General features: G+C 38.2%; 64 protein-coding genes (1 of these 64 running past the window's edge). 19 read left to right on the top strand and 45 right to left on the bottom strand.

The features are described 5' to 3' along the window. The 3 genes in view from IPJ16_00320 to IPJ16_00310 are tightly spaced (at most 9 nt apart) and all read left to right on the top strand, a layout consistent with a single transcriptional unit that may run on beyond the window. On the top strand, window positions 1-350 hold the 3' portion of the coding sequence (locus IPJ16_00320) for a hypothetical protein (protein MBK7625643.1). 256 nt of this gene lie to the left of the window's left edge; 350 of the gene's 606 nt are visible here — the last part of the coding sequence; its start codon lies off the left edge, out of view; it ends in the stop codon at window positions 348-350. Further along, a complete protein-coding gene (locus IPJ16_00315; protein MBK7625642.1) occupies window positions 350-1,354 on the top strand; it encodes a mobilization protein in 1,005 nt (334 codons plus the stop codon). Before IPJ16_00320 ends, IPJ16_00315 begins: the two co-directional genes overlap by 1 nt. Window positions 1,355-1,363: 9 nt before the next feature. Further along, a complete protein-coding gene (locus IPJ16_00310) occupies window positions 1,364-2,995 on the top strand; it encodes a type IV secretory system conjugative DNA transfer family protein (GenBank protein MBK7625641.1) in 1,632 nt (543 codons plus the stop codon). Here IPJ16_00310 and IPJ16_00305 read toward each other — a convergent pair. From IPJ16_00305 to IPJ16_00220, 18 genes are all read right to left on the bottom strand, one after another. Beyond that, on the bottom strand, window positions 2,990-3,955 hold the full coding sequence (locus IPJ16_00305) for a hypothetical protein (GenBank protein MBK7625640.1): 966 nt from the start codon (window positions 3,953-3,955) through the stop codon (window positions 2,990-2,992). The two genes, IPJ16_00310 and IPJ16_00305, sit on opposite strands and share 6 nt — an antisense overlap. Next, window positions 3,945-5,363: a hypothetical protein gene (locus tag IPJ16_00300; protein MBK7625639.1), complete on the bottom strand. Its 1,419-nt coding sequence runs from the start codon at window positions 5,361-5,363 to the stop codon at window positions 3,945-3,947. Before IPJ16_00300 ends, IPJ16_00305 begins: the two co-directional genes overlap by 11 nt. Before the next feature lie 58 nt (window positions 5,364-5,421). Further along, entirely contained in the window at window positions 5,422-6,144 is a 723-nt protein-coding gene (locus IPJ16_00295; protein MBK7625638.1) for a cysteine dioxygenase family protein, read from the bottom strand. Window positions 6,145-6,335: 191 nt separating this feature from the next. Beyond that, entirely contained in the window at window positions 6,336-7,496 is a 1,161-nt protein-coding gene (locus IPJ16_00290; protein MBK7625637.1) for a PAS domain-containing sensor histidine kinase, read from the bottom strand. A 167-nt stretch (window positions 7,497-7,663) separates the two neighbouring features. Next, the gene (locus IPJ16_00285) at window positions 7,664-7,855 is read right to left on the bottom strand and encodes a hypothetical protein (GenBank protein ID MBK7625636.1); all 192 of its coding nucleotides are present in this window, start codon (window positions 7,853-7,855) and stop codon (window positions 7,664-7,666) included. After that, window positions 7,852-8,418: an AhpC/TSA family protein gene (locus IPJ16_00280; protein ID MBK7625635.1), complete on the bottom strand. Its 567-nt coding sequence runs from the start codon at window positions 8,416-8,418 to the stop codon at window positions 7,852-7,854. The genes IPJ16_00285 and IPJ16_00280 overlap by 4 nt, the downstream gene beginning before the upstream one ends. Window positions 8,419-8,450: 32 nt before the next feature. After that, window positions 8,451-10,466 (bottom strand): thioredoxin domain-containing protein, encoded by a 2,016-nt coding sequence (locus IPJ16_00275; protein ID MBK7625634.1) that lies wholly within the window; start codon window positions 10,464-10,466, stop codon window positions 8,451-8,453. A 92-nt stretch (window positions 10,467-10,558) separates the two neighbouring features. Further along, window positions 10,559-11,413, bottom strand: coding sequence for an aquaporin (locus IPJ16_00270; protein MBK7625633.1), 855 nt, complete (start codon window positions 11,411-11,413; stop codon window positions 10,559-10,561). After that, entirely contained in the window at window positions 11,410-13,380 is a 1,971-nt protein-coding gene (locus IPJ16_00265; protein MBK7625632.1) for a glycogen debranching enzyme family protein, read from the bottom strand. Before IPJ16_00265 ends, IPJ16_00270 begins: the two co-directional genes overlap by 4 nt. 52 nt (window positions 13,381-13,432) lie before the next feature. Next, window positions 13,433-16,078 carry a glucosidase gene (locus tag IPJ16_00260; protein ID MBK7625631.1) on the bottom strand — a complete coding sequence of 882 codons (2,646 nt, stop codon included), beginning with the start codon at window positions 16,076-16,078 and terminating at the stop codon, window positions 13,433-13,435. 8 nt (window positions 16,079-16,086) lie between these two features. Next, the gene (locus IPJ16_00255; GenBank protein MBK7625630.1) at window positions 16,087-16,905 is read right to left on the bottom strand and encodes an SDR family oxidoreductase; all 819 of its coding nucleotides are present in this window, start codon (window positions 16,903-16,905) and stop codon (window positions 16,087-16,089) included. A gap of 16 nt (window positions 16,906-16,921) precedes the next feature. Then, on the bottom strand, window positions 16,922-17,563 hold the full coding sequence (locus IPJ16_00250) for a VOC family protein (protein MBK7625629.1): 642 nt from the start codon (window positions 17,561-17,563) through the stop codon (window positions 16,922-16,924). Between the two features lie 78 nt (window positions 17,564-17,641). Next, window positions 17,642-17,959, bottom strand: coding sequence for a hypothetical protein (locus IPJ16_00245; GenBank protein MBK7625628.1), 318 nt, complete (start codon window positions 17,957-17,959; stop codon window positions 17,642-17,644). Window positions 17,960-17,967: 8 nt separating this feature from the next. Next, entirely contained in the window at window positions 17,968-19,500 is a 1,533-nt protein-coding gene (locus IPJ16_00240; protein MBK7625627.1) for a GMC family oxidoreductase, read from the bottom strand. Window positions 19,501-19,571: 71 nt separating this feature from the next. Further along, a complete protein-coding gene (locus IPJ16_00235) occupies window positions 19,572-19,796 on the bottom strand; it encodes a hypothetical protein (protein MBK7625626.1) in 225 nt (74 codons plus the stop codon). Continuing rightward, a complete protein-coding gene (locus IPJ16_00230; GenBank protein MBK7625625.1) occupies window positions 19,745-20,920 on the bottom strand; it encodes an FMN-binding protein in 1,176 nt (391 codons plus the stop codon). Before IPJ16_00230 ends, IPJ16_00235 begins: the two co-directional genes overlap by 52 nt. Before the next feature lie 6 nt (window positions 20,921-20,926). Continuing rightward, complete coding sequence (locus tag IPJ16_00225) at window positions 20,927-21,220, bottom strand: hypothetical protein (GenBank protein ID MBK7625624.1); 294 nt, start codon at window positions 21,218-21,220, stop codon at window positions 20,927-20,929. A 10-nt stretch (window positions 21,221-21,230) separates the two neighbouring features. Next, on the bottom strand, window positions 21,231-22,709 hold the full coding sequence (locus IPJ16_00220; GenBank protein MBK7625623.1) for a reductive dehalogenase: 1,479 nt from the start codon (window positions 22,707-22,709) through the stop codon (window positions 21,231-21,233). Between the two features lie 131 nt (window positions 22,710-22,840). Here IPJ16_00220 and IPJ16_00215 point away from each other — a divergent pair, with 131 nt between their 5' ends. Next, window positions 22,841-23,275: a winged helix DNA-binding protein gene (locus tag IPJ16_00215; GenBank protein MBK7625622.1), complete on the top strand. Its 435-nt coding sequence runs from the start codon at window positions 22,841-22,843 to the stop codon at window positions 23,273-23,275. Here IPJ16_00215 and IPJ16_00210 read toward each other — a convergent pair. The 27 genes from IPJ16_00210 to IPJ16_00080 form a co-directional block, all read right to left on the bottom strand. Beyond that, a complete protein-coding gene (locus IPJ16_00210) occupies window positions 23,272-24,405 on the bottom strand; it encodes a redoxin domain-containing protein (protein MBK7625621.1) in 1,134 nt (377 codons plus the stop codon). The genes IPJ16_00215 and IPJ16_00210 overlap by 4 nt on opposite strands. A 153-nt stretch (window positions 24,406-24,558) precedes the next feature. Then, entirely contained in the window at window positions 24,559-25,140 is a 582-nt protein-coding gene (locus IPJ16_00205; protein MBK7625620.1) for a TlpA family protein disulfide reductase, read from the bottom strand. A 43-nt stretch (window positions 25,141-25,183) separates the two neighbouring features. Then, on the bottom strand, window positions 25,184-25,630 hold the full coding sequence (locus IPJ16_00200) for a DUF4395 domain-containing protein (GenBank protein ID MBK7625619.1): 447 nt from the start codon (window positions 25,628-25,630) through the stop codon (window positions 25,184-25,186). Window positions 25,631-25,691: 61 nt separating this feature from the next. Beyond that, window positions 25,692-26,063, bottom strand: coding sequence for a DsrE family protein (locus tag IPJ16_00195; GenBank protein ID MBK7625618.1), 372 nt, complete (start codon window positions 26,061-26,063; stop codon window positions 25,692-25,694). A 76-nt stretch (window positions 26,064-26,139) separates the two neighbouring features. Further along, a complete protein-coding gene (locus IPJ16_00190; GenBank protein ID MBK7625617.1) occupies window positions 26,140-26,739 on the bottom strand; it encodes an AhpC/TSA family protein in 600 nt (199 codons plus the stop codon). Between the two features lie 52 nt (window positions 26,740-26,791). After that, entirely contained in the window at window positions 26,792-27,346 is a 555-nt protein-coding gene (locus IPJ16_00185; protein MBK7625616.1) for a carboxymuconolactone decarboxylase family protein, read from the bottom strand. 66 nt (window positions 27,347-27,412) lie between these two features. Further along, on the bottom strand, window positions 27,413-27,991 hold the full coding sequence (locus IPJ16_00180; GenBank protein ID MBK7625615.1) for a TetR/AcrR family transcriptional regulator: 579 nt from the start codon (window positions 27,989-27,991) through the stop codon (window positions 27,413-27,415). A gap of 74 nt (window positions 27,992-28,065) precedes the next feature. Beyond that, a complete protein-coding gene (locus tag IPJ16_00175) occupies window positions 28,066-28,644 on the bottom strand; it encodes an NAD(P)H-dependent oxidoreductase (GenBank protein MBK7625614.1) in 579 nt (192 codons plus the stop codon). Between the two features lie 53 nt (window positions 28,645-28,697). Then, window positions 28,698-29,435, bottom strand: coding sequence for an ATP-binding cassette domain-containing protein (locus tag IPJ16_00170; GenBank protein MBK7625613.1), 738 nt, complete (start codon window positions 29,433-29,435; stop codon window positions 28,698-28,700). A 13-nt stretch (window positions 29,436-29,448) separates the two neighbouring features. Further along, complete coding sequence (locus IPJ16_00165; protein ID MBK7625612.1) at window positions 29,449-30,120, bottom strand: glycine/betaine ABC transporter substrate-binding protein; 672 nt, start codon at window positions 30,118-30,120, stop codon at window positions 29,449-29,451. Window positions 30,121-30,198: 78 nt separating this feature from the next. After that, the gene (locus IPJ16_00160; protein MBK7625611.1) at window positions 30,199-31,017 is read right to left on the bottom strand and encodes an ABC transporter permease/substrate-binding protein; all 819 of its coding nucleotides are present in this window, start codon (window positions 31,015-31,017) and stop codon (window positions 30,199-30,201) included. 36 nt (window positions 31,018-31,053) lie between these two features. Continuing rightward, entirely contained in the window at window positions 31,054-32,007 is a 954-nt protein-coding gene (locus IPJ16_00155) for an L-histidine N(alpha)-methyltransferase (GenBank protein MBK7625610.1), read from the bottom strand. 58 nt (window positions 32,008-32,065) lie between these two features. Continuing rightward, window positions 32,066-33,358, bottom strand: a complete 1,293-nt coding sequence (locus IPJ16_00150; GenBank protein ID MBK7625609.1) for a thiosulfate sulfurtransferase — start codon at window positions 33,356-33,358, stop codon at window positions 32,066-32,068. A gap of 17 nt (window positions 33,359-33,375) precedes the next feature. After that, complete coding sequence (locus tag IPJ16_00145) at window positions 33,376-33,660, bottom strand: DUF427 domain-containing protein (GenBank protein MBK7625608.1); 285 nt, start codon at window positions 33,658-33,660, stop codon at window positions 33,376-33,378. Between the two features lie 153 nt (window positions 33,661-33,813). After that, window positions 33,814-34,413, bottom strand: a complete 600-nt coding sequence (locus IPJ16_00140; GenBank protein MBK7625607.1) for a hypothetical protein — start codon at window positions 34,411-34,413, stop codon at window positions 33,814-33,816. A gap of 11 nt (window positions 34,414-34,424) precedes the next feature. Continuing rightward, entirely contained in the window at window positions 34,425-34,961 is a 537-nt protein-coding gene (locus tag IPJ16_00135) for a DUF4833 domain-containing protein (protein ID MBK7625606.1), read from the bottom strand. A gap of 142 nt (window positions 34,962-35,103) precedes the next feature. Next, window positions 35,104-35,670: a YceI family protein gene (locus IPJ16_00130; GenBank protein ID MBK7625605.1), complete on the bottom strand. Its 567-nt coding sequence runs from the start codon at window positions 35,668-35,670 to the stop codon at window positions 35,104-35,106. A 99-nt stretch (window positions 35,671-35,769) separates the two neighbouring features. After that, on the bottom strand, window positions 35,770-36,246 hold the full coding sequence (locus tag IPJ16_00125) for a hypothetical protein (GenBank protein MBK7625604.1): 477 nt from the start codon (window positions 36,244-36,246) through the stop codon (window positions 35,770-35,772). Window positions 36,247-36,315: 69 nt separating this feature from the next. Next, the gene (locus IPJ16_00120) at window positions 36,316-38,256 is read right to left on the bottom strand and encodes a thioredoxin family protein (protein ID MBK7625603.1); all 1,941 of its coding nucleotides are present in this window, start codon (window positions 38,254-38,256) and stop codon (window positions 36,316-36,318) included. 21 nt (window positions 38,257-38,277) lie between these two features. After that, window positions 38,278-38,595 carry a thioredoxin gene (trxA, locus tag IPJ16_00115; protein ID MBK7625602.1) on the bottom strand — a complete coding sequence of 106 codons (318 nt, stop codon included), beginning with the start codon at window positions 38,593-38,595 and terminating at the stop codon, window positions 38,278-38,280. Window positions 38,596-38,652: 57 nt separating this feature from the next. After that, on the bottom strand, window positions 38,653-39,060 hold the full coding sequence (locus IPJ16_00110) for a hypothetical protein (protein ID MBK7625601.1): 408 nt from the start codon (window positions 39,058-39,060) through the stop codon (window positions 38,653-38,655). A gap of 145 nt (window positions 39,061-39,205) precedes the next feature. Next, the gene (locus IPJ16_00105; protein ID MBK7625600.1) at window positions 39,206-39,613 is read right to left on the bottom strand and encodes a hypothetical protein; all 408 of its coding nucleotides are present in this window, start codon (window positions 39,611-39,613) and stop codon (window positions 39,206-39,208) included. Window positions 39,614-39,637: 24 nt separating this feature from the next. Continuing rightward, window positions 39,638-40,360 (bottom strand): hypothetical protein, encoded by a 723-nt coding sequence (locus IPJ16_00100; protein MBK7625599.1) that lies wholly within the window; start codon window positions 40,358-40,360, stop codon window positions 39,638-39,640. 101 nt (window positions 40,361-40,461) lie between these two features. Further along, window positions 40,462-41,022, bottom strand: a complete 561-nt coding sequence (locus tag IPJ16_00095; protein ID MBK7625598.1) for a peroxidase-related enzyme — start codon at window positions 41,020-41,022, stop codon at window positions 40,462-40,464. 10 nt (window positions 41,023-41,032) lie between these two features. Next, window positions 41,033-42,538: a nitrate/nitrite transporter NrtS gene (gene nrtS, locus IPJ16_00090; protein MBK7625597.1), complete on the bottom strand. Its 1,506-nt coding sequence runs from the start codon at window positions 42,536-42,538 to the stop codon at window positions 41,033-41,035. A 9-nt stretch (window positions 42,539-42,547) separates the two neighbouring features. After that, the gene (locus IPJ16_00085; protein ID MBK7625596.1) at window positions 42,548-42,811 is read right to left on the bottom strand and encodes a hypothetical protein; all 264 of its coding nucleotides are present in this window, start codon (window positions 42,809-42,811) and stop codon (window positions 42,548-42,550) included. Between the two features lie 7 nt (window positions 42,812-42,818). Beyond that, window positions 42,819-43,373: a sigma-70 family RNA polymerase sigma factor gene (locus IPJ16_00080; protein MBK7625595.1), complete on the bottom strand. Its 555-nt coding sequence runs from the start codon at window positions 43,371-43,373 to the stop codon at window positions 42,819-42,821. Window positions 43,374-43,690: 317 nt separating this feature from the next. On the opposite strand from IPJ16_00080, the gene IPJ16_00075 reads away from it, so the two are divergent. The 15 genes from IPJ16_00075 (at window position 43,691) to IPJ16_00005 (ending at window position 55,934) form a co-directional block, all read left to right on the top strand. Further along, window positions 43,691-43,966 carry a hypothetical protein gene (locus IPJ16_00075; GenBank protein MBK7625594.1) on the top strand — a complete coding sequence of 92 codons (276 nt, stop codon included), beginning with the start codon at window positions 43,691-43,693 and terminating at the stop codon, window positions 43,964-43,966. 267 nt (window positions 43,967-44,233) lie between these two features. Then, on the top strand, window positions 44,234-46,639 hold the full coding sequence (traG, locus tag IPJ16_00070) for a TraG family conjugative transposon ATPase (GenBank protein MBK7625593.1): 2,406 nt from the start codon (window positions 44,234-44,236) through the stop codon (window positions 46,637-46,639). 1 nt (window position 46,640) lies between these two features. Beyond that, window positions 46,641-47,255, top strand: coding sequence for a hypothetical protein (locus IPJ16_00065; GenBank protein ID MBK7625592.1), 615 nt, complete (start codon window positions 46,641-46,643; stop codon window positions 47,253-47,255). A gap of 43 nt (window positions 47,256-47,298) precedes the next feature. Continuing rightward, entirely contained in the window at window positions 47,299-48,096 is a 798-nt protein-coding gene (locus IPJ16_00060) for a hypothetical protein (protein ID MBK7625591.1), read from the top strand. 1 nt (window position 48,097) lies between these two features. Further along, window positions 48,098-48,712, top strand: a complete 615-nt coding sequence (locus IPJ16_00055) for a conjugal transfer protein TraK (GenBank protein MBK7625590.1) — start codon at window positions 48,098-48,100, stop codon at window positions 48,710-48,712. Between the two features lie 2 nt (window positions 48,713-48,714). Then, window positions 48,715-49,353, top strand: coding sequence for a hypothetical protein (locus IPJ16_00050; GenBank protein ID MBK7625589.1), 639 nt, complete (start codon window positions 48,715-48,717; stop codon window positions 49,351-49,353). A 14-nt stretch (window positions 49,354-49,367) separates the two neighbouring features. Continuing rightward, window positions 49,368-49,652, top strand: coding sequence for a hypothetical protein (locus tag IPJ16_00045; GenBank protein ID MBK7625588.1), 285 nt, complete (start codon window positions 49,368-49,370; stop codon window positions 49,650-49,652). Between the two features lies 1 nt (window position 49,653). Further along, window positions 49,654-49,863 (top strand): hypothetical protein, encoded by a 210-nt coding sequence (locus tag IPJ16_00040; GenBank protein MBK7625587.1) that lies wholly within the window; start codon window positions 49,654-49,656, stop codon window positions 49,861-49,863. A 77-nt stretch (window positions 49,864-49,940) separates the two neighbouring features. After that, window positions 49,941-50,513, top strand: a complete 573-nt coding sequence (locus IPJ16_00035; GenBank protein MBK7625586.1) for a DUF4138 domain-containing protein — start codon at window positions 49,941-49,943, stop codon at window positions 50,511-50,513. Further along, complete coding sequence (locus IPJ16_00030) at window positions 50,503-50,790, top strand: hypothetical protein (protein MBK7625585.1); 288 nt, start codon at window positions 50,503-50,505, stop codon at window positions 50,788-50,790. Before IPJ16_00035 ends, IPJ16_00030 begins: the two co-directional genes overlap by 11 nt. Before the next feature lie 318 nt (window positions 50,791-51,108). Continuing rightward, entirely contained in the window at window positions 51,109-51,648 is a 540-nt protein-coding gene (locus IPJ16_00025) for a hypothetical protein (protein ID MBK7625584.1), read from the top strand. Window positions 51,649-51,997: 349 nt separating this feature from the next. Further along, window positions 51,998-53,329 carry a hypothetical protein gene (locus tag IPJ16_00020; GenBank protein MBK7625583.1) on the top strand — a complete coding sequence of 444 codons (1,332 nt, stop codon included), beginning with the start codon at window positions 51,998-52,000 and terminating at the stop codon, window positions 53,327-53,329. A gap of 113 nt (window positions 53,330-53,442) precedes the next feature. After that, the gene (locus tag IPJ16_00015) at window positions 53,443-54,189 is read left to right on the top strand and encodes a hypothetical protein (GenBank protein MBK7625582.1); all 747 of its coding nucleotides are present in this window, start codon (window positions 53,443-53,445) and stop codon (window positions 54,187-54,189) included. A gap of 391 nt (window positions 54,190-54,580) precedes the next feature. Beyond that, window positions 54,581-55,186, top strand: coding sequence for a hypothetical protein (locus IPJ16_00010; GenBank protein ID MBK7625581.1), 606 nt, complete (start codon window positions 54,581-54,583; stop codon window positions 55,184-55,186). A gap of 337 nt (window positions 55,187-55,523) precedes the next feature. Continuing rightward, a complete protein-coding gene (locus tag IPJ16_00005; GenBank protein ID MBK7625580.1) occupies window positions 55,524-55,934 on the top strand; it encodes a hypothetical protein in 411 nt (136 codons plus the stop codon). Window positions 55,935-57,671: the final 1,737 nt, after the last annotated feature.

Below are 57,671 nucleotides of genomic sequence, written 5' to 3'. Positions count from 1 at the left end.
CTTTGATTGCACGTTTTGTAACGTACATTGAAGAAGAGGCTCCAAGAAAAGGAGATGCCTCCGGCCAAACTAAGGTTAAATCTTTTCCCATCTCAAATGAAAATGTTAAGGATGAAAAGACAGTACCGCTTATCAGTGAAAATTTAAAAATTGATCAACAATCCGAAGAGTATAAATTGCTCCAGGAGAAGCTTAATAAAGTTGAATTGAAATTAAAAACGACCAAAGGTTATCTGGAAAACATACTTTCTCATACGGAAGAAAAATCTACAGGACTTAATAGAAAACCGGTTATTGAGCTTCCAATTGGTGATATTAATGAATACAGAAAATATCTAAAAACACTCTGATGTACGTTAAGATCCATTCATCAAAAAAGGATAATAACAGGGGTAGTTGCAACGACCTGATTAATTATTTGGAGAAGGAGAACCAGGAGAAGGATATCTTCAGTCAGGAGAAATTTTTTGATCAAAACACAAGCGATGTTTCTTTTTGTACAGCTCAAAGCACAATCGATAATAACAAAGGAAAGCTTGGGAAAGATGAAATCAAGTTTTATATGATTACAGTTAATCCCAGCAAGGAAGAATTGAAGCACATCTGTAAAACTGTATCCGGGAGAGATATAAAGAACATCTCACAACTAACCTCTATCGAGTTTAAGCGTTACAAAGAAGCTATTAAAGACTACACAAGGGTTGTCATGGATCAGTACGCTAATAATTTTAACAGAGGAATATCCGGAAACGACCTTGTTTATTTTGGGAAAGTCGAACATTCCCGGTATTATGGCAGAGATTCTGCGGAAGTGAAGGAGGGTTTGTATAAAGCGGGAGATATGAAGGAGGGACTACAAACTCATGTTCACATTGTTGTCTCAAGAATGGATCGATCCAGGAAGATTCGCTTAAGTCCCATGGCAAATGCAAAGAACTCTAAGAATATCCTAAATGGTAAAGAGGTCCAGATTGGATTTGACAGGATGAAATTTGTTCAAAACTGCGAAAAAAGTTTTGATACAAATTTCGATTATAAGAGGTTACAGCATCATAAATTTTCTCATTATCACACAATGAAGAATCGAATGAGGAGTATCGCAAAAAGTCTTACAATGAGTATCGCAAGAGATGTCCCTCTGGTAAAAGAATATAATAAAGCTTCACAGGTAGTAAATACAGTTTCAAACATGGCAAATGCAAAAGATCCCCTCGACGCACTCTCGGCAGTTTTTAAACAAGTACCGGGAGCCAAAGAGTGTATGAAAGCAATTAATTATGCCTACAACCCATCAAAGATAGTCCTGGATATTGGCAAAAAGGTTTTAACAACGACCTTGAATACAGGTCTTTAATTATTGTAAATGGAACACATAATTAATTATTTTCAACAGCTTACGCTTGTTTCAAAGCTTATTTTAACTGTGGTTGTTTTGGTTGTTTCATTGCTTCAATTCCTGGTACTTTCCTATAAGATTAAGCTATACTTGAGAATTCTACTAATTCTCCTCATTCAGATCCTTGTTTACTTGTTTTTTAACGTTTTTTTCACTTACAGTCTGCCACTACATCTGGCAATTTTTATTTTGGCTTGCCTTCTTTCAATTATCTTTTTAATATTAACCGAAACCAATTTCCTGAATGATGCAGGGAAAACAGACCCCATTTGGAGTGTAAAGTTTCCAATAAGAAACTCTTCTCCGCTTATAATGCAGAATATAAAAAGGGGAATAGCCATTTTCGGTAGTGCTGGTAGTGGAAAAACAGAAAGTGGGTTTGTCCCAATTCTTAAACATGCCGGAGAAAGAAACATTCCCTGTCTTTGTTATGATTACAAAAATGGGGAGATAACAGAAATAGCCCATTTTTTCTTTCAGAATTCCACAATAAAACAGGCAACTATTATACCACACTCACCAATGTATTCGGATCGGGTAAACCCGTTTCTCCCAAAGTACATACCAACTGAGCAGCACCTTAGACAACAGACGAAGCTTATCTTTGCAAATCTAAAGAAAGTAGACAACGTTAAGGAATCAGGAAGCAGTTTCTTTGACAAAATCCCAGAGCCGACACTTGCAGCTGTTATTTGGCGGCTTAAGGTAGATTACCCTGAAATGTGTACTCTCCCTCACGCCGTTGCTTTGTGCCTCGTGAAAACGCCAACAGAAATTGTTGACTTTATCTCAGAAAATCCATATTCAAGAGCAATAGGATCTCCGCTGATTGATTCCCTTATCTCTGAAAATCAGGTGGCAGGTGTTAAGGCTTCTCTCTCGCTACCTTTAACTGATCTTGCTCTTCCCACAATATTTTGGGTGATGAGTGCAAACGACGTGGATCTTGACATAAACAATCCAGAGAACCCGACATTTTTAAGCATCGTAAATGATCCAAGGCTTGAAAGAATAAATGCACCGTTTATTTCAGTAATAATAAGCACAGCAATAAATAGTATGCAGATCAGGAACCGGCCAGCAAGTTTCCTACTGTTTGATGAAGGAACTACTTTTTATATTGATGGAATTTCAAAGATCCCAGCAACGATGAGAAGCTATAATATTGCTACAGTATTTTCTACACAGGATAGGGCACTGGCAAGAGAAAATTATGGGGATGTTATTACAAGCTCGCTTCTAGCAAACCTTTCATATCAAATGATTGGAAAAGCTAATGACCCTGATAGTGTAAGATACTACAAAAACATAAGCGAGGAAATTGAGAAAAGAACTATTTCCAGATCCTTTACTAATTCCGTTATTGGCGGTGATACCAGAACATCGGAGGGAACAAGGGAAACATCCAAATATAAGAACCAAGATTTCACCGGGTTAACGCAGGGACAATTCTTTGTTTTTGCTGACGGTAAAGACAAACTCTATAATTTTGACCTTTATCCTTTTAAAAGATTGGAGTTAAAAGTGAAACATCATATCACTGAAAAGGATCTGAACGATAATTTTAATCGGATAATGAATGAGGTGAAGAACCTATAAAGTGTTGAGAAACCGTTCGAAAGTGTGTTTTAAATCTTCATTGGTTATAGTTACTCTATTGCAATTGCTTGGATATGTTACTCTCATTTTTTCAAGAGAATTAATTTTCTCAGATGTAGTATTTTTATAACTACCAGAACATTCAATTTCCCCATTTGGTGAGTAACGGGTCACACTCAATAAATCTCCCTGAAAGGTGAGATCAAACCACGACCCCGCACCTTCACCGCTTAGCCATTGTGCATTCTCCGGTATCACTGGATTTCGCTCAGGTTGAAGAAGTGTAGTTTTAATCTGTTCTTTATTGAGCTTTTTGAATGGCACGAATGGCTGGGTTTTAAGAAGTTTAGGCAAAATAATTTTATTGTTAAGTGAATTGACATTATTAAGCGGTGTAGGTGTCAAAGGAACTAACCACTTAAGTCTGACCTTCTGCCAAAAGTCAGGTCTGCCTGCAAGTATTGCGGTATTCACAAAACGCGAACAATTACTGCCTTTATACCTGAATGGTCCATATGGCCAATGATGAGCCTCCTGCATCTGAATTACCTTACCATAAGATTCCTTAAAATCTATAGGGCAATAAGAGGCATGTATATTTCCTTCCCCGTGACAGGCAGGATTGAGCTGCAACTCATTTAAAATATCGGTATAGTTCTCTATTGTTTTTCCCTCTGATGATATCAAAGGAATTGTTTTCATTTCAAGATCATGATCGGTAATGGAACCTCTGACCCTTCCATGATCAAATGGCGAGTGATATCGTCCAAAATCAAAATAGTGACATTTTTTGTTTAAAATATCTATCAATACAAGAGCTGCATGACCGGCTTTGTAATAATTGTTCCTGTTTACACCCAGCAATTGTGTCAGAGGCTCGTACCAACCTCCTGATTGCTTGCAGTATAATTCTGGCCAGGCAATGGCGATGGCAAACCCGGTGTGATTTTTACGCTTCATGCAATATCTTTTTATTTATTTCAGTTGCAGTTTCGCAGAGATTACTGAAGAAGAGATCAATATCGCTTTTTCTTGTCTCTGAGTTTGCAATTACAAGCCTGATCGCAAGTCGCTTGCCTATGTATCCGTAGTTTACTATGCTCTTCCCGCTTTTACGAAGATTTTCACGAAGGGCCAGGTTGAATGCATTTAGATCTGTTCCTTCAGCGGGGATATACCTGAAACATACTGTAAAAGACTGACGGGGTATAAGCAACTGTAGATCAGGATGATTTTTTACTGTCTCTTCAGCATATTTTGCTATCTCTACTGAATTATCGATGCGTTCACGATATCCTTTTTTCCCATAGTACTTCCAGGCAAACCATAGTTTAACTGCATCCACACGGCGTCCGCACTGGATTGATTTTTTACCCAGATCTTCCGCTTCATCAATATCATGAAAAATATAATCAGTATTTATATCTGTAATATTCTTGTAGAGGGTCTCTTTTTTATTTACCAGTAAGGCTGAACATACCAGTGGGATATTCATCAGTTTATGGGGATTCCATGCAAATGAATCGGTTTTCTCTATCCCCTTCATCAGATGACGATACTTTTCGCTTAGGATCAGAGAGCCTCCAAAAGAACCGTCTGCATGGAGCCATACCTTGTATTTATCACAGATCCCTGCCATCTCATCAATTGGGTCGTATGCACCGGCCAGGGTTGTTGCACAGGTTGCTGCCACAAAAAACGGATGCTCACCTTTTGACACTGACTCCTGCAATGCTTTATCAAGTTCTGCCGGGATAAGTTTTCCATTAGAGTCGGCTTTTACTTTTATAACATTTTTTGATCCAATACCAAGTACATTTGCAGCTGTTTCAAATGAATAATGAGCATGCTCATTAACAAAAGCCGTTAGTTTAAGGTTTCTGTCATAGCCTTCAAACCGCCCATCGGGGAACACCCTGTTCCTGGCTGAAAGCATCGCAACAAGATTGGCATTGCTGCCCCCTGTCACAAATATCCCGTCGCCTGAAACATACCCGGTATAGCAGTTCATCAGTTTTATCATCTCCTTCTCGATCATTGTTGCCACAGGAGCGACTTCATAGGTGTACATTGAAGTGTTGGCTAAAACGGTAAATACCTCTCCAAGGAAGGCCGGGAAATTGAAGCCTGAATATAACTGATTCAGAAACTGTTTGTTACCGGTGCGTACCGAATATTCAAGATACTTCTCAATCTGATCTGTGAATTCGGTTTGTGATACGCCCTCTTCATCAACCGGGAAATTAAAAATCTCTGATAACTCTACCGGAGATTTGAACTTCACAACGGGAGAAATATTATCATCGTTTGAATTGATGTATTTTTCAACTCTTTCAAAGGAGTACCGTAATAGATCTTTGTTATTCATTGGTCGTAATAATTATTGAAATATTTTAATAATGTTATTGAAAATCAATATGGTCTTATTACTGATTCTCATTGTTGTAATATGTATCTATGTCTTTTTCAAAACTGCTGATTGTTAGTAACAGATCATCCCTTTTATTTCTCATATAAAATGGTTTGATCAGATCAAAATAGTCCAGGAGGGTTTCTTCGGTATAGTTATTAAAAAATTCTTCACTGGTTTTAATCTCTTCTGCAACATTCAGAAATGCAGGCCCGCTTGTAGTTGCAAGTAATTTATGTTCCGGAAGAAAAACTTTCTCTTTATTTAAACTATCGTTCAGATTTTTATTTGACCCATAGATATGAAGAGTCATAAACCCGGTTTTGCCAGAATTGCCCATCAAGTGAGTCAGGTCACCACAAACTGCAGCAGTCTGACCTTTTTCAAAAATATCTTTTCGTGATAATTTCAAATTGCCATACTCTGTTTCATATAATCTATGGGTAGCATTTCCAAAGAAATATACACCACCCCATTCGGTTACACCATGGTTATGTATAGCTGTAAAATCACCAGGGTTCCACGTCATAAGAAGGATCCTGAATTTATCACTTTCATATAGTAATCTGCGGCCATAACTTTCGGTACCTGTATGATTGAAAAGGTTATAGGGGAATAGGGCATCTTCAGAAAGTCCTGCTCTTACCATAACTTCAGATACAATTTCGTTAGTTACATCTGTGACACTGTTAAGTTCCCTGATTAAATTGACTATACAATCTGGTAATTTACTGATCATTGTAATTAGTATTAATTTGTTCTCATAGTAGTATGATAGTCGTATTTTTTTAGGAACCTGACAAAAAAGTAATACTTAATTTGTTTTGACAAATCATTTACCTCTTATGAAGTCCACAAACCAAACTTGTGATTGATTGTTAGATTTGAAGTTAATGGCAGCAATTTAGAATTAATTCTTATGCGATTAATTTATATACTTAATGGGATTGAAAAGTAAAAAATGGATCCAATACCTGGCTTACTCTCCACCCATATTTCCCCATTGTGTTTTGCAATAAATTCCTTACACAGGATCAGCCCCAATCCTGTTCCTTTTTCTTTCAGCGTGCCCGGAGTTGAATAATTTTCATCTAGACGGAATAATTTGTCAATTCTCTCTTCAGGTATTCCAACTCCGTTATCTCTTATCGAAACAGTTAAATCTTTGTAATTCTCAAGTATTGAGATAATAATATTCCCACCTGGATCGGTAAATTTAATAGAATTTGACACCAGGTTTCTTAACACGGTGCTAATCATGGGCTTATCAGCTACTACATATACTTTGTGAGGTATTGAATTTGTAATTGAAATTGACTTTTGGTCAGCCACACCATTTAATAAGAGTGTCACGTCCTTAATAAGTGTACACATTTCGAGATTTTCAGGATTGAATTTCAGCCTGCCGGTCTGTGATTGAGACCATTCCATCAGGTTCAAAAGCAGGTCCATTGCCCTGTTTGATGATTGGAGTATGATTTCAGAAAATTCTTCGATTTTTTCGTAGTCCTTTTCTCTGACAACTTCGACAAGATGTTCACTGAACCCAATTATAGAATTAAAGGGACTTTTCAGGTCGTGTGCAATGATGGAGAAGAATTTGTCTTTTGTTGCATTTAATTCTACGAGTTTAAGTTCGTTTTTTTTATTTTCTGTTATATCGTAGCATGAACCAATGTATCCCAGAAAGGTGTTGTCCAAATCGTAAAAAGGCCGACCAAAATCTCTTAACCAGCGATATTCCCCAAATTTATTTTTCATGCGATAATCCATTAAAAAGGATTCTCTTTTATCAAATGCAGTGACGTAAGTTTGTAAACAAAAATCGAAATCATCAGGATGAACACCTTCTGCCCATCCATTGCCAAATTCTTGATCCATTGTTCTGCCTGTAAAATCAAGCCAGGTCTTATTAAAATAATCACACAATTTATCTAAACGTGAACGCCAGATCAAAGCTGGGAACTCTTCGAAGATTTTCAAATACAATTCCTTTGCCTCAGTAATATCAACTTGTTGTTGCTTAAGAAATGAAATTTCCGACTCAAGCTCTTTTACTTTTTCTTTTAAATGTCGAATTTCATTACCCATTTTTTGATATTTAGCATCAGAAATAGACTATGTTACCGGACGGAGTTTGTTTCAATGCATAAAAAATAGGTATTATTCACCAAATGGCAAAATAAATTCTGCAATATTTGCGTGAATGATTGTCATTTACACTGCACGGTGTTTCGTTGATGTGCTTGCAGGTAACACTAATTTTGTTTTGAAGGACATTTTTCTGTTCCGTATGAGCAATAAACACAGCAGTCTCCATCTTTTGGTTTAATAACTGTTTTGCAATTCTCACATTCATAGAAAAACTGACAGGCATCTTCCGGCATTTTTTCTTCTTTGTTATAACCGCAGATAGGGCAGGTTATTACAGAATAAATTTTGATATTCATGGCAGGTTAGATATTATGTCTTTAACAGTGGAACGCTTTTTATAGTCAGGGTCGAATTGCCTCCATACAATTATACCATCTTTATTAATTATATATGTGGCAGGAATTGGTAACCGCTGCGAATCATCAGAATGAGTGCGTTTTAATTTTCCGTTTAGTATGTAATTATATACAAAAAGGTCCATTGAACCAGGAGTAAAAGTTACATCATATGCATCCGATATCTTATTTCCTTCATCGTAAAGAAGAGTAAATTTAACACCAGATTTCGAGGCCATTTTTTCAAGATATTCAGGTTTCTCAGGTGAAATGGCTATCACACTTGCACCTTTTTCTGTAATTTGTTTCAGGTTCTCCTGTAAATGTGCCAGGTGTTTGTTGCAATAGGGACACCAGAAACCGCGGTAAAAGATCATTACCAACGGCCCTTTTTTAAGAGCATCTTCCAGAGTGAAGAAGTTTAAGCCGGCATCAGTTGCTGAAAAAGACGGGGCCTTTGTTCCAACTGATAATCCTTTTACCTCGTTGGCTGTTCTTTTTGTTTGAGCATTTACGTTTGTCATAATTATAAATTTATTTAATAATTTCATATTGCTTATTTCATCTGCTTCAAAGCCAGCTCTGCTTCAGTGACAGGGATTTTACATGCTTTATTCACACAGACATAAATAGTTGTCTGATCCGGCACCAGCTTATTTTCAAGTAGTTCCAAAGTTCCTTCGTTCTTTCCTCCGAGGTATATGGCATCCGGAAGATAATTTTTGTCAAAGGTTTTTTTTATAGCATCCCAGTCTGATCCAACAATTGCAACTTCATATAATGGTTTTATAAAATGTATTTCCAATAGTCCCCAATTGGAATAGGAGAAGATATTCTGCAGTAAATTATTTTGCACATTTTGAAGCATTTGTTGTGCTTTTCGGATGAATTTTTCATTATTAAAATAATTCCCAAGTAAAAATAGATTGTTAGCCATTTCCGAATTCGATGAGGGAATTACATTATCCGATATCTCCATTTTTCTAGCTATCAGCTCTGAATGATTATCAGGGGTATAGTAAAACATGCCTGATGAAGTATCGAAGAAATGCCGTATCGTATAATCTGTTAGTTCATTTGCCTGGTACAGCCATTTTTCATCGAAGGTCGCCTGGTACAGATCAATAAATGCAGAAATCGTAAAAGAATAATCATCGAGTAAACCCGGTACTGTAGTTTTCCCGTTTTTGTAATTACGGGTGATCTCTCTATTATTACCTATTGCTTTATTGGTCAGGAAATCAGCATTTATAAGAGCTGCTTTCAGATACTTTTCTTCTCCAAATGCTCTGTACGCGTCAATATATCCTTTCAGCATAAGTGCATTCCATGATGTAAGAATTTTATCATCAAGTCCGGGTTTAACCCTTTTGTTGCGGACTTTCAATAAAATTTCCCTGCTATTGTCTATCTTAATTTGAAGATCATGCTGACTGATTTCATATTTTTTTAAGAGGTCATCACTGGTAGATTTTCTGAATGGAATATTTTTATCTTTTGCCCAGTTTCCTGTGTTTGTAATGTTAAAATAATCAATGAATAGTGGTGCATCTTTTCCAAGAACAGATTCAACTTCTTCTTTAGTCCATGTATAGAATTTCCCTTCCTCTCCTTCGCTATCGGCATCAAGTGATGAATAAAATCCTCCTTCCGGAGAAGTCAGTTCATTCTCAACAAATTCAAGGGTTTCATTAACTATCCTTTTATAAGCCGGATTTTTGGTCACCTGCCATGCATGCGAAAAGAGACTGACGAGTTGTGCATTATCATATAACATCTTTTCAAAATGCGGTACATGCCATTTCTCATCTGTCGAATAACGTGAAAAACCACCACCAATCTGGTCGTAGATACCTCCTGCAGCCGCATTATCCAAAGTTGATGTAACTGCCTTTAAAGCATCAGGATTATTATTCAGGGAATAGTAATGCAGAAGATATTCCCAAACAGAAGGCATTGGAAACTTAGGCGCCCCATTTATACCACCTTTACTGAAATCAATATTTACTTTAAACTTGTTAAAAATGTTGTCAAGATCATTTTTTGTCAGAATGACTTTATCATTCTTTAGTTCAATGTTCTCAGATAGCTTAATCCCATTTGTAATTTTTTCAGCCTGTTCAATCAGGGAGGACGGATCTTTTTTCTGAATATCAATGAAATAATCAAGAATTTTTATAAGGTTATTCTTAGTGAAATATGTGCCGGCGAAAAAGGGTCTTCCATCCGGCAAAGCCAGAACATTAAGAGGCCATCCACCACTGCCGGTTGTCAGATATGCGGCATCCATATATATCTGATCAATATCCGGTCTTTCCTCCCTGTCCACTTTGATGCATACGTAATGCTCATTCATTATTCTTGCTACAGTAGTGTCTTCATAGGATTCATGTTCCATAACATGGCACCAGTGACAGGCAGAGTATCCTATGCTGATTAGGAGCAATTTATTTTCATCCTTTGCCTTATTCAGTGCTTTTTCGCCCCAGGGATACCAGTTAACCGGATTATGAGCATGTTGCAGTAAATAAGGGCTGCTTTCGTTGATGAGCTCATTTGTGTATTTGTGCATATCTTTCTGTTTACCTGAATTATCTGTCCGGGTTTGTCCGCAAGCAGAACTCAGAGTGATTAAAGTTGCAATTAGTAAAAACGTTTTTTTTGTCATGATTTCTGTTTCTCCCTGCCTGAATTATTAAGAAGAAGTTTTTTCGGACCAAATACATCATAGGTCTGACAATTGTTCTTATATCCTGAAAGATGCATGCTCATTGTTGTGCAATCTCCCTGATTTTTTCTGCGATACCATGAACGGTAAAAATAGCCACCGCTTAGCATCCCGGAAACCGGCCCGAGAAAATAGAGCCACCAGCCGTACCATTCACCGGAGTTGACAGCGGAAGCAAATGTGCGTGCAGGATTTATGCTCATGCCCGACATTGGTGCTGTAAAAGTTATATAAAGTAAAAGCAGTATTCCAACAATGAAGCCCGTGTATGGTGCTATTTTCGTATAGTTGCTGCTTATAAGAACAACAGTAATAAGTATAGCTGAAAGAAGAAACTCTATTCCAAGTGCAACCAGTTCCCCCTGTTGGCCGGGGATTGTAACAACATAATTTACTGTAGGAAATGAAATATAGTTGAATAGAAAAAGTTTAAATATTGCAATCCCAAAAAAACCACCTGCAAATTGAAACGCTATATACCAGAAAGCATCTTCCCTGCGTATCCTGTTGAGAATAAGAAAAGTAATTGTTACTGCAGGATTCATGTGAGCGCCTGATCGTATCCCCCATTTCGAATAGATTAGTAATATAGCAGTAATTCCCATTGCAAGCCCTGTCATCATTCTTCTGACAAAAGCATCTTGAATCATGTTCCTTACAGGCATGTCGGGGTGTTCAATAATAATTACAAAGAAGCAGGCTGATACCATAAACATTCCTAACGCCCAGGCCTCGATAAGGTAAGTACTCCAGTTTTTGCGAAATGCCGGTATTAGTTGAGATTGAATCATTTATTTCTGTTTTTTTGTAATGATAAGATCCTTATCAATGCACTTACCGACCATGCCTGGTTAGCCGCACCCTTACCTTCAACTGGTTTTATACCGTCAAATATTTCTGAAACACCATTTATGCACCCCGATTCATAGAAATGAGATCGCAAGACATCAACAGACTCCTTAATTTTCTTTGAGACTTCCGGCGTATTGCCATGAACATATATACAGGCCTCGAAATAATCTGACAACAGGAAGGGCCATACTGTACCCTGGTGATAGGCTGTGTCGCGTTTCCACTGATTGCCTTCGTACACAGGCCTGAAATCAATATGTTCTGAAGAAAGTGTACGTAACCCGAACGGAGTGTATAGACTCTTCTCGATTGTTGCAAGAATACTTTTTCCTTTTTTCTTGTCTATAAGTGGGAAAGGTAGACTGAGCGCATAAATCTGGTTCGGACGGATGCAGGGATCAGCACTTATCCCAGGTATAATTACATCGTGAAGATAGCCATACTCATTAAAGAAATAAACAGGGAAGTTGGTTTTGATCTTTTTTGACAGCTCCTTCACCTTCTCATTAAAAAGAGAGGAACCGATTTTTAGTTGCGAGCTGAAGTAAAGATAAATATTCAGGGCATTAAACCATAATGCCTGAATTTCAACCGGACAGCCATGACGGGGAGTTACAACATAATCGCCGATACGGGCGTCCATCCAGGTAAGTTGAGAAAGGCCTTCTCCTCCGTAAATAAATCCCTCCTCAGTCAAATGTATGTTATATCTGGTGCCATTAATATGAGATAGTATTATCCCCTCAAGATGATGGAGATTTTCCCTTATAAATTCTTTATCACCGAATTTTTTGTAATATCTATATACTGTATCAAACAGCCATAGAGTGGCATCAATAGTGTTATACTCCGGATAATCATATTGATTATCCGAAAACCTGTTTGGAAGCATTCCCATGCTTATTGTGCTGAAAAAGGTTTCGAGAACTGATCTGCTTATATCTTTTTTCCCGGTTTCAATACCCAGTCCCTGTAAGGCTATCATAGTGTCCCTTCCCCAGTCGGTGAACCAATGATAACCTGCAATGACAGTGTATCTTTCTGTTGATTTGCGTTTTACAAGAAACTGATCTGCTGTAACGCAAAGGTCAGCAAGAAAACTATCTTCTGTGTCACCGGGGATAAGTGAAGAAATTCTCTGAATCTCATTTTCTTTAAGTTTTACAGGATCAGCTACAGACATTTCCTGTTCGGTGGAAAACACCAGATATGCTTTTTCGTCCGGTTCTAGGGTAAAGATAATATTCCCGATGCTGTAAACATCTTCAAGAGACTCCTGCCCACGCTTAAGATCCTGAATATATTCGTTGTTCCTGATCCAGTTGCGTTCTTCAGCGAATTTACCTTTAGAAAAACTTACAAATAATGGTATTGAACCATAATGCGAATGAATTTTCAGTTTGTTTTTTTCCAACTCATAATAATAATCATAACCAGCATCTTCTTTAAACAGGTTATGGTAATCGCGATGAACAAATGAGGGTGTTATGGATAATTCAGCTGAAGTTTTTCCTGTGTTCTCATATTCAATTACAGTTGTATTTGATCCATTTACCATGAAGATGGATTTGCAAACTGAGAATTTGCGGACTGAGAACACAACTCTGGGGATAGGAGTACGTTCAAAACTTTCAATATTCTCGAATCCTTTTGGAAAAACAGTGCATGGATATAATCCTGTGCCAAGATCGATTCTGTTGCCTCCGGGAAGGATAATACTTTCATCAGTTTTTGATACAAGTATTTCTCTCTGTACAGGCGGATTATGCGTGGCTACAAGTAAGCCGTGATAACGTCGGGTGTTTGCACCGGAAATTGTGGATGAAGAATATCCACCTATACCGTTTGTAACGATCCACTCCTTGTTTAAGGTCTCTTTTGAATTGTATGAATCTAATTTTAACATATTTCAGGTAATAATTAAGTAGTAGGAGTTTCCTTGTTGAAAACGTGAATTGCTAATGTTTTTTATAAAGTTTATCGATTAATTCGGCAACCAGTCCGGTCCATCCGGTTTGGTGTGAAGCGCCTATTCCTCTTCCGTTATCTCCTTGGAAATACTCATAGAACAGTATAAGATCTTTGAAATGAGGATCATTCTGATATAACAGATTATCTCCGTGTACCGGCCTTTTACCGTTCTCATCAGGTTTAAAAAGGGATATGATACCGTTGGAAATGTCATCTGCAATCTGATCAAGATTACTGAGTTCTTCACAGCCGGCAGGACACGCTGCTGAAAGACTCTTTCCATAATATTGAAACAAAGTTCGAAGTGACTGCACCAACATATAGTTCATTGGCATCCAAACGGGTCCCCTCCAGTTGGAGTTTCCTCCAAAGAGGGAGTTTGTGCTTTCGCCCGGTTCATACTTTAATCCATATTCATCACCATTAATTTTTACACTATAAGGCTTTTCATGAATTTTAGAAACGCTTCTTATCCCTCCGGGAGATAGAAACTCGTCTTCATTGAGCAATGCTTTCAGGAGTCTCTGAAGTCTCTTTCGTGGCGTAAGTGAAAGGATAATATCTTCGTTGTCCTTCATCTCTTCAATAACGATATAGAACTGGTTATGAAGCCTGTAATTTCGAAACCACTCTAACCTTTTTACAAAGTCAGGAACATTTTTCAGTCTCTCTTTATCAAGAATCAGTGTTGCAAAGAATGATGTTAAACCTACCAGTGAACGAACTTTGAGCGGGATGTACGACCCATCAGGATTGGCAAGTATGTCGTAAAAGAATCCCTCTTTCTCGTCCCATGCTCCGGTCCAGTCTTCACCCATCCGGTTAAGTGACTCGGCGATGTAGACAAAATGCTCAAAGAACTTTGTAGCAACATCTTCAAAAGTTGAATCTTCCTGGGCAATTTCCAGAGCCATATCAAGCATATTTAAACTGTACATTGCCATCCAGCTGGTACCGTCAGCCTGCTCAAGATGACCCCCTCCGGGGATAAAAGTACTGCGGTCGAACACCCCGATATTATCGAGACCAAGAAACCCTCCTTCAAAAACATTATTTTCTTTATGGTCCTTCCTGTTGACCCACCATGTGAAGTTGATAAGTAGTTTTTGAAAGACTTTCTTTAGGAAGTCAATATCACCTTTACCTCCGGTCTTTTTTTCAAGACGGTAAACCTGAAGGGATGCCCAGGCATGAACAGGTGGATTTACATCGCTGAACGACCATTCATAGGCAGGCAATTGTCCGCTCGGACGCATATACCATTCTCTCAGGAAAAGTATAAGTTGATTTTTTGCAAAATCGGGGTCAACCATTGCCAGAGGAACACAGTGAAAAGCAAGATCCCATGCCGCATACCATGGATATTCCCACTTATCGGGCATAGAGATTATATCTTCATTATTAAGTGTCAACCAATTGCTGTTGCGACCGGTTTTTCTGCCTGCAGGAGGTACTATCTGCCCGGGATCGCCATTAAGCCACTGGGGAATATCTATATTATAATATTGCTTACTCCATAACATTCCTGCAAAAGCCTGACGCTGAATGTTTTTAAGTTCTTTGTCCTCTACACATAACTCATTGTAGAATTCGTCAGCTTCTGAAATCCGGGTATTGAATATTTCCTCAAAATCATGTGTTAAAGGGCTGTCTTTAACTAAATTTTTGGAAAGACGAAGCCTTATTTCACTGCTTCCACCTCCTTCAATTATAAGTTCATATAAAGGAGAGACCTTTGTGCCTTCGTTTTTGTTTTCGAACAGATCGAACTGTTGACTTATTACAGCATCATTAATTGCATCCTTAACAAAAGGAGTAAGATTCGGCCGGCCAAATATCCGTTCTGTATTTGTCTCATTTTCAGTGAACAGAACCCTGTCAGGTTTTTCAAACCAGAGATAATAGTCGCCAAGCGATTCGTGTCTGACTTTTACATAAGCTGATCCTTTTGCAATTCTACCTTTGCTTATTGAAGGACGTTCCTTAATTAGTCCAAAACTCCAGAGGTTACGCAGCCAAAGTGTTGGCAGCACTGATACAGAAGCTTGCTCAGCAGCCCGGTTGTGAATTGTTATCTTAATCAGGATGTCTTCCTCGTCTGCCTTTGCGTACTCAGTAAAAACGTCGAAGTAGCGGTTATCTCTGAATATCCCTGTATCGGTTAATTCATATTCATTCTCCAGTTTGGACCTTTCACGGTTTCTCTTTGTCAATTCATCATAAGGGAAAGCTCTCTGTGGATACTTGTAAAGATGCTTCATGTAAGAATGAGTTGGAGTACTGTCGAGGTAGTAATAGAGTTCTTTTACATCTTCCCCGTGATTACCTTCCGATCCGGTTAATCCGAACATCCGTTCCTTTATGATAGGATCATTACCGTTCCATAATCCAACACTAAAACAGAGGTTGCAGAATTCATCGCTTATTCCAGCCAGTCCGTCTTCGCCCCACCGGTAAGTACGGCTGCGTGCATGATCGTGCGGAAAATAGTCCCAGGCACTTCCGTCGGGGCTGTAATCTTCGCGTACTGTTCCCCATTGTCGTTCACTGAGGTAAGGACCCCACTTCATCCAGTTATGGCTGCCTGAATAATGTTCGTTTAATCTGATTTGCTCAGTTGTATTATTTTTCATAGGGTCAATTATCCGTTTGTTGTAAAACCGGGGTAAAGTGTCATTCCTCCATCGACGAATATTGTCGCACCGTGGATATAGTCTGACTCATCAGTGGCAAGCCATACTGCAACAGCTCCAATATCAGCTGGTTGTCCTATTCTTTTATAAGGAATAAGTTTCAACAGATCATTCAATGCCTCCTGAGTTTCCCAGGCATCGCGATTAATTGGCGTCTGAATCGCACCAGGCGCTACACTGTTTATACGGATACCTTTAGGTCCAAGTTCCTGCGCCATCGATTTCATTAGTAGTTCAACACCGCCTTTTGATGCGGCATAGTTTACATGTCCGGCCCATGGAATTACCTGATGAACAGAGCTCATGCATATGATCTTCCCAATTGCACTTGAATATTCAACTTTTCCGCGGGACAGAAATTCACGTACAGCTTCACGTGAGCATAGAAACTGAGCTGTAAGATTTACATCTATAACTAACTGCCACTGGTCAAGTGTCATATCCGTGAATGCAGCATCGCGCTGAAGTCCGGCATTGTTAACAAGGATGTCAACAGTTCCAAAATGCTGTTTTGCAATTTTAAACATTTCAATTACCTGATCTTCTTTGCTTACATCAGCTTTAACAGCAATGGCTTTTGCGACTGCATCGTTCTGTTCTATCTGATGTGCAACTTCTTCAGCTCCTGTTGGATCTGTTACATAATTCACAACAACATTGGCACAATCTCTGCCCATTGCAATTGCAACTTCTTTTCCTATTCCGGAGTTTGCTCCTGTTACAATACATGTTTGTCCCAGAAGACGGTGATTTGGATTTTGACGCATATTTCTATTGTTTTAATTATTCTGTAAAGAGTATTGCATGACCATCCGGGTCACGGACCAGGAATCCCTTATATCCTCCCGTAACAAGATTCCCGATATCTGTGATGGCATTGGAGACTATGGGATAATTCAGATTCGTGAGTTTGTCATATAGTTTTTGAATTCCTGATACTCTGATTGTTGTATGCCAGTGCCAGAGATCATAAGGCTCCGAATCAGAAGGATATATTCTGCCTCCGGGAGGAGCGAGGTACTTTAAAAATTCCACACCAAAACCCCTTGGGGCCCTTAATCCTGTTATAATCAGATGTGCACCGAAAACCTGATTGAGATGCTCCTGTTCAGTACCAAAGTTTTCGCTGCTGCCCGCCACCTCTAAACCGATTATGTCTCTATAAAAAGAGGTGCTGTTTTCGGTATCTGAGATACCTATTGCAGTATGATCAATGCCAATAAAGAATCTCTTTTCTGACTTCTGCCATTTCGGGTTCCCTTTACCCTCAGGATAATAAATAACTTCAAGGTTATGTCCGTCAGGATCGCGAAAATAAAATGCTTTAATGCCTGCAGCTGCGGTAATATAGTCGGGAAGAGTTTGTGGCGATGAAGAGACAAATACAACTTTATGTCTTCTCAATTTCGCATATGCACTATCCATATTGTTTGTAACAATGGCTATATGCTGAAACCAGAGATCATTGCTTTTTGAATCGAAGGGAACTGCTCTTCCTGCAGGTTAGATAAATTGAATAAGCTCAATATTCTCGCTGCCCATTGCAAGTTTTACCTCTTTAATCTTTAATCCTTTCATCTCAATGCCAAATAAAGTGTTCAGTTCATTTCCATGAATTTCATTTACCTCTGAGATCTTTCTGAAATCAAGAACATCAGTGAAAAATGAAATCGATTGTTCTATATTGGAAACGGTTATTGTTACTGAAGCAACTTCTTTTGCGATTTGACCTTCAAGTTGATTTGCATGGATCAGAATAAGCAGAGCAATAATTGCCAGACTTTTTCTTATTGATTGAAATATGCCATTATATATAATCATGTATCAGCTTATTTCAATTTTTCTATCAGGTGATCACCTATCCGAAGTGCCATTGCCATAATTGTTAAAGCCGGGTTAACCGCCGAGCTTGAAGGAAAAAAGCTCCCGTCAACAACATAAAGGTTAAATACCTCATGGGCTCTGCACCATGTATTAAGAGCAGATTTTTCAGGATCGTTTCCAAACCTTATGGTCCCGCATTGATGAGCAGTTCCGGCAACAGGGATTTTCTTGCCCAGGTAAATATTTTTTGGAAGTATATTTACCCCTCCGTCAATATTATTAAGGATACTCCGGAGTTTTTTCTGTAACCTTCTGTGTCCTTCAAGATTATTTTCGGTGTAGTTTATTGAAATGTTGCCGTTTTTATCGAGAGTTATGCGGTTTTCAGGAAGAGGCAGATCCTCGGATGTCATCCAGAAATCAAGCGCATGATTAGCCATTATTTCAAGAACAAAATCCGGTGTGAAGAATGGAGCATCTTCCTTAAACATCATAGCATCAGACTTACCCAACATCTGGATATGACCCATCGGATATTTGAATTCATCATCTCCGTAATAAAAATCATTTATAGCGAAGGTTTTACCGAATTTTGTTGGATTTAGTTTTGTTGACAGAGCCACCATCGCAGAATTATTATGTGCCATATAATGACGTCCGACAACATCAGATCCATTTGCAAGACCCTTTGGATGTTTGTCGTTTGCAGACCTTAATAATAAAGCAGCGCTGTTAATCGCACCTGCTGAAACAATCACTATATCAGCAGAATAGCTTAAGTGTTCACCATTATAAATTACATCAACACTTTTAATTTCTTTGCCATCTTCGCCAGTAACAAGGCGCTCTACATAACTGTTCGTCTGAAGAGTGACATTTGGATATTTGAGGGCTTCATTTATACCAACCACATGCGCATCGGCTTTGCTTTCTGTCGGATCGGGAAAACCATCGAATCGGTCGAGTATGGCCGGAGAACCATTCTGATCATTTCCGTTTCTGAATCCTATGGGAAGAGGAAAGGGCTTTAATCCACCTGATTCCAGCTTATTGTAAAGTTCCTGAATAATCGGTTCATGAGCTATTGGAGCCAGTTTATAAGGAGCCGTTTCACCAGGTTCTGTCGGATCACTGCCACGTAATCCGTGAACTGAATATATTTGTTCAGCTTCAAGGTAATACGGAGCCAGATCTTCATATTTCAAATCCCAGGCAGGAGAAATACCACCATGATGCACTACCTCTCCAAAATCTGATTCACGCATTCGTAACAGAGCAGCGCCATAAACTTTAGTGTTGCCTCCCACAGCATAATGAATTCCCGGATGAAATGTATTGCCATTCTTGTCACTCCATACTTCTTTCGCTTTGTAACGGGCATTAAGGAATACCTCACGGGTATCCCAGTTTTCTTTCTCCCGGGGTATATAATCGCCGCGTTCGAGAATCAGAATTTTCTTTCCTGTTGGGGCAAGCTTGCGGGCTATTGTGCCTCCACCAGCGCCGGTGCCAATAATAATGAAGTCGTAATGTTGCATATTATGGATATATTAATACCAGATAGTCGGAGAAATTTGAAAAACTGACATTGATAATTAAAAATATCTCCTTATTTCGAAGATTTATCAGGCATAAACTCTGTCCCTTTCCATAAACTGTCTGTATTTATCTGACTATTAAGATTTGGTGCCACAATATGACTGCCGGCAGATTCAGTAAATTCTTTCGAACTGACTGCCTGCTGTATTAGCTGAAGAACAATAAAACCCGATGCAATAATTATCAGAAAAGTATATTTCCTGTCTCTTTTTTCTGATTTTCTGATTGTCTCCATAATTTCAAAATTGTTTTTCTGACAAGAGCTATGTAGGCAAAAAAACCGCTCACAGGACACATAAAATTACACCATGGCCTCCTTATAAACATAGAAAGCAGTATTACAATGATGAGAACGATAAACAGGATATTTGAGGCAGTAAGCTGAAAAAGAGCGCCAAAAACTTCGTATTGCGCAACAGAAGGATTATTTAGCAGGAGCGCTGTAATAACCGCTACCAGAGCAATCGACCATTGGAGGTACTTTAACTTCCTGTAATAGATCGGATGAAATATTTTTAACCTGCCAGTTTTACCCAGTATTTCCTGTGCAGCGCCGAATGGACAAACCGAATGGCAATAAATATTCTTACCCGTAAAAATAAGTGCGAGAATACTTCCTCCAAGAAGTATATAAAGGTAAAATTCATGCTTCACTTGTGGCAGATAACCATTTAAAGCTGCAACCATTCTCGAAATAGTAATAGGTTGATTATAGACGAATCCCAGAAAAACCAGAGAGATAATAAGTGATGCCCATAAAATGATCTGATTTGCTTTTCGGTTTTTAATCCATTGCATTAATATTCCAACAATAAGAAGGAAGAGTATAATTATTTCGAGAGCTCCAAAAGAGGGCTGGTTGGATTCAGATAAAGTAATATTTTCGCCTTTGGAATAAGCGTTCCTGATACCCTCCATAACTGCCCTGCTTGTAATTGTTGCTCCTGAAACGGCATTAACAGGTTCTCCGGACAGATAAGATCTTATCTCAACCCGGGATGCGGTTTTGAGAAAGTTGTTTTTTTCAAGTTTCTGAAAGTAGGAAGGAGTTTCGTGGTTTACTGTTATGATGAGTTGAACTATTTTTCCCTCTTTATCGGTTTGGGCTAGTATTGATACAGGTCCATTATAACCTTTCCCATCACCAATATATAAAAACCATGATGGAGGAAGACCTGGAGATGTGAGAAGCCATTTATTGCTGTTTATCTGTTCGAGAGAATACTGTGGAGCAGGGAAGATCTCTTCAAACAGGTGCTTTTTTGATTTTTCATAGCTATTTTTACCGTATACCAAAGCCATAAGAACAACTAAAGCTATCCCCAACACAAAAAGAAAATCGCGATAAACTTTTTTCATAATTATCTACCGGGTATTTAGCAGGCGCCACAGACCCACTCCCAGAATAATAAAAATTATTCCAAAAAGTCCGGTAAAATAAAGTCCGGCTCTCATTTCATTCTCTCCGAAGAGGGTGAATCCTCCGGCGATAACAACATTAATACCGATAAACCACAAAACAGAGAATAACCATTTCCACCAGGTCATATGAATTTTCGAATCCTTTGTCCAGTAATAAAAACCAGCAAGAGTTACCGAATAAATAACTCCCATAATTATCCAGTACAGAGGGCCAAGTATTGGTGCATTTGGAAACATATTCTTAGAATTAAATATTAAACCATTCTTCTGTTAAAAGCCAGTCAGGTGCCTCACCGAAGGTAAGGTTGTCTCCATCTGGAGGGGGAAGGTATTCCTGTCCTCCCGGGTAGGTAAAAAACTTTTTCTGCATTGCCAGCATTGCTGATGAAAAAATTCCGGTAGGATCACGTGGATCAACTTCCCTTACTATTTTATGTATCCAGTTGTTTTTGCGTGAATATGGGCAGACTGCCAGGCAAACCCTGCATCCTCTGGCGTGGCTTGCTGCAACTGAGTTCCAGATTGTAAAGCACTTATCCGCATCAATATTCCAGCGTTTGTAACCCCTTATTACATTTTCAGGACTATCTGTGAAACTGATTGCACCGCTTGGGCACTCTTCGGCACAGATCTTACACTTGGAACAGAATTTTTTAATTCCTATATCGATTGGTTTATCTGGTTCAAGAGGCATATTTGTTGTTACCGCTGCAAGCCTGGTATTTGCTCCAAGCTCCGGTGTAATCAGCACTCCATGACGTCCCTGTTCACCAAGTCCGGCATCAATTGCAAGCGGCGGCATAGCTATCTCGTATGAAGTTGGCGGGACATGAGAACGAGCTGCATAGCCAATCTCTTTTAAAAACACCTCCAGCTTACCTGCAATAAATCTTAACTTTGAATAAGCATCATAAGAAGTACCATAAGTTGGATTGGCATACATTGAATCCCATTCATGTGGAACTGCAATTACAACTGCGTACTTCCAGTGACCGGGCACCTCAAAATCACCTTTGCCCACACCGCGGAGGTAACCCTGGTAAACCCAATCTTCTTTAACCCTGGCTATTCCAACAAGAGAGGCTCCGAAACTATGTGTGATCTGTTTTATCAGAGATGAACCATGCGCAAAAGATTTTAATTGAAGGTTCTCTTTATTTACTCCACGAAAATCAGATTCTTCCGGTACTCCCCGTGGCTGTGGAGGAAATGCTCCCTGTCCCTGAATTGCACTGGCATGAGCTGATGACCATGCATCGGCAAGAAGATATTTATGTTTGTATTTCTTCCAGTTTTCTTCCTGTTCCCGAGACTTTTGCATTGATTTTCTGAATTCCCCAAGAGCTTCCGGATGTTCAAGATAGTATGTCCTAAGCGGTTCAGGGAGTTTTTCAACGCCATCTTCAAAGGTCCACAATGGCATTTCGCCTTCTCTGGCAAAAAGCAATCTCGAAAGCTCTCCGTTTCTTTTGAACAGATCTTCAATATAGGTTATCCTGCGAGCCTCTCCAACCTTTTCATAGGTAGGATTATTTACAATAAACGGTTTGCGGTTAAAAAACTGATCCTTACCGTAAGCTGTTCTTCCCCAGCCTGTATAACTTTCTTTATCCTTACCAGAGGCAAGCCCTGCACCTGCAGAACCGGCAAGAGCCAGAGCACCCCCGGCTATGCCTGCTTTTTTTATGAATTTACGCCTGTTAAATATCTTATTTCCTTCGTCCATTTTTTAAGCTTTGTGAAACAAAACTAAGCAATATTAGTTACAAATGAAACTAATAATTATGCATTGACATATTATAGATGTTTCGACAGAAAAATATTCTATTTTTGATTCTGCAATTATATCTGGGATAGATGAAATATAGCTTCGATACTTCATTAGGTAATCTTACTCAAAGAATATCAAAATCACTAGGGGTTCTTCTGGTTAAAAAGATACAAAAAGGTGGAATCTCAGTTAATGCGGAACAGTGGTGTGTAATTTCGATGCTTAAATTTCAGCATCAGGCAACACAGACCGATATAGGATTATTTCTGGGATATGATAAAGTGAAGGTTTTACGACTGATTGTTGATTTGGAAAAATCTGAAATTGTTGAAAGGTATGAGGATAAAGATGATAAGCGGTTTAAGATTGTAAAGCTTACCGAGAAAGGCAATGAGACCTACAGAAAGATCGAAGTTCTTGCCCGTGACACTCTTGCAGAAGCAACAAACGGGTTAAGTGATGTTGAAGTAAAAAACTGTATCGTTATGCTTAAGAAGATATCCCGAAACCTGGAATATTAATTTTTGCCTTTTAATCTTTGTTGGTGTTCAAATGAAAAATCTCCGGTTTCAATCATTTTAAGAGTTTGCTCTATTGTTGGCCTGTCGCCCCAGAATGTTCCCTGGTAATTAAACCGTACGATGCCTTCTTTGTCAATAATTACAGTAGTCGGCCTGTTTATATATTCAGCATGAACTGCAAAGGCAAGTGGATCAGCTCCGTACATTGCTCCGATTGCTCCTGCCCGGTCGAGGAGGTGAGGCCACCATATTTTCTCAGTATATGCTTCGTGAAATGATTTTTTCGAAAACCAGTAGGAGGGATCAAGTTCTTTCCCTACCATAACTCTTCCTCTAAACCTATCGTGTGTTTCAACAGTAAAAATCCGTACCTCTGCTTTTTCAAACTCATCATGCATTTCCATCAGATCCTGAAATTCTCCATGACAAACGGGACACCAGTCGGCAAAAACCCATATAAGAACAACCCACTTCTCATTACGAAACTGACTTAATTTCCATTCTTTACCATCTGTATCATCTAACTTGAAATCGGGCGCTGCACTTCCGGGATGAATAGAATTAAAGGTTGATTCATCCAGAGTAAGAAAGGCTGAAAGCTGCTTGTCGGTTGTTCCCATTTGTTTTTCAATCTGATAAATAGCCAGTTCACACTGATGCTGAACATCGCGTGAAGGATCGGTTTTCAGTGTTTCACGTAGTAAAGCAAGTGAGCTCCCAGCCTCAATCTGTCCGAGTGCGATTACAGCCTGGCTTCGAACCATTGTATTTTTATCCTGACGAACGATTTGTTCCAGACCGCTGATGGCATCCTTCGATCTCAGAATACCAAGAGCCATGGTACAAACCTGCCTGACATGTTCTGACTTATCAGTAAGTCCGGTTATTAGCTCCGTAGCATTTTTATTGCCTGCACGCACCAGATCCCTGACAGCCAGTAAGCGAACCTGCCAGTCGTCGTTGTTCAGATCGGCAATACCGGCCACATTCAATGTGAGGTCAATTGTCAATGAATTATCTTCATTCAGAGGATTAAAATCATGTGTTCTAACTCTTTCAAGCACATCCTTAACATTTATATTATAAATTCTATTTTCTGTTTTGTTTTGACTCTTTATAGGTAAGATCATAATGACAGTGATTAAAAAAAGGAACAATAATTTTATTGAACCTTGATGATTTAAGTTATGCATTTAATTGATATTTAGTTAGATATGCTGAAGTCTTAATTTTTCTGCCAAGCACCCAGTACCGAGTACCCGGCAACAAGAACCATGTTATGGTTATTTTAGCAGTTTACTGAGTTTTGCATCCAAAGCAGAGCCACGCAGATTCTTTGCTAAAATGATCCCATTACCATCAATAAGGTAGTTTGATGGAATCGCTTCAACTTCATACAGGCTTGCAGCTTCTGATTTCCATCCTTTTAGATCGCTAACATGGTTTTCCCAGGATAGCTTATCGGATTTAATGGCGCCAATCCAGCCATTTTTATCCTGGTCGAGCGATACACTATAAACAGTAAATCCTTTTCCACTTTTAAATGAAGCATCCTTAAAATGCTCGGATGATTTTACAAGGTTAGGATTTTCCAGGCGGCAGGGAGGACACCATGATGCCCAGAAGTCAATTAGAACGATTTTCCCTTTCAGTGATGAAAGTTTAATCGTTTTTCCATCAGGAGCTGTATATTCAATCTCAGGTGCCTGGTTGCCAATATTGAGTCCGACAGACACTTCAGTATTAAGGGATAAATACTCCTTTTTTATATCCGATTCATTTCCGGGAGCGTTTGTTGCTGAGTAGAATAAAGCAAAAGAGAATAGTGCCGCTACACTGACCAAAGATATTTTTTTTAAATTCATGACTTTTAAATATTTAATGATTCATTTATAAGGTTTCAGATTCTCAGTATTCAGTATATAGTACCCTGTATAAAACGGGATAAATCTGGCATGCAACACAGAATCCGAATACACCTTCGAGGAAGGAAAACAATCCGAGTATTCCGGCTATGACAAATGATAAAGAACTGAATGACAATAAAAGTGACAGTATTGTAAGACTGGTCAGAACCAATCCTATCCGTGCAGCAAATATCTTGGGACCTGCATTGATAAAATGATTTTTTACATTTAGCCACTTAACAATGTTCTGTGAGGCTATTGCAATCAGACTGTATTTTGAAAACCCGGAAGCTCTCAGAAAGAAATCAATAGCCAGAAAAACAATTGCAAAAATGTTATGTGTAACTATAAAAGATAGCAAAAGCAATACCGTAATTATAGCATTTACACGAGATATCCGTTCATTTACTTTTTTGTCAGAAATGGGGCATAAAGCATATGTTTTCATCTTATTTCATTTTACTTTATTAATTTGTCGTCGCGACATCCGGATCCTGACAAGGAGAATTTTAGAATGTCAGAACTTTTGCACCAGATTTAAGATAGTCTGTAAGTGGCTTTCCCATTCCCTTAACATCATAGCCAAGCTTTTTAAGATCTTCAGCGACACCATAAGCATTTGCGCAGGCAACACACGCTTCAATAACAACGCCGTCTTTCTGCATGGCTTTTAACTTTTCCTGAAGCTTGAGATCGGTTGAAATAAGCTTTGCAGACGGCCCCCAGACAATAAGTGTTACTTCTTTAAACCAACCGGCAGTTTTTGCAGCATGAGTGTACATTAGAGCAACTCTTTCAGCTACCATCGGATCATCACTTGACCAAACCACTACCAGTTTGTCATGTGTGGGTTCGGGATTAGCTGTCTGTGCTTTCGACATTGCTGACAAGGAAAACAGAATTCCTGTAAACAGAATAATCAGATTTTTTTGTTTCATTTCATTAGCTTTTAAAAAGTTATTTTAAATTCTCAAGAACTGCCAGAAGTAGTTTAGCGCTTATCCGTACTTTATAGTCAGGGTTTATATACTCAAATGCAATTACACCATCAGGATTTATCACAAAAACGGAAGGTACCGGAAGAAATCCTGTGTTTTGGCCGGCAGAATACTCGGAAAGCATGCCAAGGGATCTTTCCGAGGCTTTGAAAGCAATTCCCATTGCCTGTGCCACTGCTCCGTTACTATCTGAATACAGACCATACTTAAGTTTATTTTTCTCACCAGAGGCAATGAGTTTAGGTGGAGCATCGGGGCTGATTGCAATCAGTTGATATCCTAATTCCAGAATCTTGTCCTGAATTGTCTCAATTTCAGCTAAATGCTTATTGCAGAAAGGGCACCAGCCGCCACGGTAAAAAAGTAGAATCGAAGGTTTTCCTCCTGTTATAGCTGCAAGAGTTTCCTGATTACCAGCTGTTGAAATAAGAGATATGTCAGGAATTTTCTCGCCGATCAAAAGAGGTGATATATCTTCTGCCTTATCAGCGATCTGTGCAAATGAACCGGTCTGGCATATCATTATAAGGATCAAAGTTAAAAGAGTTAATTTTTTCATTTTAGTATAATTTAATTGATTACTTATTTTTGGTCTATTAAGTGGTGCAAATTTAATTTTCAGCATGCCATTCAAATGATTTTACAGGCTCATCTAGCGGAGTGTCTGCGATATGATTTACGTAGTTACTTATTGTCTTCTGGGCAATACCTACTATGAGTTCAAGTATCTGGGTTTTTATATATCCTGCAGCCAGAAAATTATTTATTTCCTGGTCGGAAGCCCAGCCTCTTTTTTCGACTAACACAGATGTGAACTTTCTTAAAGATTCGAGCTTATTGTCGCTTAAAGGTTTATCTGAACGTATTGCTTCAACTATCTCATCGGGCACATTATACATTTTAGCAACCATTGAATGAATGGCTGTGCAGTAGTGGCAACTGTTGGAACGACTGACTGTAAGCCATACAATGTTTTTTTCAACAGCATTAAATGATGTCTCTCCGAATAGTCTTGCCATTTCAACATAAGCTTTTAAAACCTGGGGTGATCCTGCCATTGTTGCATAAAGATTCGGAATGAACTTCATTTGGTTGAGAGTATCCTCAAGAATTGCTTTTGAATCCCCGGGAGCTGTTTCAATTGTGTGTAATTTAAATATTTCCATTTTTATTGAATTTTAATTAATTGATAATACATATCAAAGCATTTGCTTAGTTTAAAGATAAAAAAATTATTTAAGTACTGATAATGATACTTTGATGATATCACGGATCTGATTATCGGGTAGAACTTTTGCGCCTACAGATAATCCCTGCATAACACCAAGTAGAAAATTTGAGTATTTATCAATATCGGTATCAGCTGAAATATCACCCGCTTCTATCGAATTTGATAGCACTTTTTTAAGCATCTCTTTAATAAACATATAGTAGTTAATCAGTTCAATGGTAATTTCGTCGTCCATTGGATTGATCTCACCGGTTGTGTTAACAACAAGACAACCCTTATATTTTTTAGCTGATTTTTTATCATCTGTGAACCGATACAGAAAAAGTTCAAGATCCTTAATCCTGGCTCCGGGTTTGAGCAAGTCGCCATAAACATTTTTATTTACATACTCCCTGTACTTTTTTAAAGATTCGACAAAGAGATTATGCTTACTTGTAAAACTTGAATAGATTGAAAACTGATTTATGCCCATTTCTTTTTCCAGCAAACGAACTGAAGTTTGCTCGTACCCATTATTCCAGAATACATGCATTGCTTTTTCCAGAACATCATCGGTATTATATGATTTATTACGGGACATAGTATTTTAATATTTGTCACAAAGCTAAGCAATTGCTTTGATATATCCAAATTATTTTCAGTTATTGCCCTTAATTAATAGGGCATGCCCTCTGTTCTTTGATTTTTAAAAGCATATATATACCATACAAACTCATCAATAAACCGTGAGGTGGATGAATCAATTCTGTCATTAAGAGGTTTAAGGTTTTCGTCAAACAAGTTACCGATTACCGGAAAAGGGAGCATAGAAGATATTGCAGGCATACCAAGTTCACCCACGACAGCCCTTAGATGTACAGCTGCTCTCACTCCTCCGAATGAACCGGCTGAGTAGGAGGCAATGGCTGATGGTTTGAAATAATACTCCCTTTGAAAATGGTCAAGCATATTTTTCAATGCTGGAGGAATGCTGTGATTATATTCTCCGGTAACAATCAGAAATCCGTCTGAGTCATTCAGAATCCCGGCAATTGTTTCCATCGGTTCCGGGGCAGACCCCTTTGGATATTCCTTGTACATTTTATCAAGCAGAGGAAGTTTGTATTCAAGAGGATCTATGAAAAGAACTTTTATACCTCTTTCAAGAAGTTTATTCTCAAGGTATTTTGCCGCTTTGATCCCCTGGCGGTCGCTTCGAACCGATCCGTAAATAACGCTAACTGAAATTCCCATAATTAATCATATTAGTTTTTAGCTGTACATATTTTTTCTACAATATTTTAAAGTCAGGCTCTGAAAGCAGAGACAAATTCCTTTACCCATTCACTGGCAGGAGCCTTCAAAATATTTTCAGGTTTATCTGTCTGTAATATTTTCGTATTGTGCATAATAACTACTTCATTCCCTAGTGAAAATGCCTCATTGAGGTCATGAGTAACCATTAAAATATTAACATTCAGGTCATTATGAATCTGTTTCATTTCTGCCTGCAGATTTCTCCTTGTAATATTATCAAGTGCTCCGAATGGCTCGTCCATAAGCAATATCTGAGGTTTCATTGCAAGCGCCCGGGCTACTCCGACACGTTGCTGCTGGCCACCGCTCAGAGAGTCCGGATACTCCTTTAGTTGTGATTTACTGAACCCGATTATCTGTGCAAGCTCAATCACTCTTTCTTCCTGAAGATCTTCTGCCATCCCTGAGATATTCAAAACAAACTGCATGTTCTGTTTTACAGTGAGATGGGGAAATAGTCCTGCCCCCTGGATCACATAACCTATCTTACGCCTGAGTTGTACAATATCCCAAAAGTGCATTTCCCTGTTCAGTACCTTTATCGATCCTGATTCAAAATCGGTCATTCCATTGACAAGCCGAAGTAAAGTAGTCTTGCCACATCCACTGGGGCCAATTATTGTTAGAAATTCTCCCTCTGCCACTGACAATGATACATTATCAACGGCCAGTTTATTTCCCTCATAGGTCTTTGAAACTCCTGTTATTTCAATTACAGTTTCAACCATCTTTTTTAATATGTTACTTTATGAGGCCTGTTGATTTTAAAAATTCTTCAGCGACTTTCTCCGGTGATTTCTTATTTATCTCCACTTCGTAGTTAAGCAGGAGCATTGTATTATCATCAATTGTATTCCCCAGTTTTGCCAGCAGGGTTCTCAGCTCAGGGGATTGATTGAGTGTTTCATTGCGAACGATAATACCAGCCTGGTAGTCAGTGAAATATTTTTTATCATCCTTTAGTGTTCGCAGATTCATCTGTTTAATGCGTGAATCAGTGGAAAATGCGTTTATGATATCTACTGTTCCGTTTGCCATGGCATTGAATTTCAGATTTATATCGAGTTCCACTATTTTTTTAAAATTCAGTGAGTAAAGGCTCGATATACCGGAGAATCCATCGTTCCTTTCAAAAAAGTCAAATTCAGCACCAAAATTATACTTGTTACTTTTTGGAGCGAGATCGGAGATGGTTCTAAACCCTTCACTGATTGCTGCTGTATCAGAAATAGCCAGGGTAAATGTATTGTTGAATCCGAATCTTGTTACCCATGTGAGCTGGTATTCTTTATCATAAATATCCGATAAAGCTTTGAATAGTGTATCCGGATTACTGATCTTCTGCTTCTTTAGTACGAACAGCCAGGCAGTTCCTGTATATTCGGGATAAATATCAATCTCACCCGATAACATTGCAGGGTGGATATTCGATGTCCCTCCGCCGATGCCGAAGCTTCGTTTTACTGGTATAGTTGTCTTTTCCTCAATTAATCAGGCAATAATTTCTCCGAGTATATACTGCTCCGCTGTTGGTTTCGATGCAATTACAATCTCCGATGACTTTACCGGTTTGAATCCCTTACTGTTAAATGTAAAAAGCATGATGGGAATGAAAATAAACAACATTGCAGCAAAAGCTGTAAATAACTTATTCCGACGGGAATGTAACTTTTTGCTCCTGACTCTCTTTTCGAAGAATCCAATAATCAGATCTGTTACCAATGCCAGTAATGCAACTGAGATTGAACCGGCAAGTATAAGCGATGAATTATTTGTATTAATACCCCGATAGATTGCCTGCCCCAGACCTCCGGCACCAATGAATGATGCAAGTCCTGCAAGCGCTATGGTCATTACAACCATTGTACGAAAACCGCTCAGGATTGTAGGAAACGCAAGCGGCCATCTTACCCTGAAAAATATCTGTGAAGGAGTGGCCCCCATTCCTTTCGCTGCGTCAATGTACAATGGATCCACCTCACTTAATCCTGTATAGGTGTTTCTTATCATTGGCAGTAGTCCGTATATTACAAGTACTACCAGGGCATTTACAAAACCTATACCTACAAGGGGAATAAACAAACCGAACATTGCTATTGATGGGATCGTGTATATAAAGTTCACAAATCCAAGTACAATCTGTCTTATGCTTTTGAACCTCAGAAGTGCAATGCCTGTACCTGTACCGATTACCACAATTATCACTATTGCTGACAGTGATAATACAAAATGCTGAACAAGTAACTCATAGAGGTATTCACGTCTCTGGAAAACTGTGTCAATAAAATCAGGTATTGATCCGGCACCCATTATAAGTATCTGTGCTTTTATTGTTTAATTCAAAAATTATGTTTTGACCCAGAGTGAATCTGTGAACCATTTTTTCTGATCTGTGAAATGTTTCACAATTGAGAATCCATGATTGAATGCAAATCTTTCAATTGAAAGCAGATCGAATTTTCTTGAAAGTTCCATGAAAACAGGTTCCCACCTATTAAAAACAAACTTCTGATCCAACGATTTAATGTCAACCGTCTGTTGTTCTTTTGAGACCAGATAGCTCTTTAAGTAACCTGACACAGGGTTATATGTGGTATGATGTTCGAACTTGCTGAGGTTAAAATCAGCTGCAAGATCCCTGTTCAGTCTGGCAAGATGATTCAGGTTAAACTTTTTTGTCTGGCCATAAGGATCATCATAAGCCTGCATTATAATTTCAGGTGATTTCATCAGATCAAATCCTATTAATATCTTATCTCCTCTTCTGCATAAATCAGAAAGCTGAGTAAGAAAAATGTCAATCTCAGGTTCTGTGAAATTCCCTATATTGGAACCAAGAAACAATATTACTTTACTTGTGTCACTGTTAATATTCCCGGCATCTGTCAGTCCAAAGAAATCTCCTGTTAAAGGACTTATATTCAATGAGGGGATTTCTTTATTAAGCTCCCTGACAAGATCACTATTTGCTTTGGAGCTGATATCAACAGGAATATATTTAAAGTCTGATTTCTTTTGTAAAAGATGTTTCAGAAGTATTTTTGTTTTGGAACCATCACCGGAACCAAGTTCGAGAAGATCGAACCGGGAGTGGCCGGAAATAATTGCATCTGTTATTTGTTCCTTCTGATTTTCAAATATTTCCTGTTCAGATCTTGTCAGGTAATATTCCGGCATTTTTGTTATTTCCTGAAAAATAGCGCTTCCGGCATCATCGTAAAAATATTTTGAAAGAAGGTATTTGGGTGTAGATGACAAGCCTTTTAATGTATCCACTTCAAGGCTCTGGATATCTGTCATTTCAGCTATATAGTATTCATTTTTATTTTGCATCACAACATAATATTAGAAGATATCTTTATTTTACCGGTATTCCTGTTTCATAAGGATTCTGGGGATCGTTGCTCCATTCGAACCAGCCGCCGTCGTAAACTGATACACGAGGCCAGCCCATGAGCCAGGCGTTAAACCATGCTTCGCTTCCTCTCCATCCTGTGCCACAGTAAAATGCAAGATGCTTGTCAGGTGTAATACCATTTTTTATCCAGATATCTGCGATCTCATTGAATTCACGTGTTGTAAGATCGAGATTCCGGTAATTTTCCATATGGTAGGCATCACTTCCGCAATCGGCAAAAACGGCACCCGGTATTCTCCCTTTTGCTTCAATGTAATTGTAGCCGCTAACTTCCCCGATATACTCTGCCCAGCTTCTGACACAAACAAGTTCTGCATCTCCTGACCTGAGCATCTCTTTCGCTTCAGGTGTGTCAACAATCAGTTCAGGATGAACAGGTATTGATGCTCCGAATTCTTTCACCGGTTGTTTACCTTCATCTTTATATGAAGTTTCAAACCCGGCATCGAGCCACGACTGGAATCCTCCATTCAGTACCCTAACATCATTAACTCCGGCATACATCAATATCAATGCACCCCTCAGCGCACCTATGTCTCCGGCTGCACTTCCCGGGAAGGGATCATTATTGTCAGGGTGCATATACTTTCCATATATTACAACTGTTGTATCGGATGTAATTCCATGATTCTCCAAAGCTGTCTTCAGTTCAGAAGGCGACCTGCGATTCCATGATTCAGGAGCTTCAAGGGCAAGAGTATCGATGTCAATTGCTCCGGGGATATGTCCGGAAAGGTATGCATCTCTGTTCCTGTAATGAGCATGAAGCAGAACATACTTGTTGTTATTATATTCATCAGGCTTACTGCTTCTGATAAGGTCATTTACCCAGTTTGGATGAACAAGGTTCTGAAACCTGGCAAGGTTATCCAGCGGTAGATCATTTCCCATGGTCCACTCTGGAAGAAACCCTGTGTATATATTAATATCAGAATATCCTGAAGCAAGGAATCTTTTAGAAGCGCTTTCAGCATCTTTACGATCATAGGAATAAATAATAATTTTGTGCCCCGGAAGTATATCTTTCTTCCTCACAATTTCTATCCAGTCGATGTAATTAAACCATTTTAGCGGTATGCTTCTGGCTCCCGGAATATGTCCCCCTCTTATTTCCCCGGCAAGTCTCCATCCATTATAAGCGTCAACCGGGCGGACATCAATGATATGTACATCAGTATTTCCAATTTTTGAGATTAACTCTTTTGTGGTGATTTCAGATACTGTTTCAGTCATTATATACAGTTTAATATTCAGCTTTTAATTACCTGTACGCCTTTCCAGAATGCTATTCTGCCCTTTATGCCATCGGCAAGCGGCCGTGGTTCAGGATAATACCACGCTGCATCTGCATTGGTAAGGCCATCTACATCCAGAGTGTAATATGATGCTGTACCCTTCCAATGACATTCAGTATGGGTGTCGCTATTTTTTAAGAACTCCTTATTAACTGCTTCTGCAGGGAAATACATATTCCCTTCAACATTTATTATATCATCACTTTCTGCGATGATCTTATTGTTCCATATTGCTTTCATGTGTATATAATTTTGATTTTAGCGGTCACATGTAACCAAGATGAGTATATTTTCATCATTGTTGGTGTTTTGAAACATGTGGGTTTCATAATTTCATTTCTTACAATTTACTAATTCATTTTTACCTAAGCTTATTATTTTTAAGAACTTAATCTATTTTAAAATATTTATAAGTGATGTTGTGAGGAGTACTACGCCGATTATCCGGTTAATGTTCCTTGCCAGGAGATCAGATTTCGAAAGGATTATCCGGCTCATCCGGGCATATATCCACAGAACTCCCATCTTTCCGGCCCAGATCCCTAACAGAAAAGTAACAATAAAAACCGGGGAATTATTGAAAATGTTACGGCTGTAAAGAAAAGCAATAGCTACAATCCAGAAAAGCAATACTTGTATACTGACCAGGTTGAGAAATACTCCTTTCCAAAAGCCCGAAAAATTATTTACTGCACCACCTCCTGATTTATTCTTTTTAATTAAGAACATAATTCCCATAATACCGATTATCGCAACTATAATATAATTCAGTGTGGGATTTTCTTCAAATAACCTTTGAATAAACAATCCGGCCAGTATCGCTGTCAGTCCAAATAAAACTTCAGTTATAGCGGCTCCGTGAGCAATCTTCATTCCTTCTCTGTATCCCTTTTTATGAGAACTGTCGAGGACCGAGAGATTTACCAGACCAAGAGGGAGTGCTCCAACTGATGTAACCAGAATTCCTGTTATTAATGCATTAAAAAAATTCATGACAATCAGTTTTAAGGATTAATAGTTTCCATTGCAAGTTTCCCTGAACCAGGTTCTTTGCTGTGAAGCTCCACTCTTGAAATGGTTGGCAACCAGAAACTTCCGCCATCTATCTGTATAAATATCCTTGAGACTTCAACCTCTTTTTCACCTGAGAGAGTAAACACCTTATAGCAATTTTCCACATTCTTCTTAAGGATAAATGTGCGTTTATCGTATGAAACAAACTGAAAGTATATTTCATCTTCCTTTTTGAGGTCATAAAGGATTTTTACACCATAGGCATATTTCTTTTGTATCCAGGTTAAAGGTTCAACCTTGTTATTATTTGTCCTTTTTATCCAGTGAATCTCAATCGGATCGGTTTTATCAGGTTGACCTGTCTGATCAAACTTGATCGAATATATTATCTCATTGGTATCACGACTACGGCCAATTTTAAATAAATCATATACATTATTTTTTTCTGAATTCCCTGAAAACATAGATCCATATGAAATTGTGGTTGTGAAGATCAAAAGTAATATTTTGATAGTTAATAGTTTCATCTGTAACTAATTTTATTTATTAAAGAAAGAACCTCCACGTCGTAACCCTGATATTGATATAACTGGAACGTGAGGATTCATTTCAACTGCCTTTATCATCTCCTTACCTGAACAAATCTTAAAGTAAAGATGCAGGACCAGATTATTCAGGTTTATACTCTGCGAACACTGTAATTTCGACAGTTTTAGCAATGTTCGTTGAGGGTTTGCCCTTTACAAAGGTGATCCCATAATCTGCGAGAGCTATTATGAATTTGCTCTGTAGTTCAACTACGTTCCCTTTTACAGTAAGAGTTCCATTTTCCTTAACAGGTTTTGTTCCCTCTTTAATAGTCATTTCACCCTCAAAACTGGCAGTGTAAGTCCCATCTTTTGAAAAATCGATCTTATCAAGGTTTGTAATTTTACCTTTTAACTTGGCTTTCGGGAAGGCCTGTGTATTAAGAAAATCCTCTCCATTAAAATGTTTCTGCATCAAAGCTTTTTCAAATTCAAAGCCCTGCATCGGGACTGAAAACACAACTTCCCCGGTTTCTTTGTTGATAGTGCTGACGGTCGTGGTATTGGCTGCCTGTATATCTTCGGCAGGGGTAGTGGAGAAAAACTTAATCTGAGTTTTCGAACTAACTAGTTTTCCCGATGTCTGAGCGTTCACTGTAATTGTTGCAATCGCTAATAAGACTGCTGTTAAAAATGATAACTTCTTCATGATTTCAATTGTTAATTATTAATATTATTATTTGTTTTTACTTATTTACTTTTATTTCAGTTTTTTACTTCGGTCTTCTGTCTCCAGTCTTCCGACTTCTCACTCCTTCACTATATCACACTTCTCAAGTATTACATTTTCGTAAAGTTCAAGATCGCTGTCGTAGGATGCCCCTGAACGGATTACACCTTTAATTGTTACTGTACTTCCAGGCTGAAGATCATCCGCATTGTGGCTGGTCTCTTCTGTGAATGAAGCGCTTACACCTGCCTTGTCTCCGGTTTCTTTTAACAGAACAACTTTTTGACCGTTAAAATCTTCTGATATTTTGTTTACAGTACCTGTAATTATAAGGATCTTTGAATTTCCGTCGCCTGAGAGATATTTCCTGTTGGCATCATCCTTTCCGGAGAGATATTCTGATACAATCTGTGAACTTGTTAACGTAAAATCAGCTTTGGCAGCCTGAACATTTCTTTGAGGCATATTGAACATGTATAATCCGATACCTCCTCCGATAACCACACCAGCAATGATCAAAGTTGCTGCAATCTTTAAAATCTTTTTCTTTTTCATAATTTGTTTATTTATTTTCTCTTATAGTCGTGAGAATTGCATAACCTGACAATGAATATGTCTTTATTATCAGATTTTCCTGAAAATTGAAATTCCACCGTTCAGAAAGTTTATGTAATCCTCTATGCTTGTATCGTAACCTTTCGGAGCTGCAAGCAATTTGCCGTTATGATCTGTAAGCACATAATATGGCTGGGAATTGGTTTTAAAATGTTTTGTCTGGAAATCGCTCCATTTATTTCCAATTGTTTTTATTTTCTTTCCTGTGGTTTCAGATACATATTGTTCGTTTTCAGGCAAAGGTGTTTTGTCATCAACATACAGTGAAATAAGTACATAATCGTTGTTCAGAAGTCCCAGGACAGTTTTATCGCTCCATACATTATCTTCCATTTTCCGGCAATTCACACAACTCCAGCCGGTAAAGTCTAGAATTACAGGTTTGTTGACGCTTCTCGCATAAGCAATTCCTTTATCATAATCGTGAAAGCAATTTAAATTATGAGGACAATGGAATTCGTTATCAGAAATAACTGCAGCACTTGTATTATTAACATTTGCTGATTGGGTTTGCAGGCTCCAGCCTTCGGTATAAAAGGCAGGAGGCGGGAAGCCGCTTATCATTTTCAAAGGTGCACCCCACATACCGGGAATAAGATAAACTACGAAGCCTAACACAAGAATGCCTGAAAGCAACCCGGAAATGGATGTATGTTTCTGTTCACCGTCGTGTGGCAGTCTTAATTTTCCGAGCAGATAAAATCCAAGTAAACTGAAAATAACTATCCATAGAGCAATAAACACCTCCCTTGTCACTATGCCCCAATGGTACGCAAGGTCAACTGATGATAAGAATTTCAGCGCAAATGCAAGTTCAATGAATCCCAGTACAACTTTTACCGAATTTAGCCAGCCTCCTGATTTTGGAAGAGAATTCAACCATCCGGGGAATGCTGCAAAGAGAGCAAAGGGCAATGCAAGAGCCAGGGCAAATCCGAACATTCCTATTGCTGGACCGGTAACATCTCCATTGACAGCTGCCTGCACAAGAAGGCTCCCTATAATTGGTCCGGTACAGGAAAAAGATACTAATGATAGAGTAAAAGCCATAAAGAAAATTCCAATCAATCCACCACGGTCTGATGCACGGTCGGTGGCATTCAGCCATTTACTTGGAAGGGTAATTTCAAAAGCTCCGAAAAATGAAACTGCAAAGACAACAAAAATGAAGAAAAATGCCAGATTCATAATTCCATTGCTTGCCAGTGCATTTAAAGCATCAGGACCGAGAGTAAGAGTTATTACCAAACCAAGAGTAACATAGATTACTATTATAGATATTGCATAAATCAAGGCATTCCGGATCCCAATTGCCTTAGTTTTACTTTGTTTGGTAAAATAGCTAACAGTTAATGGTAACATTGGAAATACACATGGAGTGAGCAATGCAAGCAAACCTCCGATGAAACCTGCTAGAAATATTGCCCATCCTGTCAGTGAATTTCCTGATGGGGTAAAATCCTGATTAAAAGCACTTATCTTATCATTACCAGAAGCAGCCATCACATCAACGCTGAGTTCTTCTGTTTCTGGAGGCAGACACATCTTGTCGCTGCAAGCCATATAAGTAACTTCAAAATTCAGTTTGAAGTTTTCCTTTTCTTTAATGGCTATTTTTTGTTCGAATGATGCAATTTTTTCAAAGTATGAAACAAGCATATTATCGTAAGCCGCTTCTTTCTCTTCAATCGGCTGCCCTTCTTTAACTTTCCCGACAATTTCGAATGAATTGTCAGGAATAAATTTAAATGAAGTTGCTACCGGCCCGTTTTTGATATTTTGAGTCTGACTGTATATATGCCAGTGTTCTTCGATACTTGCTGTTATAGTGATAAGGGCAGTATCTGGTGAAATATTGGTTACTGTAGTATTCCATTTCACCGGGTCCTGAACCTGAGAGAAGGTGTATACTGAAATCAGCAAGGCGATTGATGTGATGAGTGCTTTCATTGTATAATTATTCCAGGTTGTTTATATAATATTATTCAGTCTGTTTGTAAACTCCTTTTTAGGAGCTGCACCTTTAAGCTTATCCACTATTACTCCGTCTTTGAAGAAAAGGATTGTAGGTATATTCATAATCCCTAATTGTGCAGCAAGTTCCTGGTTAGAATCCACATCTACCTTTCCAACCACAGCTTTACCTGCATACTCATTTGATAATTCTTCTACGATCGGACCAATCACCTTGCAAGGTCCGCACCATTGAGCCCAAAAATCGACCAAAACCGGTTGTTTCGAATTCAGAACAACTTCCCTGAAGTTTTCCGATGTTATTTCTTTTGCCATGATTTTTTAGATTTTAAAAAGGCGAAACTTTTTAGTTTCGCCTTTCTGATTAAATTTTTATTTAATTTCTTTCTTAGCCGTCAGCATTGCTGCAGCAAGTTCAGCATCAGTGCTGGATACACTTATCTGATTCAGTAAGGCTTTAGTCTTTGGATTGAAGAAAGATACAAGACCTGTTCCCTGAACTTTTCCAGCCGCCAGATCCAGTCCAATAGATTTAAGCTCTTCAGCTGATTTATCTCTTGTTTCAGCAGTTGTCAGATCATTGGCGACAAACTTAATGGCACCGTCTTTATTGTTATTCATGAAGGCGGCCATTGCTCTTTCACCATTTTCTTTACAAACCGGACACCAGTCTGCCTTATTAACTACTGCAACTACTTTGGGTTCTGACTGAGCCATTACTGATGCTGATACCATTAAAGCAAGTATCATGCTTGTGAAAATTGATTTTACTGTTTTCATAATTTTTGTTTTTAATATTTATAATTTTTGATAACAACCAAATTGTCGCAGAACTTTTAGAACCTGACAAATAATTTAGAATAAATATAAATAGCATATCCCGGTATTCTGGAATATGCTATTTTTCAATGATTTGGAAGATGTACTATTTTACACTTTTTTTTGCCAGGTTTAATGCTTCTGTGAGTTTGTCATTAGATTCGGCAAAGCTTATCTGACTGATAAATTCTTTTGATTTGTAATTAAAGAAAGAAACCATACCGGCACCATCGTGTTTTTCAATGGTCTGTTCCAATCCTGCAATTTTAAGGTCTTTGCCTGTTTCCTCAGTGGTCTGATCATTTGACTGGTCATAGATAATAAACTTAACTGCACCGTCTATATTATTGTCCATTATTGCAGGCATAGCCCTTTTATCATGTGTACGGCATACCGGACACCAATCTGCTTTGTTAAGTACGGCAATTACCTTAATCTCAGTTTGTGCATTTAGTGACAGTGCTATTATTATATTAAGTATAATAGCTATTAGAATTGGTTTTGCTGTTTTCATATTGTTAAATATTAATTGATTAATTTATAATTTTTTGTTGGATTCTATAATTTCAATAATTTTTTCTCTGGTCAGGAGACCACTATGTGTATATACTATTTCGCCATTTTTATAAAGTACAAAATATGGCACACCTGAAATTTTCTGCTCTTTTACCAGCTTGCTGCTGGCATCAGCATTTACCTTTATTATGTTAACCTTATTCCTATATTCTGCCTGAAGTAAATCTATAACCGGCATCATCTGACGGCAGGGACCACACCAGGGGGCGTAATAATCTACAAATGTGAGCGAATGAGTATTAACGAAAGCAAAAAACTCATCCGGTTCCATTTTGTTTTCAGTGTCTGGTTTGGCATAAGGTTCAACAACAATCGGCAAAGAATTCAGATTCCAGGCCATAATACCATGTTCCAGATTATAAATTTGTTTGTAGCCGTTCTGTGCCATAATTTCGGCAGCTTTCTGGCTGCGATAACCGGTATTACAGTATAAATAAACCGGTTGATTTTTTGGCAACATCAGCAATCTCTTCTTAAAGTCGGAGGCATAATAATTTAACTGACCGGCATCTTTTATATGTCCGTTTGCAAATTCAGATGAAGTTCTGACGTCAAGCAAACTTCCCTTCTCACCCTTTACCATCTCCCGGAACTCTGAAGGATCAAGTTGTTTAATATAAGGTGATTGAGCCTTGCTGAATATTGAAAATAATGTAAGCATTGTAAATAAAAATAATCTGTTCATAATCATAATTCTTTATGTTATGAACAAACAGTCGGAGAAACTAATAATCCTGACAGATAGCAGGAATTTTTTTAGATGTAATCAGGGAATGAGATTTTCTTTCAGAATTTATATCCGTGCCTTTCGTCATCATTTGTTTCCACTCCCAGAGACAAAACAATACGGTTTGCAAAATTGAAATATGCCACTACGAGAGTAGCATCAAGAATGGCACTATCGCTTAAGCTGTTTTCCTTTAGTTTGTAAACAATTGAATCGTCATTAAATTGATCCGGCGAACCGGTTAACCTTTCTGAAAAATCGCATAAAAGTAATTCTCTGTCATTCAATCCGGCTTTTTTGTAATCAGAGACAAAAAGTGATAACCTTTCCTGATCTTTCCAATAGTGATTTAATGCTTCAGAATGGTGCAGGCAGCAATACTCACAACCATTCTTTACAGATACAACAACTGCCATCATTTCACGTTCAGACCTGGAGAGTTCCGATTTTGAGAACATAATCTCAAGGTAAAGATCCATGTGTTTAACAATGCTCTCTGGTCTTAAACTCTGTATTTTATGAACATCGGCAAGCTTGCCTCTTTTTTGAATTATATCAAAGTATATTTCTTTTAATCTTCCTGTAGCCTCTTCAGGTTGAATGACTTTAATCCTGTTCATTACAAAATATTTAGATTTTTATCCCGACAATCAGAACATCATCAATCTGTTCCCTGTTCTGTTTCCATTTATCGAATGCGTTCTCGAATTTATCTTGGATCTGGTTAAATGGCAAGGAGTCAGATTCAATAATGAGTTCTTTAAATCTTCCGGAAGAATATTTTTTATTATTTTCTCCCCCGAATTGGTCTTTAAATCCGTCGGAGAACATGAAATATCTGTCGCCGGAAATGACTTTTTCAGTTTTTACTGAAAAAGGATAAGGGTCAATAAAATGTTTACCAACCGGCATCCTGTCTGCTTCAAGAATTATCAATTTCCCATTTCGGCAGATCCACATAGGATTGTATGCACCCGAAAACTCAATGGTCATTTTTTTAGTGTTGATCACTGCAATAGCTATATCTAGACCATCAGATACTGCGGACTTACCTGATCCATATGAGAGTGATGACAATAACCTTTCCCTGAGAATATTAAGAATCTCACCAGGGTTTACAACTTCATCTCTGAGGATTATCTCATTCAGCAACGATATGCTCATCATGCTCATAAAAGCTCCCGGTACTCCATGCCCTGTACAATCTGCAACTGCAACTATTTTAAGATCACCGAGCTGGTTAACCCAGTAAAAGTCGCCGCTTACAACATTTTTCGGCTTGTAAAAAACAAAGCACTCAGGTAATATACTTTTAAGATGGTTATCTTCTGGAAGCATTGCAACCTGTATCCTGCTGGCATATACGATACTATCGCTGATGTTTTTTGCCTGTTCTCTAATTGTGTTTTGGGCCATCACTATCTGTGTGATTTCATTGCCATAAACATTCATGGTACTTATTGAGGCTACTCCTTTGAGTGTTAAATCGAAAATCCGGTTTTTTACAATGACTGTAATATTTTTTTTCTCACGATTTACAATCAGGTCATAAATATCTATTTCTGAAAGTTCAGGGAAAAGCGTTTTTATATTTTCGCCGCCCAGGGATTCCTTCTCAAAAAGAATCTCAGAAGCCGGATTGGCTCCGGTTATTATTCCCAGTTCATCAACTCTGAAAAGAGGTTCCGGATTATGTCTCGCAAATAAGGCAAGACTCTTCATCATGTCATTATCCTTTTTTGTAAATGATGACAATTTTAATATTCTCCAACTGGTTTTCTTTTTGCAGCTTGAACATTCCTCAATCTCTTCACCTATTTTTGCTTTAAAATCGACCATTTTGCAATTTTTGCACTGAAGCAGACCATCGATATTAGAAATTTTTCCTGTTACCAGATTGCTGTTAGCGGCTACGGAAGAGAATGTTGAAACCAGGTAGGGAACCATGAAAGTCAGTAAAACCATAAATAGGTTTACATCGTCAAATGATAACGTAATGAAAGCCTGAGAGTGGTTGATGAAATTGAGTATTAATCCAACGATTATTGCTGTTCTGAATGCCCTTTTAACTGTGTTATTCTCGAGAGCAATTTGCAGATAATAATTTGGAAGAGACTTTGGGTGGCTTATAAACATCAGTATATCTTATTTTGATTCTTCTATTTTCGCCATAATCTCTTTCTTGAAATCATTTAAGTCAATAGCAATATCATCTATGGGCAAGGAACCACCCAATGCTTTATCGAGAATGTTACTTTGCTTTTCATACATCGTGCATGCATCACACATTGCTTTATGAACTTTCAGCTGCAGCTTTTCTGTAAAGGTCAGTTTAAAATGAAGCTTTTTCTCGATAAGTTCAGTAGCCTTAAGACATGATAAAAACAACTTATTCATTAACTTTTTCATCTGACATTTAATTTTTATACCATTTATTCTCGACACATTCCCTGAGCTGAACTTTTGCCCTGTGTATAATCTGCCACAAATTAGTAGGAGCAATGTTTAATTCCTGACAAATTTCTTCACCACTTTTTTCACTTAGGTATTTTAGTCTTACACAAATGTTCCAGTTTTCCGGTAAGGCTTCAAGACATTTTTGAAGAATTTTCTGAAAATCAATATCGTCAAGCAGGTTTTGCTCATCTTCATGCCAGTCTTTCGGTTTTTTATCAGATATCCAGGAACCATCCTCGTCAAAAAAAGTTGATAATGATTGATTATCAATACTAACAGGTTGATGTATCTTACGTCGGTAGTGATCAATAATTTTATGGTTCAGGATTGAAAACAACCATGTTTTCGGGGAGCTCTCACCCTTGAAACCATCTATTTTCTCCGCTGCTGCAAGGAAGGTGTCTTGCACCAGATCTTTGGCAAGTTCTGAATCAGAAACCTTATGGAACGCCCATGAGAATAGTTCTGAAGCATAGGATTCAACCCATTGTGATAATTTGTTATCTCCGCTCATAATATGATAAAAAGCTAAAAATAGTAATAACTCAATTAAAACTAGTCTTGATGAGAGAAAATTGATTTGTTGATGTCTGGTAATATATATTCATAGCCAAAGGTTTTCCCACATTAGATAAAACTACCTAAATACAAAGTCTTTTCAGACCTGAATTTGACTTAAATAGATAAGATATTGTCATTTTTTTGTACTGTTTTTAAAACAGTACAACATGGGAAATTTCACCAGTGCTAGACCTATTGACTCTTTCATCAGTGATAGCTTTCTCTGTTTAAAACAGAATTATACAATTTATAAATTTTACAGATAATCCTATGAAAAAGACAATTTCTTTATTGGCGTTGCTTCTGCTATTCTCTTTTGAGATCCAGGCACAGGTCACTAATGTTCTTAATAATTTTTATACCGTTTGGGTTAAACCGGCAATTCCAATTATTGGGGGACTGGTATTAATAGTTGGTGCATTAGCCAACATTGGGAAGGTCCTTGGAGATTCAAGGGATTACAGAGGATTTATTACAAGCATTGTACTTTATCTGGCAGTATATTTTTGTCTGGTTGGAATCGTTGCCTTTATTATGGCAGGTTAATGAAGTCGTATAGAGTATATAAAAATGTTAATAAGCAACCGTATATCCTGGGATTGCGGTTGTCTTTGTTTTATCTCTATATACTTATTTTAATCATAGTCATTTTTCTGCTTTCTACAGGGATAACTATTTTCAAACTTACCCTTTACACCATCATTTTAATTGTCAGCTACCTGGTCCTGAAAAAATTAAATTCCTGGTGTCTTTTCAGGCTTAATAAATGAACGGTTCCCAAATACTATCATAAACGATATTTATAAATAGGGTATGGAAATTAACCTGAGTGATACCCCTCAAGTCCTATATCGTGATGGACACCGATGTTATTCAAATAACGGGTCCGTAATTTTTGGTTTTCATGTTCATTTAAGAGAAATATATTCAAACTCTGAAAAAGATTTTGATGCTATTCATGATATCTGGTATAACGTATTTAGGGATTTCGAGGAAGGTACAATTATTCATAAATGCGATTTATATCTAAAAAAGAAGTTCGATTCTGCCTCGATGCCATCGAGAACTTTTCTTCAGGAAGCTACGAAAAGTCATTTCCATGGGAGAGAGTATAATGATCATAATTCATTCGTATTCTTCATTTTTAATGAGAGTGGAAAAACAATAAACGACGGATTCAAAAATCCGTTTAAAAAACCCATTAAGACTGCCGAGTATCTTAAGGAGTATGAGAGACAAAGGAAATTTGAAGTAGGCGTAGAGCGTTGCTTTGATTATATAAATAACTCAAGGTACCTGAAGCTTGATCCTGTTACTGAGGAGGTTTATAAATATTTGGAATTTGGTTATTTTAACTCATTCTACGAGGACCGCTATACCGAAATAGATGCCGATAAAATGAAGGTCGGCAATAAGTTCATAGGACTTTTTGCCGTCAACCAGGTTAAACAGCTGGGAGAAACAGTCAAGACTTGTTCTTATGATCAAAAAATGAGTGCCGGAGATTTTATCTATCATACCGGCTTTGCAGATAACCTTGGTTTAAACCTTCCCTTTGATCACATCTATAATCAAATAGTATACATACGAAACCATAAGCAGGAAAAAGGAAAGCTTGAGGATCAAAGAACAATGCTTCATGGAGCAAGAAAATTCAAAAAGGAATATGAAACCGATGCAGAAATGTTGGGTGAATTTCTGGATACAATTACAAAGGATGAAAAGATTATTCTTTCGGGCTGTCACTTTAATGTAGTGTTTTACGCAGAGAACGAGGCGGATTTCCGCTCTTATGAGCAGATGGTGGCCAATGAGTTTAAAAACCTAGATATAACACCTTATGCACCCATAGGAGCAAATAAGAGAAACCTTTTCTTTAATTCATTCTTTGCCAATGTAGCCAACATTGACAAGTCGAATATTATTCTCCCAATAGATCTTCAGCAAAGCCTTTGTTTTTTCACGAACGTTACAAATTACAAAAACGATGAAAAGGGGATTTACTTTAATGACCGGGTCTATAATATTCCGGTTAAAAAGGATGTATGGGACGAAGATCGAAAGAGAATCAAAGCCCGTAATTTCTTTATAATAGCTCCAACGGGTGAAGGCAAATCAGTACTTGCAAACCATATCTTCAGGCAGTTCTATGAGAACGATATCCGGATTGTAATCATTGACCTGGGGGATAGTTACCGGAAACTCTCATTATTGTACCCGGATGATACTGTTTACATCAAGTATCAGGATGGAGTTGGTATAGGCCTAAATCCTTTTTTCGTTGAAAACACTGAAAATGTTTCGGCCAGTCAAATAAATGAACTTTCAACATTCGTTTTCAAGCTTTGGAAAAGGGACCGGCTCCCGGAAGAAGATGAAGCAGTTAGCCTTCGGAAGGTTATAACTCTTTATTATAAATCTATAGAAAGGGATCATAGTTTCCCACAGTTCTACGAATTCATAGACAGTAACAAAGAAGATATAATGAAAGTCCTGGATCTTAATCCAAAATTCTTTGATATTGAGGACTTTCTACATATTACCTCAGAGTTTATCGGCAAAGGGATCTACTCTTTTCTTTTTGAAGCAAAAACGGACGATAGTTATAAGATCGAGGGAAAGAAATTCATCGTTTTTGAACTTGACGAGATTAAAGACAATCATGTACTGCTATCCATCATGCTTCACATGATCAGCGAAGCAGTTCAGAAAGTTGTCTGGAAAGATCGCAGCACAAAGGGGGTAATCTTTTTTGATGAATTCGCAAAAATGTTAAAATTTCCATCAGTGCTTTCATCTGCAGAGTACTTCTATCAGGCGGCCAGAAAACAGGAGGCAGCTATTGGAATTGTGCTTCAATCTCCAAACCAGCTACCAAAAAACGATGCTTCAAATGCAATGATCGATAATACACAGGTAATGTACATTATGCAAAATGAGAAAGGCTACAGGGAGATCATTGAGCGCCTTTCTCTAAAGGAGCATGATGAGAACCAGTTGGGATCAATCAAATACAACTTCACGGGAAAAATAAAATATTCAGAATTTTTACTCAAGATAGGATCTGAGAGCAATATAATGAGGCTGGAGCTGGCAAAGAAAGTTCTCCTGGCATTTCAGACTGAGGGGAAGGAGTACACTGAGGTCATGGAACTTTTTAAAGAAACCGGAAATATGGAGAGTGCAATAGAAAAATTCAGTAAAATCAAAAATGCTTAAAATGAGAACTTTATATGTGTTTTTACTGCTTATTCTGAATTACGAAATCTTTGGTCAAATTCCAGCTGGTTTAACCATGGTTGTAAAGAACCCTACTTGGCAGGCCGAAGATGCAGCAAAAGAGAGTCTGGAAAAAGCCGATCGTATTAGGCAAATTACCACCCTTACCGAACAAGTGAATACACAAAAAGAAAGCTTACAGGCAATAAGAGATGCAACAGAGAAACTTAGAAAGATTAATCGCAAGGTTGCAAATTATCATAATCTTGAACTGGCTATTGTTCAGGTTAGTGAATCTTATACAAGGGTCCTTAATTCTTTGAAAACAATTAGTGATCATAATTGTTTTAAACCCTCTGAATATCACATGATAAGCGAATCTATGATGGGGCTGTTGAGCCAAACAAGCTATGCTATTACTACGCTTACAGTGGTGCTTACTGATAATTTTTCTGAAATGTCCGATGGTGAAAGGTTACTTAACATGAACCAGGCCATTAAAGAACTTAGAGAAAATCTTGGAGTCATAAATTCAGCAATAATCGAAGTTGAAATACTTGATAATCAGCGGATGCAACTTAGAACGCTAAATTATATTAATAGCATTTTTAAGTAATTTATATATGGGACTAGAGTATCTGGATAAAGTCTATAAAGCAATGTTTGCAGGTGATCTTGGTTACCTGGTCATAGTTTCAAAATCTATAGGAGCCTTAATATTGGCTCTCTCGCTTTGGAAGAGCTTCTTCAGAAGCTTTTCAAAATCAGGGAAAGTCTTTAGCGAGGGAGATGAAGGATTTTCTCCCTATACCCTGCTTAGAATGCTTGGGCTTCTTTTGCTGGTCGGATTAAGTACTCAGATTTTAGATGTATTTGATTCAGCATGTGCAATGATCGAATCGGAGGCATTAAGGGGTTTTAATAGCAAACCGGATTTATTTACTGTTTCTTCCTTCCCTGTTACTCCGCCACCGGCTAACGAATCTGCAATAGATGGTGTTTTAAGAAAGATTGGAGAGGTCGTAAATATGATGAATCCTTCCAGCTGGACAGGTGGAGCCTACACCCACATAACGCAGTTCTTATTAAAAATCCTTGACTTTTTAATCTACCCTGTTTTTCTGGCGGAGCGTTATTTTTTTATGGGGCTTATCAAAATCTTTATTCCATTGATGATAGCCCTTTCAATTTTCGATAAAACTAAAGATTATATATACAATGTTTTCAAGATGTATGCCCGTTACTACCTGGTCATAATTCCATATGCTTTCGTGGTTGTTTTTGCAAATACCCTGTTTGATATAATGACTGTTATTATGCCAGTGCCTCCTGTAGATCCATCCAGTATGGCTATCTCAGGAGGGCTGATGGTTATTTTGGCTCTTATCCTGGTTATTGTAATCAAAATCAAGCTTTTTAAAATGTCAATGCCCTTTTTGAAAGAATTAATCAAGTAGCATGATGGACAAACCTAAAATAGATATCTATAAAACCCTAATTATCAATCGACTGGTCGTATGGGGTCTATTGATTTCATTTGTTTGTTCATCGGCAATATTCGCATTTTCCATTAATAACCTTTACACCAAGCAGTTAAATACTGTGTTGGTTCTTGATTCTAATGGCGAAGTGATACCCATGAAGTGGATGCAAAGGGATGAAAACATTAAGGTTGAGATCAAAGACCACCTTGAAAAGTTTCATACTTATTTCTATCAATATGATGCTTTTAATGTTGAGAAGAGCCTTGAAAAAGCTTTGTGGTTTGGCGATAATTCAATAGAGCAGCTTTATATAAAACGCAAGAATGATGGCTGGTATACAAAGGTTTCAAGTTATGGAATAAAACAAACTATTGAAATACTCTCTGAGAATATAGAGATCTTAGGAAATAACGAGCCTTATTCTTTCCGGGTTAAGGCGGGTCTGTCCATCACACAGGATGACCAAACAGTTAGATATTCGTTTGAAACAACCGGGTTAATAATATTTGTTAGCCGGAACTATCCTCTAAACCCTCATGGACTACTGATCACAAGGTTTGCAGAGAATAACCGCATTGAAATAAAATAACTATGAATAAGGAGAAGTTAATATTTTTTGGTGCTATTGGCGTAGTTATTCTGATAATGGTTATTTATGGGGTTAGTGTTTATTCTAAAAAAGACCCTTCGGCCGGATCTGCAGCTGCTGATTTTACCGTTCCTGATCTGGTGGAGAAAGACCTGGCAAAGGAGGAATATAATAACCGGCTAAAAAAGGCCAACTCTTACCAGGAGCCGGAAGTAAAACAGGATCTATCAAAAACTGCTGATTTTAAAACTTACCAGTCAGAACCCCGCAAAGATGTTGAAATGAAGTCCAATACCGAGGACCAGGTAAGAATGCCGGTACCTCAGAAACAAGAACCCATAAAAGTAAAAGAAAAAATACTGGCAGAAACAAGAAGCGTAGCTCCTCAGAAGAAAGAAGAAGATACCGGAGGTTTTGGAATAATTGTTTCTGAAAGATCCTCAGGAAAAAAATCCGCACATGGTTCGCAGGCTAAAAACGACGGGTTTACTGCTGCAATGCTGGAAGAAGACACCAAAATAAAAAACCAATCATCGGTTGTTTTTTTCCTTCTTGAGGATCTCTCGATAGACGGAAAGGTTTTAAGAAAAACGCCATCCTTTATGGGAAAGCTTCAGAATCTGGAAATGTTTTCGATATAAATATTTACCAGATAATGAATACTGATGGCTTGGTTTCCTCGGTAAATAGTTTAATTGTTTTCGATGAAAAATATTCCCGGGGGCTTCCTTATGAAGGAAACCTTAATGAATCGGTTAGGGAAGGTGCCAGTCAAACCACTAATGAAACTTCTTCTGCTATTTCATCTGGTATTGCTGCAGGTACCGGAGTAGGAATTGCCGCCAATGCTGTGGATAATACAATAAGGGCCATGACAAGAAAAAAGGAACCAATCGTAAGCCTATATAAAGGCTACAAAGTTTTTATTAAAAAAGAGTAACATGAGAAATATTCTCTTAACAGTATTGCTTGCCTTTTTGGCAGGTCCCATGACTGCTCAAAATATGGGAGTAATTGAGGTAAATAAAGACTATACCGCAACTCTCAATTTCACTGATAGTATTGTTTTTATTGTTGTCGGCAACAATCCAGCAATTGGGGAGAATAAAAATAAGTATTATGATATTTTCAAAATGGCAAGAATTGTGTAATCCGGGGCAATGATCCTCTTTCCCCGGAAACATCAATAACCGTTAAGCTGGATAATGAAAAGATCTGGTATGGCCGGTTGAAGTATGGCGACAGCACTAAGATTTTCTATGACTTCACCAGTGAGGAAATTAGAAAGATTGACCAGAAGAAGCTGCAAGAGGTCGCCACCCTTGAAAGCATTAACTCAAAGATGAAAGAACGCCTTAACAGTGTACTCTCTGATAAGACAGAATATAGCTCGATCGGCAAGGTAGAGAATGGTTTGACCTTTCAGGTTGCCAACATAAAAAATGATGACAATTTCACATACTTCAAGATCATTATAATTAACAATACCGGCAGCGATTATAACATTGACGGAATATACTTCAAGGTTGTGGAGGGAAAGCGAAAAGGGATGAAAAAAAACGAGGCCAAGATCGAGCAGAGAATTAAAATCGAATTTGAATCCCCTGTGAAGGTTGTTACTGCATACCAAAAACAAGAGCTGGGTTATGTAACAGAGCGTTTTACCGGAGGCAAGGACGGCTCTTTGGTTATCCAGCTCAGGGAACTCAAGGGGACCCGCAACCCGATTATAGAGATATCAGGAGATAAAATGTTAAAAGTGAAAGTATTTGAACAAAAACTCTCTGCAAATGAAAATTAGACTAATACTTGCATTTTTAATTATTTCGGTTTCAGCAGGCGCACAGTTGATACATGTTGAAGGAAGTAAGGCATTGGGAATTAATTATGCTTATGTTAAAAACGGTTTTAACGTCTCTTCAAGAATTACCTTTTATAAAAGTGGTAATCTTGCTTATCGTGGAAGCCTTGACTTTGAAAGAGTAAGCTTTGATTTAAGCAACGCCTCAATTGTATATGCAAACCCGGAGCTGATCTATACTTTCTATAATCCAGGGGATAAGTTATTTTCAATGTAAAAGGGGTTTTCTAACGGGAGTGGAATTCATAAGTAATTCAATCTTGGACGAAAAGAAAAGCCAGTTTTTTGTCTGAGAGAACATAGGGCTTTGCGCTGAATATTTCATCTCTGGCAAGATAATGCTTAACCTGGATCTTGACCAGCGATTCTTTCAGCTTAGCAAGGTTGGTAATGCCAGTTTCATTATAAAAATTGGAATGAACTATAACTTCTAGGCTATGAAAAATTACTACTCCTTTTTTATTCTACTTTAATAATTGTTTTACTGTCAACCAATTATTCTTTTGGTCAGTCGTGTACTTCAACCAGTCAAAGCGTGGAAGATATTCCTTCTCTATGTGTAAACTCTGCAAGTACTACCACTTTATATGGATCAAACAATTGGCTCTACGAGTGTGATCAGTATGGATGGTGTGACGAGTATTGGTGGGCCAACCCTATTACTGTAAAAAGACCTGATGGATCTGTTGCTTTAGTAATAGATCCTGCGAATCTTTCAGCAGAAGGTTCTTGGAATTTTACTTATGTGTTTCCAGCCGGGTTTTTTAATGTAGTTGGTAATTGGAGCTTTTCGTACCTTTCTCAGGATTATTGTTCTGGTAACAGCTATACGATCGGATTCGACCTGAAAGTCGTAGGAACATACAGTAATTCTATAGGCTCAAACGAGGTTATTTGTAATGTTGGAGGAACACCACAAAATATAGTCGATATTTCTTTATCTTCTAATTCTGCCTATACAATTAATTGGCAAAGCAAAACAGGCGCTGGTAGTTGGAATTCTATATCAGAGCTAATTCAGCATCTTACCAACCAACTTATATTAATCAGACAACATCATATAGAAGATTTTTGACAACTACAGAATTGGGTTGTGTAAGTCCTCCAAGTAATGAAGTAATAAAATATGTTTACGCTGCTCTAACCACCGAGCAATTGGAAGCAATCAGGATGTTTGTTATAATATTTCACCGGCAACAATAACAGAAACGACAGCACCAACGGGAGGAAGCTCTTATCCTAATTATAGTTATCAATGGTATAGTTCTACAGATAATACGAACTGGAACTCAATTTCAGGAGCGACTGGGAAAACATACCAACCATCTTTCGCTCTTGGTTATACTTATTTTAAAAGAAAAACTATTGATGCCAGTTGTGGCGAGTTATATACAAATTCGATTCAGATACACGGCTATAATGATTTGGCAGCGGGAACAATTGGATCAGACCAGACTTTGTGCTATAATGCTATCCCAAGCATTCTTACGGTTACTGCTATTGAAACAGGAGGCATTGGTTCAAACACTTACCAGTGGTACGCTTCGCCGGATAACTCAAACTGGACTGCTGCTTCTGGATCTTCCACGAGTCAGAATTACCAGCCACCGGCCCTTACTTCTAAAACATATTATCGCAAGGCAATTATAAACTCATGCAACACGGTTTATACTAATACGATTACAATTGATGTCCGGACGGATCTGTCAACTGGCAGTATTGGTAGTAACCAGACTATTTGTTATAATGAAATACCGGCAATTATAGCAACTCTTTCCAATCCTTCAGGAGCATCAAATTCTTTTACTTATGCCTGGGAAAGTTCGCTGGACAATTCTACATTTAATGCCATACCCGGAGCAACCCTTGTTTCTTACCAGTCCACTGCCTTAACTCAAACTACCTATTTTCGCAAAAAAGTAATAGACGCTAATTGTAGTTATAAGTTTACAAACACTGTAACAGTTACAATAAGACCCGCTTTCTCTATAGGAACGGTTGGCAGTAGTCAGACGATCTGTAATGGCGTCACGCCAACACTACTTGAAAACGCTACAGCGCCATCAGGAGGACAAGGAACTTATACTTATGTATGGGAAAGCTCTCTTAATAATATCGATTGGAGTATTATAACAGGTGCTACAGAAGCCACTTATCAGCCCGGAGCATTAACAGCAACCAAATATTACCGCAGGAAAGTAACTGATGCTAGTTGTGGTAATGGTTACAATAATACTATAACAATTACTGTTAAGCCTGTTTTCTCTGTTGGCTCCATTGGATCAGCTCAAACTATTTGTATAAATACAACACCGGCTCTGCTAACAAGTACAAGCCCATCGGGGGGTCAGGGAACATATACTTACACCTGGGAGAATTCTTTGAATGGTACTGATTTTAATGTTATTTCCGGAGCTACAAGCGAAACATATCAGCCAGGTAGTTTAAATCTATCAACTTATTATCGAAGGCATGTAAAAGATGCTTCCTGCGGAGCGGGTTATACAAACACTATTCAAATTTCTGTCAGATCCGCTGTTACTATTGGGACTATTGGAGCTGATCAAACAATTTGCTATAGTTCTTCTCCAAGTCTTTTAACTACTACCCTGGCTGCTTCAGGAGGGAGTAATTCATTTACCTATACCTGGGAGAGTTCGATTGATAATTCTAACTGGAATAATATAAGCGGGGCCAGTGGCACATCCTACCAGCCACCAGTGTTGACCACAAAACTTATTATCGTAAAACTGTAACAGATCTTTGCGGAAGTGGTTACACAAACACAGTTACGATCAATATAAGACCGGATGTTTATGTAGGAACAATCGGGGCCGGTCAAACAATCTGTTATAATCATGTCCCCGCATTGCTGACAACAGATGTTGCACCAACGGGTGGAACAGGAACTTTTACCTGGCTCTGGGAGTCTTCTCCGAATAATTCTGTTTGGTCGCCAATAAGTGGAGCTGCAAACGAATCATACCAACCGGTTAGCCTTACTTCGACAACTTATTACAGAAGAAAAGTTATTAATCCCTGCGGCTCCGGCTATACAAATACAGTTGTTGTAACCGTTAGGCCGGATCTGATTGCTGGTTCAATCAGCAACAGCCAGACAATATGTTATAACACTGCCCCGGCATTACTTGTAACAAGTTCTTTACCTACAGGAGGAACAGGATCGTTTACTTATCAATGGCAGAACTCAGTTAATAATTCAACGTGGAACAATATCTCTGGCGCAACATCTGAAACATATTCTCCAGGAGTAATGACATCTTCGCTTTACTTCAGAAGATCTGAAACAAGTGGCAGCTGTGGAACAGTTCAATCTAATTCCGTGCAAATAATTGTAAATAGTCCCCTTGTTGGGGGATCGGTAAAAATCAGATCAAACAATTTGTTACGGGACCTCTCCGGGAATATTTCTAACAAACACTTACCCCGCCGGAGGAACGGGTGCATATACTTATCAATGGCAAAAACTGATTGCTTCCTCATGGACCGATATCCCTACTGCAAATTCAGAAACGTATACATCAGGAGCCTTAACATCGACTTCTTATTTCAGAAGAAAGGAAACAAGCGGAACATGTGGAACTGTAAACAGTAATCAAATTACTATAACAGTTCATAGCCAGTTTTTACCAGGAGTAATTGGTTCTTCACAAACCGTGAATTATGGAGCCGTGCCAGCAGAACTGGTTTCCGTTAAGACCGCTACGGGAGGAGTAGGATCTTTTGCATATCAATGGCAAAATTCCATTGATAATTCAACATGGTCAAACGTAACCGGCGCAACGTCTGAAAGCTTTCAGCCGCCAGCCCTGACAGTTAAAAATATTTTAAGCGACTGACCACTGATGGATCTTGCGGGACGATTGAAACCAATGTATTAACAATCAATGTTAATTCATTACTTGTTCCCGGGAGCATAGTAGCAAATCAAACAATTTGTTACAATACCACACCAGCCCAATTAACTACCAGTGTTATTCCATCTGGTGGAAACGGTACTTACTTGTATCAATGGCAAAACTGAGGATGGTACAAACTGGACAAATAAAACAGCGGCTAACAGCGATACTTACCAACCAGGTGTACTAATAAAAACAACTTATTTCCGCAAAAGAGTAACGTCTGCATCAATTGATGATTACACAAATATCGTTACTATTACAGTTAATGATAATTTCATCCCCGGAGTGATCGGGGCAGATCAGACGGTTTGTAATAACGATATCCCGGCATCCTTAAATTCAATTAGTCTTCCATCCGGAGGAAACGGTTCATATACAAACCAATGGAAATCTTCGCTTAATTCATCGAGCTGGACGGTAGTTACAGGGGCAACAGATAGCTATTATGAACCAACCACATTAACTGTTAAAACCTATTTCAAAAAGGTTGTAACAGATCTTTGCGGTGTAAAAGAAACGAACATAATAACTATTAATGTTAACCCCATTTTTATTCCTGGGACTATTGGGACTGATCAAACTATTCTATTTAACACAATACCTCAGAAACTTGATGTTTCAACGATTGCTACCGGAGGAACCAGATCATTTACTTATCAATGGCAAAAATCCATTGATAACTTAGCCTGACCAATATAACTGGTGAAACAGAAGCTTTTTTATCAACCACCAGCCACTTCACAAACGACTTATTTCAAGAGGTTGACCACAAGCGGAATGTGTGGTACTTTAGCAACCAACACGATAACAATAACCGTTACCACAGAGGTTTTGGTTGGTACAATAGGCATGGATCAAGCTATTTGTTACGCAGCAGCTCCGGCACTTCTTACCACTATTACTGGTCCCTCTGCTGGTGTAGTTGTAAATAGTCAAAATTGGATGAAATCAGAAGATGCAGTAGAATGGAGCGATATAAGTATTAGCTACTTCAGACACCTACCAAAGTGGTGTCTTAAATAATACTATGTACTTCCGCAAGAAGATGGTGACTGCAGGTAATGGGACAATTTACACTAATATTATTACCATTACAGTTAACCCCGCTTTCGATCCAGGAACAATTGGAAGCGATCAGTCAGTTTGTAAAACTTTGCTGCAGCTCCGATTACAACTACAGTTTTGCCTACTGGCCAATCTTATACAAAACCTATGGCAAATATCAGATAATAATGCAAGTTGGACCGACATAACAGGATCAACAAATGACTATTACGATGCCGGAGTTCTTACAGTTTCAAAATTCTTCCTGAAAGGTAAACTAGTGCCTGTGGCACTGGTTACACGAACAGCGTTAAAATCACTGTTAATGATGAGCTTGTGGAGGGAAGTCGGAAACGATCAGTCAATAACTTATGTTAATCGCCTTCTGCTTTAACAGGAACGCTTCCCAACTGAGGAACCGGTACTTTCACTTACCAGTGGTGCCTCCCTGTAGGCCACATCGATCGAAGATAGTAATTTAGGTGATGGGAAGATTTACAACCTGGGGTACTTTCGTACAAAAATATACTTTAATTTGAAGGTAACTGACGGATTTCTGGGGAGAAATGCTGTACAAACATATTAACTCATTACTTTATTTGATAGTATTTTGCCGGGAGCTTAGTGAGCTTGGTGTATTTGTTATAATACTGTCCTGCTCCTTCTTTCCGGGACAGCCGGGAGGAGCCGATAGTACTCTTAACAATGGCAGTCTTCTCTCTTGCAGTGTTACCTCGACCGATATCGCCTCTGAAGTAGGGATATCTTTGCGACCCGATGTATTAAAAGTTAACACTTTGTACAGGAGAGCCGTCACAAGTGGTAACAAAGTCTTATTCAAATCTCAGCATTAGTGTTTGATCTGATAAGCCTTCCAACAACAGATCTTAAAACAAGCTATTGTGGAAGGTCTCTACGTTAACAATGTTGTTAACCTGCTTACCCATGAGCTACAAATGGTTTGATTCCGGGCACGCTTATTTAATGGATGGTACAAAATACACTTGCCGAGCATTACCACTGGTAATACTGTTTACGTCAAGAGCCTGATCTAAACGGTTGTTAAGCATTATCTTGAACAGAAAATTTCCACGATATTGTTAAGGTTGATTTCACTCAGGACATAAACTACTGTTACTCTAAGCTATGCAATTAAGCTTACAATACAAGCGTTAACGCCAGTAGTTATTCCTGGAACTTTGAGGGCGATATTATAACCGAACACAGCCCGGTACACTATTACAACACCCTAGGTGTTAATTCCAAAAAATTCAGTGTTGAATTAACTATCAAAGCAGGAGGATGCAGTGATTCAGTTTTGGAAGATGAAATAATTACAGTCGTTAATCCTGTCAAGTAATTTGAGAAAATAAAGGAAATTACGTTCTCCTGTTATTCCTAAACTGGTATGGGAAATACTTTCACTTACAAGCAACGAAAGAATAAAAACCGTTAAGATTTTCAATATTTCAGGTAAGATAATCGAGTCTCTTATTTTGACAGCGAGGTTGTCGCAATTGATTTCAGTTCTTTCTGAAATCAGATATTTATATTCTGGAAATCAATGGGTTCATAGAAATTTAAGAAAAATATCAAAATCATAAAAAAATGAAACCGTTAAAATTTTGCATTGCCCTTTGTTTTGGGAGTTCAATTTTTTCTCATCGTGATAATCGAAGATTACTTTATTGATGTTAACAAAGCCCCTTCTCTAACGCTTAGTTAAAAGGGGGTTACTCTTGAGGGAAACGCTTTACTCTGATTCACTCAAGATCGGTGTACCACTATCCTGCCAATACTTAATCCAGGATGAAGAAAAGATAATATTGCAGGTCTCTTAAGAGCAACAAAAAGCACTTTTGAAATTGGTACTGAATTTATTAGCTTTATAGAGCGACAGAAGGGATAAAATATATTTAGCCTTACTGCTAAAGATTCTTTTAACACCGTCCGAAGAAGCAAAGTTTTCTATAACATTTACAGTTTTTTTCGAAATATAGCCCCGGCAGCACAATTTGCTGTTAAGCAGGCCAGGCGTTTCAAGATATGATTATGAGGTGGATGCTTCGTCCTCTTTATGATAGAGATGCAAGGTTTAGCGGGAAAATTACAGGAGTATGAGTATACGCTT

This window comes from Bacteroidales bacterium (assembly GCA_016709865.1).
Classification (GTDB): Bacteria; Bacteroidota; Bacteroidia; order Bacteroidales; family VadinHA17; genus LD21.
Note: the sequence above shows the minus strand (reverse complement) of the source record. Positions and strands in the feature narration are given on the sequence as shown.

What these genes read in the sequence shown, in the direction of transcription:
- IPJ16_00040 (MBK7625587.1), top strand. Translation starts at nt 49,654, where the DNA reads ATGAGAAATATTCTCTTAACAGTATTGCTTGCCTTTTTGGCAGGTCCC.
- IPJ16_00130 (MBK7625605.1), bottom strand. Translation starts at nt 35,670, where the DNA reads ATGAAGAAGTTATCATTTTTAACAGCAGTCTTATTAGCGATTGCAACA.
- IPJ16_00075 (MBK7625594.1), top strand. Translation starts at nt 43,691, where the DNA reads ATGAAAAAGACAATTTCTTTATTGGCGTTGCTTCTGCTATTCTCTTTT.
- IPJ16_00180 (MBK7625615.1), bottom strand. Translation starts at nt 27,991, where the DNA reads ATGTCCCGTAATAAATCATATAATACCGATGATGTTCTGGAAAAAGCA.
- IPJ16_00225 (MBK7625624.1), bottom strand. Translation starts at nt 21,220, where the DNA reads ATGTTTCCAAATGCACCAATACTTGGCCCTCTGTACTGGATAATTATG.
- IPJ16_00190 (MBK7625617.1), bottom strand. Translation starts at nt 26,739, where the DNA reads ATGAAAAAATTAACTCTTTTAACTTTGATCCTTATAATGATATGCCAG.
- IPJ16_00110 (MBK7625601.1), bottom strand. Translation starts at nt 39,060, where the DNA reads ATGAAAACAGTAAAATCAATTTTCACAAGCATGATACTTGCTTTAATG.
- IPJ16_00230 (MBK7625625.1), bottom strand. Translation starts at nt 20,920, where the DNA reads ATGAAAAAAGTTTATCGCGATTTTCTTTTTGTGTTGGGGATAGCTTTA.
- IPJ16_00030 (MBK7625585.1), top strand. Translation starts at nt 50,503, where the DNA reads ATGAAAATTAGACTAATACTTGCATTTTTAATTATTTCGGTTTCAGCA.
- IPJ16_00120 (MBK7625603.1), bottom strand. Translation starts at nt 38,256, where the DNA reads ATGAAAGCACTCATCACATCAATCGCCTTGCTGATTTCAGTATACACC.
- IPJ16_00085 (MBK7625596.1), bottom strand. Translation starts at nt 42,811, where the DNA reads ATGAAAAAGTTAATGAATAAGTTGTTTTTATCATGTCTTAAGGCTACT.
- IPJ16_00310 (MBK7625641.1), top strand. Translation starts at nt 1,364, where the DNA reads ATGGAACACATAATTAATTATTTTCAACAGCTTACGCTTGTTTCAAAG.
- IPJ16_00155 (MBK7625610.1), bottom strand. Translation starts at nt 32,007, where the DNA reads ATGACAGATATCCAGAGCCTTGAAGTGGATACATTAAAAGGCTTGTCA.
- IPJ16_00285 (MBK7625636.1), bottom strand. Translation starts at nt 7,855, where the DNA reads ATGAATATCAAAATTTATTCTGTAATAACCTGCCCTATCTGCGGTTAT.
- IPJ16_00280 (MBK7625635.1), bottom strand. Translation starts at nt 8,418, where the DNA reads ATGACAAACGTAAATGCTCAAACAAAAAGAACAGCCAACGAGGTAAAA.
- IPJ16_00315 (MBK7625642.1), top strand. Translation starts at nt 350, where the DNA reads ATGTACGTTAAGATCCATTCATCAAAAAAGGATAATAACAGGGGTAGT.
- nrtS (MBK7625597.1), bottom strand. Translation starts at nt 42,538, where the DNA reads ATGTTTATAAGCCACCCAAAGTCTCTTCCAAATTATTATCTGCAAATT.
- IPJ16_00080 (MBK7625595.1), bottom strand. Translation starts at nt 43,373, where the DNA reads ATGAGCGGAGATAACAAATTATCACAATGGGTTGAATCCTATGCTTCA.
- IPJ16_00060 (MBK7625591.1), top strand. Translation starts at nt 47,299, where the DNA reads ATGTTTGCAGGTGATCTTGGTTACCTGGTCATAGTTTCAAAATCTATA.
- IPJ16_00145 (MBK7625608.1), bottom strand. Translation starts at nt 33,660, where the DNA reads ATGAAAGCAATATGGAACAATAAGATCATCGCAGAAAGTGATGATATA.
- IPJ16_00260 (MBK7625631.1), bottom strand. Translation starts at nt 16,078, where the DNA reads ATGAAAAATAATACAACTGAGCAAATCAGATTAAACGAACATTATTCA.
- IPJ16_00050 (MBK7625589.1), top strand. Translation starts at nt 48,715, where the DNA reads ATGAATAAGGAGAAGTTAATATTTTTTGGTGCTATTGGCGTAGTTATT.
- IPJ16_00245 (MBK7625628.1), bottom strand. Translation starts at nt 17,959, where the DNA reads ATGATTATATATAATGGCATATTTCAATCAATAAGAAAAAGTCTGGCA.
- IPJ16_00215 (MBK7625622.1), top strand. Translation starts at nt 22,841, where the DNA reads ATGAAATATAGCTTCGATACTTCATTAGGTAATCTTACTCAAAGAATA.
- IPJ16_00220 (MBK7625623.1), bottom strand. Translation starts at nt 22,709, where the DNA reads ATGGACGAAGGAAATAAGATATTTAACAGGCGTAAATTCATAAAAAAA.
- IPJ16_00045 (MBK7625588.1), top strand. Translation starts at nt 49,368, where the DNA reads ATGAATACTGATGGCTTGGTTTCCTCGGTAAATAGTTTAATTGTTTTC.
- IPJ16_00165 (MBK7625612.1), bottom strand. Translation starts at nt 30,120, where the DNA reads ATGTTATCGGGTGAGATTGATATTTATCCCGAATATACAGGAACTGCC.
- IPJ16_00250 (MBK7625629.1), bottom strand. Translation starts at nt 17,563, where the DNA reads ATGGATAGTGCATATGCGAAATTGAGAAGACATAAAGTTGTATTTGTC.
- IPJ16_00235 (MBK7625626.1), bottom strand. Translation starts at nt 19,796, where the DNA reads ATGGAGACAATCAGAAAATCAGAAAAAAGAGACAGGAAATATACTTTT.
- IPJ16_00265 (MBK7625632.1), bottom strand. Translation starts at nt 13,380, where the DNA reads ATGTTAAAATTAGATTCATACAATTCAAAAGAGACCTTAAACAAGGAG.
- IPJ16_00095 (MBK7625598.1), bottom strand. Translation starts at nt 41,022, where the DNA reads ATGAACAGGATTAAAGTCATTCAACCTGAAGAGGCTACAGGAAGATTA.
- traG (MBK7625593.1), top strand. Translation starts at nt 44,234, where the DNA reads ATGGAAATTAACCTGAGTGATACCCCTCAAGTCCTATATCGTGATGGA.
- IPJ16_00210 (MBK7625621.1), bottom strand. Translation starts at nt 24,405, where the DNA reads ATGATCTTACCTATAAAGAGTCAAAACAAAACAGAAAATAGAATTTAT.
- IPJ16_00100 (MBK7625599.1), bottom strand. Translation starts at nt 40,360, where the DNA reads ATGAACAGATTATTTTTATTTACAATGCTTACATTATTTTCAATATTC.
- IPJ16_00065 (MBK7625592.1), top strand. Translation starts at nt 46,641, where the DNA reads ATGAGAACTTTATATGTGTTTTTACTGCTTATTCTGAATTACGAAATC.
- IPJ16_00200 (MBK7625619.1), bottom strand. Translation starts at nt 25,630, where the DNA reads ATGAAAACATATGCTTTATGCCCCATTTCTGACAAAAAAGTAAATGAA.
- IPJ16_00295 (MBK7625638.1), bottom strand. Translation starts at nt 6,144, where the DNA reads ATGATCAGTAAATTACCAGATTGTATAGTCAATTTAATCAGGGAACTT.
- IPJ16_00140 (MBK7625607.1), bottom strand. Translation starts at nt 34,413, where the DNA reads ATGAATTTTTTTAATGCATTAATAACAGGAATTCTGGTTACATCAGTT.
- IPJ16_00135 (MBK7625606.1), bottom strand. Translation starts at nt 34,961, where the DNA reads ATGAAACTATTAACTATCAAAATATTACTTTTGATCTTCACAACCACA.
- IPJ16_00255 (MBK7625630.1), bottom strand. Translation starts at nt 16,905, where the DNA reads ATGCGTCAAAATCCAAATCACCGTCTTCTGGGACAAACATGTATTGTA.
- IPJ16_00055 (MBK7625590.1), top strand. Translation starts at nt 48,098, where the DNA reads ATGATGGACAAACCTAAAATAGATATCTATAAAACCCTAATTATCAAT.
- IPJ16_00105 (MBK7625600.1), bottom strand. Translation starts at nt 39,613, where the DNA reads ATGAAAACAGCAAAACCAATTCTAATAGCTATTATACTTAATATAATA.
- IPJ16_00170 (MBK7625613.1), bottom strand. Translation starts at nt 29,435, where the DNA reads ATGGTTGAAACTGTAATTGAAATAACAGGAGTTTCAAAGACCTATGAG.
- IPJ16_00270 (MBK7625633.1), bottom strand. Translation starts at nt 11,413, where the DNA reads ATGATTCAATCTCAACTAATACCGGCATTTCGCAAAAACTGGAGTACT.
- IPJ16_00205 (MBK7625620.1), bottom strand. Translation starts at nt 25,140, where the DNA reads ATGAATTTAAAAAAAATATCTTTGGTCAGTGTAGCGGCACTATTCTCT.
- IPJ16_00005 (MBK7625580.1), top strand. Translation starts at nt 55,524, where the DNA reads ATGTACTTCCGCAAGAAGATGGTGACTGCAGGTAATGGGACAATTTAC.
- IPJ16_00300 (MBK7625639.1), bottom strand. Translation starts at nt 5,363, where the DNA reads ATGAATAACAAAGATCTATTACGGTACTCCTTTGAAAGAGTTGAAAAA.
- IPJ16_00290 (MBK7625637.1), bottom strand. Translation starts at nt 7,496, where the DNA reads ATGGGTAATGAAATTCGACATTTAAAAGAAAAAGTAAAAGAGCTTGAG.
- IPJ16_00160 (MBK7625611.1), bottom strand. Translation starts at nt 31,017, where the DNA reads ATGGGTGCCGGATCAATACCTGATTTTATTGACACAGTTTTCCAGAGA.
- trxA (MBK7625602.1), bottom strand. Translation starts at nt 38,595, where the DNA reads ATGGCAAAAGAAATAACATCGGAAAACTTCAGGGAAGTTGTTCTGAAT.
- IPJ16_00195 (MBK7625618.1), bottom strand. Translation starts at nt 26,063, where the DNA reads ATGTCGAAAGCACAGACAGCTAATCCCGAACCCACACATGACAAACTG.
- IPJ16_00125 (MBK7625604.1), bottom strand. Translation starts at nt 36,246, where the DNA reads ATGAAAAAGAAAAAGATTTTAAAGATTGCAGCAACTTTGATCATTGCT.
- IPJ16_00305 (MBK7625640.1), bottom strand. Translation starts at nt 3,955, where the DNA reads ATGAAGCGTAAAAATCACACCGGGTTTGCCATCGCCATTGCCTGGCCA.
- IPJ16_00185 (MBK7625616.1), bottom strand. Translation starts at nt 27,346, where the DNA reads ATGGAAATATTTAAATTACACACAATTGAAACAGCTCCCGGGGATTCA.
- IPJ16_00275 (MBK7625634.1), bottom strand. Translation starts at nt 10,466, where the DNA reads ATGCACAAATACACAAATGAGCTCATCAACGAAAGCAGCCCTTATTTA.
- IPJ16_00150 (MBK7625609.1), bottom strand. Translation starts at nt 33,358, where the DNA reads ATGACTGAAACAGTATCTGAAATCACCACAAAAGAGTTAATCTCAAAA.
- IPJ16_00240 (MBK7625627.1), bottom strand. Translation starts at nt 19,500, where the DNA reads ATGCAACATTACGACTTCATTATTATTGGCACCGGCGCTGGTGGAGGC.
- IPJ16_00175 (MBK7625614.1), bottom strand. Translation starts at nt 28,644, where the DNA reads ATGGGAATTTCAGTTAGCGTTATTTACGGATCGGTTCGAAGCGACCGC.